This is a genomic window from Rhodobacter sp. P1_C2, from assembly GCF_056406375.1.
On the sequence record NZ_JBFUAG010000020.1, the window covers coordinates 1 to 54917 of the forward strand.

The window sequence follows — 54917 nt, forward strand, 5'->3', positions numbered from 1 at the left end:
CGAGCCAATCCTTCGAAACGTCGACACCGATGAAATCCTGTGGCAAAGTCATGGAGGCCTGTCCTTGATCTGCGGGGTCGTCTGTTGGCGCAGCGCCCCAGGCAACTGTTCAGGTTTGAACGCGTAAAAGCAGACGAGCCCCAAGCTACCGAACGGGCTCACGCACCCAAGGATGGAACGGGGTCTCGTCTGCAACCTCCATTATCGCAGATCGCGAAGAGACAAGGATGGGCAATCTGCCCATCTTCCGGTCAGATGGGCAAATTGCCCATCCTACTTGCCACCGAGTGCGAGTGTGTGCTCGCGCAGCCAGGCCAGGAAGCCGCGCGGATTGCCCTTCCACTTTTCCAGTTCAGAGGCTGGGATCGGCTCGCCCACGATCGGGCGCTGCGGCTTGAAGAGGGCGCGCTTGATCTCGTAAAGCAGAAGCCCCTGGCGCAGGGTCGCGGCGAGCTTGTTGGCAATCTGATAGGCGCGGGAATTCTGGCCGGTGAAGTGAATGGGCACGATGGTGGCCCCCGACTTCATGATCATCTTGTGGGTGAAGACGTTCCACTCCGCCTCGATCGCGGGGCCGAACCAGGTTTCCGAACAGGCCACGCGCCCTGCCGGGAACAGGATCACCAGCCCGTTGTTGGCCAGATGCGCCATGGTCAGCTCGCGCATCTGCAGGCCCAGCTCGCGCGAGTTCTCTTCGTGCGGGAAGGGGACCGGGATCATGAATTCCTCGATCTCGGGGATGCCGGTCAAGAGGCTGCGAGTCAGGATCCGGAAATCCGAGCGCACCCGGCTGACCAGTTCGGCCATGATCATCCCGTCGACCAGGCCATGCGGATGGTTGGCCACCACCACGACCGGGCCGGTCGCGGGAATGCGGGCGATCTCCTCCGGCGGGGTGTCGATGCGGATGCCCATGTGGCGGACGGCCTTGCTCCAGAAGGTCACGCCGACCGGCGCGCCCGACTTCTCGAAGCTGCGGATCATCTGCAAGAGCTTGACCTTCGCCGTCATCCATTCCAGCGCGCGGATCGTATAGACCTTGAACGGGTTGGTGAAGGTCCCGGCATAGGACAGACGGCGCATGTCATACTTGCGCCCCACCCCGCGTGCGGGGCCGGCGACCGGCGTCGCCATGCCTTTGCTATCCTGAATCTGCGTCACGAAGCCTTAGCCTTCCCCTGCAAGGCGCTTAGCGGTCTTCGCCAAAGCGGTCAGCCACCAGGGCCTGCAGGGCTGCGGCAAGCGCCTCGGCCTGAGGACCACTGGTTTCCACTTCAATAGTGGTTCCGCGCGAGGCTGCCAACATCAAAAGCCCCATGATGCTGTCACCCGACACGGACATGCCGTCGCGGGTCACCTGGGCCTGGGCATCGAACTCCTCCACGACCTCGACGAATTTGGCCGAAGCCCGGGCGTGGAGACCCTTTTCGTTGATGATCTTGAGGATCATTTGGCCCATTAATTCACGCGCCCCCGCCCAGATCCAGGCTGTTGATGTATTTGCGCCCGGCATCCAGGGCCGCGGCCACCGCGTCATTCACCGACAGGGCGCGCGATTTGGCAAGCTTGATCAGCATCGGCAGATTTGCGCCGTAGATGATCCGCCGCTCGGGCCCCGAGGTGCAGGCCAAGAGCGACAGGTTCGACGGCGAGCCGCCGAACATGTCCGTGACCACCACGACTCCGCCGCCCTGGTCAACCGCATTGGCGGCTGCGCAGATCTCGGCCTGCTTCTTGCCGCGATCACAGTCATCCTCGATCGAGATGGCCTGCATATCCGGCTGTTTGCCCACGACATGTTCGACGGCCGAGAGATACTCTCGCGCCAGACCACCATGCGCTACGATGACGACTCCGATCACCCGCGACCTACCCCTGTTTCGCCACTGATCCCGTCAGGCGTCGGGGAGGTTCCCCGCCGCTCCAGTTCTCGGTGACGTTTTGACACCTGCCAGCCGGCATCTGCAAGCACTTTGGCCAATTTTTCTGCAACTGCAACCGACCGGTGTTGCCCGCCGGTACAGCCGAACCCGATGGCGAGATGGGCCTTACCCTCCTGCAGTTGCGCAGGCAGCACCAAAAGCACCAGATCCTGCAACTTCTGGAAGAATTCAGCAAAAATCGGGTCCGACTCGATATGCCGGGCCACCGCGGCATCGCGGCCGTCCAGGTCCCGCAACTCCGGCACCCAATAGGGATTCGTCAGGAATCGGCAGTCGAAAACCATGTCGACTCCGCGCGGCAGACCGCGCTTGTAGCTGAAGCTCTGCACCGATAGCGCCAGCCGCGCCTGCTGGCCCTGGCCGAACCAATGGTCGATCTCGGCCTTGAGGTCATGCGGCGACAGATCCGAGGTGTCGATCAGATGGTCGGCGCGCACCCGGATCGGCGCCAGAAGGTCGATCTCGCGCTCGATCCCCTCGGCCGGGGTGGCGGCCTCGGTCAGGGGATGGCGGCGGCGGGTCTGGCTGAAGCGGCGGACCAGAACCGCGGGCGAGCAATCCAGATAGAGAACCTCCAGCGTCACCATCGGGTCGCGCGTCAGGGTGTCGATCAGCTCGATCACGGTGGTGGCGCTGAAATCGCGGTTGCGCACATCCAAGCCCAGCGCGATCGGGCGGCCAAGCGGCGGGCCGTCCAGCAGCCGCGGGATCAGCGACAGCGGCAGATTGTCGATCACCTCGTAGCCCAGATCCTCCAGCGCGTGAAACGAGGTCGAGCGCCCGGCCCCGGAAGGTCCGGTGACCAGTACAAGGTGATGCGCAAGGGTGGTGTCGGTCGTTTCGGTCATGCTCTGCGGCTTGGGCGCGGGAAAGGGACGGCGAGGGGGTCAGGCGTGGCGCGCACCTTTGAGATAGCACAGCACCGAAGCCTGAAAATGGAGATCCGCGCCCCGCAGTACAAGGGGAAGTTGCACGCCCAGCAGCGTGGCGTGGCGTCGCGGCGGCAAACGTTCGGTTTCGGACTGGGATAGGTCGACCACCAGCGCGATTTCGGCCTCTTCCAGATGGGCCACGCGCAGGATGCCGACGCCCCGCGCCTCGATCAGGCCGGCGATGGTGGCGACGGGCCGCGCCAGAAGCCGGGCGGGCGCGCTGGCGGGTTCCCCTTGTGCGGGGTCCACTGGCACGGTCCGAAGCTCCACCCGGTCATCCGCCACCAGCGTGGCGCCTCCGGCCATCAGCTGCAGCGCCAGCGCGGATTTCCCCGCGCCGGAGGGCCCGAGGATCAGCACCCCGCGCCCGTCCAGCGCCACGCAACTGGCATGGATCACCTCGCGCCCGGTCACGGGTCCGGTCACACCGGCAGACCGACGACGAACCGCGCGCCCAGAGGTTCGGAGGTGATGTCGGTTTGGGTCGGGCGGATGTTCTCGGCCCAGATCACCCCGCCATGCGCCTCGACGATCTGCTTGGAGATCGCAAGGCCGAGGCCGGAGTGATTGCCGAAATCGGCCTTGGGACGTTCGGAATAGAATCTCTTGAAGATCTTGGTCAGCGCCTGTTCCGGGATGCCCGGTCCGGTATCTTCGATCACGACGAGGATGCGGTTTTCCTTGCGCCGCGCCCAGACCCGCACGGCATCGCCGCTTTCGCAGAAAGAGATCGCATTGGTGATCAGGTTGACGAAAACCTGCGCCAGCCGCGCCTCCAGCCCGTTGATCCGGATCGGTTCATGCGGGAAATCGGTGATGAATTCGACGCCCTTCTCCCCCGCCTGCTGCCCGAGGTATTCGGTCAGGTTCGACAGGGTTTTCAGCAGGTTGAACTCTTCTTCCTCTTCCTTGACCAGTTCGCTGTCCAGCCGCGAGGCGTTGGAGATGTCGCTGACCAGCCGGTCCAGCCGGCGCACGTCATGTTCGATCACGTCGAGCAGCTTTTCGCGATGCTCTTCCTTCTTGACCATGCGCATCGAGCCCACGGCCGAGCGCAGGCTGGCGAGCGGGTTCTTGATCTCGTGGCTGACGTCGGCGGCGAATTGTTCGTTGGCGTCGATCCGGTCGTAAAGCGCCGTCACCATGCCGCGCATCGCGATCGACAGGCGGCCGATCTCGTCGGGCCGGGCCGACAGGTCGGGAATACGCACCCGCCCCGGCGACATGGCCCGCGAATCGCGGTCGCGGCCGATTTCGGCGGCGGCGGCGAGGTCGGACAGCGGGTTGGCGATGGTCGAGGCCAGAACCAGCGACAAGCCGATCGAGACCAGAAGGGCGATCACGAACATCTGCAGGATCTGCTCGCGCTCGTTGCGCACCAGGCTGTCGATCTCGCCCTCGGCCGAGGTCAGGCCGACCACACCCAGCACGACGCCATTGCGCACCACGGGCGTCGCGACCGAGAATTGCGCCCCGCCTTCGGGCCCCTGCCCGGTGTTGTGCGGCGTCTCGCCCGCGCGGGCGGCGGGAAACAGGTTGCGGGCCATCGCCTCGCCCGAGACTTTTTGCCGGCCCGAGGGATTGCCGCTGAGGAGGCCCGAAATGCCATCCCAGATCAGGTTCAGAAAATCGGTGATGATGGTGGAACGCCCGTCCGGCGCACCCTGCGACTGCGGGGCACCGACCGAGCGCGCCAGAAGATTCCCCGTCGCATCAAAGAGATAAACCTCAACGCCCGGCCCGATCGTCGCATCGCTCAACCGGTGCGACAGCGCATTGCTGTCGGCGGATTGCACCGTGCCGTCGGCGGGCAGCCCGGCTTCGATCACATTGGCGATCAGCCGCGCCTCGTTTTCAAGGCCACGTTCGCGCTGGACGACCAGGCTGTCGCGGAACGGGTTCATGAACAGCACGCCGGCGACGAGGATCACCAGCGCCATCAGGTTGAACACGATGATCTTGCGCGCCAGCGGCGAGTGGTTCAGCGACACCAGCCCCCGCCGCTTGCGCCCGTCGCGCAGCGAAGCCTCGACCATATCCTGGGGCGAAACCCAGTCCTCGCCCAAAAGCAGCTCGCCGGGCCGATCGCCGGACTTCGGATCACGTTTCTGTGCCATGCTGATTTGGGGAATCGCGGTCATTCTTCGTTGTAACGATAGCCGATGCCATACAGCGTTTCGATGGCCGAGAAAGTGTCGTCGACGCTGCGCATCTTCTTGCGCAGGCGCTTGATATGGCTGTCGATGGTGCGGTCATCGACATAGACCTGATCGTCATAGGCCACATCCATCAGCTGGTCGCGGCTTTTCACGAAACCGGGGCGCTGCGCCAGCGCCTGCAGCAGCATGAACTCGGTCACGGTCAGCGACACATCCAGCCCCTTCCAGGACACCGAATGGCGCAAGGGGTCCATCCGCAGATTGCCCCGCTCCATGATCTTGTTTTCTTCGGTCACCGCCACTTCGCCGGTCTGTATCGCGTCCTGCCGGCGCAGCAGCGCGCGGATGCGTTCGACCAGAAGCCGCTGGCTGAAGGGTTTCTTGACATAATCGTCGGCGCCCATCCGCAGGCCGAGCACTTCGTCGATCTCGTCATCCTTGGAGGTGAGGAAGATCACCGGCATCTGCGTCTTGGTCCGCAGGCGTTGCAGAAGATCCATGCCGTCCATCCGGGGCATCTTGATATCCAGCACGGCCATGTCGGGCATGCGCCGGTTGAAAGCATCCAGCGCCGATTGGCCGTCATTGAACGTTTCGACCTCGAACCCCTCGGCTTCCAGAGTCATCGAAACCGACGTCAGGATGTTCCTGTCGTCGTCCACAAGGGCGATCCTTGCCATGTTGGGCTATCCTATTCTGCTCGGTTTGCCTTATTTTCCACATGATCTGTTTTCCGCCCCCCGGAATCAACCACTAACTGCGAATCACCGGGGCTTCAGGACTCCATGAGCCCCTAAATTCCCAAAGGAATGACTAATATGTCGCAGCAACAGGCAAGGGCCCGCTTTGGTTGCGCTAACCTGCCACTGATTGCGCTAACGTCCGAAATCAGCACTTTTGCCCTTATAAATCTGCATGTTATAGGGATTTGAGAGAAGACCCAGGTCCCGGGTCTTTTCTGGCGGCTGCTGGCCCGGCCGTCTTTGGTTTAAATCTGGGGAAGCCGCCACCGGCGGCGGAGGAGCTTGCAGAATGACGAATGGGCGCGTGAACCCGGCCATGCGGCTGGACGATCAGGGCATCACCGGTCTTGGCAATGTCTATTACAACCTGATCGAGCCTGCGCTGGTCGAAGCGGCTGTCACCCGCGGCGAGGGCAAGCTTGGCCTTGGCGGCACCTTCCTGTGCGAGACCGGGCAATTCACCGGCCGCTCGCCCAAGGACAAGCATGTTGTCCGCACGCCCTCGGTGGAAAATTCGATCTGGTGGGAAAACAATGCCGCGATGGCGCCGGATGCCTTCGACCGGCTTTACGCCGACATGCTGACCCATATGCAGGGCCGCGACTATTTCGTGCAGGATCTCTACGCCGGGGCCGACCCGATCCACCGTGTCGATCTGCGGATGGTGACCGAGCTGGCCTGGCACGGCCTTTTCATCCGCCACCTGCTGCGCCGCCCGGCCCGGGCCGAGCTTGACAGCTTCCAGCCCGACTGGACCGTGATCAACTGCCCCTCCTTCAAGGCCGATCCGGTGCGCCATGGCTGCCGGACCGATACCGTGATCGCGATGAACTTCGACAAGAAGCTGATCCTGATCGCCAATACCGCCTATGCTGGCGAGAACAAGAAGAGCGTCTTCACCCTGCTGAACTACCTTCTGCCCGAAAAGGGCGTGATGGCGATGCATTGCTCGGCCAACCATGCCATCGGCAATCCGGTCGACACCGCTGTCTTCTTCGGCCTGTCGGGCACCGGCAAGACCACGCTTTCGGCGGACCCCTCGCGCATCCTGATCGGCGATGACGAACATGGCTGGAGCGATCGTGGCACCTTCAACTTCGAAGGCGGCTGCTATGCCAAGACCATCAACCTCTCGCCCGAGGCCGAGCCGGAGATCTATGCCACCACGCACCGCTTTGCGACCGTGATCGAGAACATGGTCTATGATCCGGAGACGCTGGAGTTGGACTTCGCCAATGACAGCAAGACCGCCAACATCCGCTGCGCCTATCCGCTGGACTATATCTCCAACGCCTCGGCCACCGGGCTTGGCGGCCATCCGCGCAATGTGGTGATGCTGACCTGCGACGCCTACGGCGTGCTGCCGCCGATCGCCCGGCTGACCCCGGCGCAGGCGATGTACCACTTCCTGTCGGGCTTCACTTCGAAGGTGGCCGGGACCGAACGTGGCGTGACCGAGCCGCAGCCGACCTTCTCCACCTGTTTCGGCGCCCCCTTCATGCCGCGCCGGCCCGAGGTTTACGGCAAGCTGCTGCAGGCCAAGATCGCGAAACAGGGCGCGTCCTGCTGGCTGGTCAACACCGGCTGGACCGGCGGCGCCTATGGCACCGGCTCGCGGATGCCGATCAAGGCGACGCGCGCCCTCTTGGCTGCGGCGCTCGATGGTTCGCTGGCCAATGCCACCTTCCGCAAGGACCCGAACTTCGGCTTTGACGTGCCGGTTTCGGTGCCGGGCGTCGATGACAAGCTCTTGGACCCGCGCCGCACCTGGGCCTCTGCCGCCGATTATGACGCGCAGGCCAAGAAGCTGGTCGGCATGTTCTCCGCCAATTTCGCGCAATACCTGCCCTTCATCGACGATGAAGTGAAGGCCGCCGCGATCTGAACACCTAGTGAAACAAGGCCTGACGGGCCAGGTTGAGGCCCGTCAGCACCAGAAGAACCTGGGTCCAGCGCCGGAAGCGCGACTGGTCCATGCGGTCCTGCACATCATTCCCGATCGCCTGCCCCAGCTGCGCGGGAATGATCAGGGCGGCGGAAAAGGCCGCGCTTTGCAGGTTCAGGACTCCGGTCTGCAGATGGGCCAGCAGCAGCACGAAAGCCCCGATCAGGAAGACCACGCCCTGCACCCGCACCGTCTCGCGCTTATCCGCGCCGATGGACAGAAGGTAGACGAGCAGCGGCGGCCCCCAGATCCCCGACACCCCGCCATAAAGCCCACCGATCGCCCCCAGCACCCATTCGGCGCGGGTCCGATGCTCCAGCCGGATCGCAAGGTTGCGGCCCGCCAGTTGCAACAGGGCAAAGCCGGTGATCGGCACGCCCAGAAGCAGCAGGAAAACCCGCTGCGGGATGGCATGGACGAAGCCGGCCGAGACCAGGATGAAGACCACGGTCGCGACCAGAATCCGCCAGTAGCTGCGCGTCGTCTCCAAAGCCGGGGTCAGGCCCTGGCGGAAGGCCTGCGTGAGGTTGGTCACGAAGGTCGGCAGGATCAGCCCGGCCAGCGCCACATCCGGCGGCAGGAAAGAGGTGAAGGAGGCCATCATGATCATCGGCATGGCAAAGCCCACCGCGCCCTTCACAAATCCGGCAAAGAGCGTGATCGCCATCGCGGCCCAGAAGGCGGCAACACTCAGATGATCCATGAAGAAATCCATCGGTCCCCCCTCTTGCCCCCCTCGTATCAAAGTCCCCGGGAAAGGGAAGCCGCTTGCGGTGCGGGGTCTTCCGTGCTGCCATGCGGCAGGTGACGGAGACAGAACATGCGGCGCAGCGCGATCGTGACGGGATTTCTCTTGCTGGCCGGGGCCGGCGCGGCCGAGGTGCCGCCGCCCGAACATTCCGCCGACATGGCCAGCGTCGAGGCGGTGATCATCTGCTCGCCCGCCCATACCCACCGCGAACCCGCGCCGGGCACCGAGGCCGGCTATATCCAGGTCCCCGACGAGGACATCGCCATCACCCGCAAGGGTCAGCTGGTGCCCGCCGCCCTCGGCATGGCGTTTGGCGTCCTCGGCGTCAGCCAGCGCGATGTCGCGCCGGTGACGATGCTGGTCTACCGGCCCGGCCGCGCGCTGCCGGAAACCTATCAGGCCGATTTCACCGCCGGCGTGGAATCGACCGAGTTCTTTTCTTTCGACGTCGACAGCGAGCGTGTGCCCGGCACCTGGACCTTCGAGGCCTGGGACGACAAGACCCTGCTCTACCGCGTCAGCTTTGACGTGGTGCCGCAGGAGGATGCGCCGGGGATCGTCGCGGATTGTCAGGCCGCGACCTCCTGAGGGGAAATCGGCTGCGACATAATAGTTCCTCTATACTTCACATCGCGAATTTTTATTGCGCTGCGGATGCAAAGTGGCTATGGATCTCGCAACTGCAGAATTTGCGAGGACCCGATGCCCCACGATGGACAAGACCTGCCCGCGACCCCGCTTTTGCCGGGGCTGTTGCGCCTGACCGGCCCGGCCCTGGCCGAGGTCGAGGCCCATCTTTCCACCGCCCGCAGCGCCTTGGCGGCCCTCGTCACCTCGGGCGGCAAGGTCTCCTCCCAGGCGCTGGAGGCGGATCAATATGCGGCCCACGGCCTCGCCTGGCTTGCGACCTATGTCCAGGCGCTGACGCAACTGGCCGCCTGGGGCGAGGCCCTGACCAGCGCCGGCAAGTTCGGCGAGACCGAGGCGCTGATCCTGCAACTGGGCTTTGGCGAATACCTCGCCCAGATCGCCGGTGGCATCGCGATGAGCCAGAACGAGGTGGCCCGCGCCGCCGATCTGGGGATCGCCCCCTATCAACCGGGGCCCGAGGCGCAGGCGTTGATTGCCGGCGCCAATGACAAGGCCCGGATGCGGCTCGTCGCCCTGATGCGGGCGCAGGAGGGCATGGCGACCTTCGGCGCCTCGGGCCTCGATGACGAACTGGAGATGATCCGCGACCAGTTCCGCCGCTTTGCCGATGAGGAGGTCATCCCCTTTGCCCATCAATGGCACCTGAAGGACGAGCTGATCCCGATGGAGGTGATCGGCAAGCTGGCCGAGATGGGCGTCTTCGGCCTGACCCTGCCAGAGGAATTCGGCGGCTTCGGCCTGCCCAAGGCGGCGATGGTCGTCGTCTCGGAAGAACTGTCGCGCGGCTATATCGGTGTCGGCTCGCTGGGCACCCGCAGCGAGATTGCCGCCGAGCTGATCCTCTGCGGTGGCACGCCGGAACAGAAGGCCACCTGGCTGCCCAGGATCGCCAGCGCCGAAATCCTGCCGACCGCCGTGTTCACCGAGCCCAACACAGGCTCCGACCTCGGCTCGCTGCGCACCCGGGCGGTCAGGGTGGGGGACGACTGGCAGATCACCGGCAACAAGACCTGGATCACCCACGCCGCCCGCGCCCATGTGATGATGCTGCTGGCCCGCACCGAGGCCGAGACCAAGGATTACCGCGGCCTGAGCCTCTTCCTTGCCGAAAAGACGCCGGGGACGGAAGACAACCCTTTCCCGACGCCGGGTATGACCGGGGGCGAGATCAAGGTGCTGGGCTACCGCGGCATGAAGGAATACGAACTGGGCTTTGACGGTTTCGCGGTGAAGGGCGACAATCTTCTGGGTGGCGTGACCGGGCAAGGCTTCAAACAGCTGATGCAGACCTTCGAATCCGCCCGCATCCAGACCGCCGCCCGCGCCATCGGCGTGGCGCAGGCGGCCTTGGAGACCGCGATGCGCTATGCGACCGAGCGGGTGCAGTTCGGCAAACCGCTGATCGAATTTCCGCGCGTGGCGGCGAAGCTGGCGATGATGGCGGTCGAAATCGCGATTGCCCGCCAGATCACCTATCACGCCGCCCGTGAAAAGGACGAAGGCAAGCGCTGCGATCTGGAGGCCGGGATGGCCAAGCTCTTGGCCGCCCGCGTCGCCTGGGCCGCCGCCGACAATGGGTTGCAGATCCACGGCGGCAACGGCTTTGCGCAGGAATATGTCGCAAGCCGGCTGCTCTGCGATGCGCGGATCCTGTCGATCTTCGAGGGTGCTGCCGAGATCCAGGCCCAGGTCATCGCCCGCAGGCTGCTGGACTGAGGCCCAAGGCCGCGCTAGCTCTGCCCCATCAGGGGAGGCGGCGATGGCGGAACAGCGGCTGGCGGTGGTGACGGGGGTCTCGGGTTTCATCGCCAAACATGTCGCCTTGCGGTTCCTGCAGGCGGGCTGGGCGGTGCGCGGCACCCTGCGCAGCCCCGACCGCGCGGGCGAGGTGCGCAACGCGCTCGCCCCGCATCTGCACCACGAGGCCCGGCTCTCCTTTGCCCAAGCGGACCTGACGGCGGATGCGGGCTGGGCCGAGGCGATGGCGGGGGCGGATGTGCTGATCCACACCGCCTCGCCCTTTCCGATGCGGCAACCGAAGGATGCCTCCGACCTGCTGCGCCCGGCGGTCGAGGGGTCCTTGCGGGCGCTGCGGGCCGCCCATGCGGCAGGCGTCCGGCGGGTGATCGTCACCTCCTCCACCGTGGCGGTGATCAACGAGAACCGTCATGGCCTTCAGGATGAAAGCGACTGGTGCGACCTGACGGCCCCCGGCACCACGCCTTACGCGATGTCCAAGACCCTGGCCGAGCGCGCCATCTGGGACTTTGTCGCCCAAGAGGCGCCCGAGATGCGGGTGACCGCGATCAACCCGGGCCTGGTGCTTGGCCCGCCGCTGGATGCGCGCTACGGCACCTCGCTCGCACTGGTGGAGCGGGTGTTCCGGGGGCGCGACCCGATGCTGCCCCTGATCAGCCTGCCTTGTGTCGATGTCCGCGATGTGGCCGAGATGCACCTGCGCGCCGCCCTGCGCCCCGAGACCTCGGGCCGGCGCTATGTCGCCTCGGCGGGGGCGATGACCTTGCCGGACATGGGGCTGGTCCTGAAGAGCGCCTTTCCGCAGCGGCGCATCCCGACCCGGGTCGCGCCGCTTTGGCTTTTGAAGCTGGCGGCGCTGTTTGACCCCAGTCTGCGCAGCATCCTGCCCGCGGTCGGCAGGCTCCACGATCTGTCGAGCGCCCGGGCCGAGCGCGAGATGGGGATGCGCTTCATCGAACCCGCCGATGCCCTGCGCGCCAGCGCCGACTGGCTGGCCGCGCAGAAAGCGGGCTGAGCGGTCGCCCCTGGCCGGGGCGGGAGGGCTGTCTGCCCTCCCGTGCCCACCCGAGAGTATTTGGCAAGGAGCAATTGGAGGTCAGGAGGGCAGGAATTGGGGAGGGATCGCGTCATGGCCGTCGAGGACCAGATCGCAGATCAGGCGGGCGACCTCGGCTGCGACCCCGAAGCCGATCTTGAAGCCGCCGTTGGCGATGTAATGGCCGGGGCGGCCGGGCCAGGGGCCGAGGAGCGGGCCGCGGCTTTGGGCGCGGGGGCGCAGGCCGGCCCAGCGCGCGACCTCGGGCGCGGAGGCCAGCGCGGGAAGTGCGGCACGGGCGCGGGCGAGGAGGGCATCGGCTTGGGCGTCGGTGCCGGGGTGGCTCCACTGGTTTTCGGTGGTGGAGCCGATGGCCACTGTGCCATCGGCATGGGGCACGATGTGCAGCCCGTCGCAGAAAAGCTGCGGCTTGTCGGCAAAGCCCGGCAGGCGGACCGCGATCGCCTGCCCTTTCACCCCCTGCCCCGCCTTGTGGCCGAGGGCGCGGGTCAGATCCTCCAGCCCTGCGGCGCCGGTGGCCCAGATCACCGGGCCTTCGTCTGCGGCGTCGCCGATCACCAGATCGACCCCCTTGATCCGCAGGGACTGGGCCAGACTGGCCAGCGCCTGTTGCGGATGGATGCGGGCGGAGAGCGTGTCATGGATCAGCAGGCCGGTGGGCGAGGCGGGCTCCCATGCCGCAGCGGTGGCGGGGATCACGGCCCAGGTGGCGCGTCCTTGCCAGAGGTGCGCGGCCTCGGCGGCGCGGCTCTGCGCCAGATCGACCGCCGCGGCATCGGCCAGGGGCTGCAGGCGGCCTACACGGGCGTAGCCGCTGGCGAGGCCCGAGGTCGCATCGACCTTGGCCCACCAGTCCTCGGCACCCAGCAGGTTCGCCAGTTGCAGGGCCTTCACCGGGTTCCAGCCCTCGGGCGTGTGGGGCGACAGGGCGCCGACGAGGCCGCCGCTGGCGCCGGCGCCGATCCGGGCCACTTCGATCAGCCGGACGCGGGCGCCGCGCTGCACCGCCTCCCAGGCCACCGAAAGGCCGAAGATCCCGCCGCCCCGCACCGTCAGATCGACCCTTGTCATTCCCACCGCCCTTGCCCATGTTCCGCGCCGCAAAGGGCTAATCCAAATGGCAGTCGGTGAACAGGCGCAAGGGCTGGAGTGGCGGGATGGCGGTGTGCCGGTCTCGCGCCGCTTTGACGACCCCTATTTCTCGCTCGCGGGCGGGCTGGCCGAGACGCGGCATGTGTTCCTGACCGGGAACGGGCTGCCGGAGCGGTTGCGCCCCGGCTTTCATATCGCGGAACTGGGGTTCGGCACCGGGCTGAACCTGCTCGCCACCCACCTTCTGGCCCCCGACATGCCGCTGGTCTACACGACCTTCGAGGCCTTCCCGATCACCGCCGCCGAAATGGCGCGCAGCCATGCCGCCTTCCCCGAGGCGGAGGCGATCGCCGGCCCGCTGGTCGAGGCCTGGGCGCAGGGCTTGCGTCACTTCACCTTGGGCAAGATCGCGGTCGAGGTGATCGAGGCCGATGCCCGCGAGGCGCTGCCCCTCTGGCAGGGACAGGCCGATGCCTGGTACCTCGACGGCTTTTCCCCGGCCAAGAACCCCGAGCTTTGGGGCGAGGATCTGATGGCAGAGGTCGCCCGCCACACCGCGCCGGGCGGCAGTTTTGCCACCTATACCGCCGCGGGCCATGTCCGCCGGGCGCTGGCCGAGGCGGGCTTCACCGTGACCCGCGCCCAAGGCTATGGCACCAAGCGCCACATGAGCTCCGGAGTCCTGGCATGAGCCGCAATCCGACCCGTGGCATCTGGCTGATGATCGCCACGGTCTTCACCTTTTCCGCGCAGGACGGCTTTTCGCGCCATCTGGCCGAGACCTACAACACCCAGATGGTGGTCATGGTCCGATACTGGGTCTTTGCGGCCTTCGTCCTGATGCTCGCCCTGCGCCGGCCCGAGGGGGTGACCGCGATCCGCTCGCGCCGGCTGCACTGGCATCTGCTGCGCGCCGTGCTGCTGGTGGCGGAAATCTGCGTCATGGTCTTTGCCTATACCCAGATCGGCCTGATCCAGAGCCTAGCGATCTTCACCGTCTGCCCCTTGCTGGTGGTGGCCATGTCCGGCCCGATCCTCGGCGAAAGGATGAGCCTGAAACGCTGGGTCGCGGTGGGGATCGGCTGCATGGGGGTGCTGGTGATCCTGCGGCCGGGGGCCGGGGTCTTCAGCTGGGCGGCGCTCCTCCCGCTCGCCTCGGCGCTGATGTTCGCGCTTTACTCGGTGCTGACGCGGCTGACCACGCGGGACGAGCCGTTCTTCGCCGCCTTCTTCTGGCCGCCGATCATCGGGGCGGTGCTGATGACGGGGATCGGGCTGCCGCATTGGCAAAGCGTGGCGCCGGCGGATTGGCTGTACCTGATGGCCTATGCCGGGATCTCGGTCGCCTCGAACTGGCTTCTGCAGAAGACCTACGAGGCGGCGGAGGCCTCTGTCGTGCAGCCCTTTGCCTATTTGCAGATCGTTTTCGTCACCGTCATCGGGATTGTGGTCTATGGTGAGGTTCTGCGGGTTGAAGTTGCCATCGGCGCCGGGCTTGTTGTGCTGGCGGGGCTTTACGCCCTGACCGTGGCGCGGAAAGAAGCGAGAGCGTGACCGAACAGAACACGAAGCGCGGCATCCTGATGATGCTGACCGCCGTCATCATCTTCTCGGCGCAGGATGGCATCACCCGGCATCTGACGGTGCTTTACCCGGTGCAGATGGTCGTCATGCTGCGCTTCTGGTTCTTTGCGCTGTTCGTGATCTGGCTGCAGTCGCGCCAGCCCGGTGGCCTGCGCTCCACCGTGCCGACGCGGCAGATCGGGTTGCACATCGTGCGCGGCCTGCTTCTGGTGTTCCAGATCAGCATCGTGGGCCTGGCCTTCGCCCATAACGGCCTGATCGAGACCCATGCCCTGCTTACGAGCTATCCCCTGATGGTGGCGGCGCTGTCCGGCCCGGTCCTGGGCGAGAAGGTCGGCTGGCGGCGCTGGACGGCGATCGTGCTGGGCTTCATCGGGGTTCTGGTCATGCTGCGGCCGGGCACCTCGATCCTGTCCTTCTGGTCGATGCTGCCGCTGCTCGCCGCGCTGATCTTTGCGCTTTACGCCCTGCTCACCCGCTTTGCCGCGCGGCGCGACAGCGCGCAGGTCAGCTTTTTCTGGACCGGGATCGTCGGCGCCGTCGGCATGACCTTTCTCGGCCTGCCGGTCTGGACCAACATGGCGGCGGCGGACTGGTTCTGGATGCTCTTGTTGTGCTGCACCTCCTGCTCGGGGCATTATTTCCTGATCCGCGCCTATGATCTGGCCGAGGCCTCGGCGATCCAGCCCTTTGCCTATCTGCAGATCGTCTTCATCGCGATCCTCGGGATTCTGGTGTTTGACGAGACCTTGCGGGTCAGCGTCATCTTCGGCTCTGCCATCGTCATCGCGGCGGGGCTGTTCACGCTGTGGCGGCAAAGGGTCACGGGGCGCGGCTAGGCTGCCGCCCTATAGGGGTTTGCAATCCGCCCCGGCTTTGGCATATTAGAATCATTCCAAATTCGAGGCCCTCCGATGTTCTCCAGCTTTACCCAGCGCCGCCGCTTCAAGGATCTCAGCGAGCAGGAGGTGCTGGCGCTTGCGATCTCCTCGGAAGAGGACGACGCGCGCATCTACCGCAGCTTTGCCCAGATGCTGCGGGCGGAATATCCCGCCTCGGCCGAGGTCTTCGACGGTATGGCGCTGGAAGAGGATGGCCACCGCCGCCGCCTGATCGAGATGCACCAGAGCCGGTTCGGCGATGTGATCCCGCTGATCCGGCGCGAGCATGTGGCGGGTTTTTACGCCCGCCGCCCGGTCTGGCTGACCCATAACCTCTCGCTCGAGGCGATCCGCTCCGAAGCCGCCGGGATGGAGGTGCAGGCCGAGAAGTTCTATCGGCTGGCCGCCGCCAATACCTCGGATGCCGCGACGCGCAAGCTGCTGGGCGATCTGGCCGCGGCCGAAGCCGGGCACGAGAAGACCGCCGAGCGGCTGGAGGCGAAATACCTGCCCGGCGACGTGCGCGAGGCCGAAGATGCCGGCGCCCGCAAACAGTTCATCCTGACCTGGGTGCAGCCGGGGCTGGCCGGGTTGATGGATGGCTCGGTCTCCACCCTCGCGCCGATCTTTGCGACGGCCTTTGCGACGCAAAACAGCCATACGACGCTCTTGGTCGGCACGGCGGCGGCGGTGGGGGCGGGCATCTCGATGGGCTTCACCGAGGCCGCGCATGACGACGGCGTGCTGTCGGGCCGCGGCAGTCCCTACAAGCGCGGGCTGGCGAGCGGCGTGATGACGGCGCTCGGCGGGCTGGGCCATGCCCTGCCCTATCTGCTGCCGGATTTCTGGACCGCGACCATCGTGGCCATGGTGGTGGTGTTCTTCGAGCTTTGGGCGATTGCCTGGATCCAGAACCGCTACATGGAAACCCCCTTCCTGCGGGCGGCCTTGCAGGTCGTGGTTGGCGGTGCTTTGGTCTTCGCGGCCGGGGTTCTGATCGGCGGCGGTTGAGGCCCCCTGCGGCAGGAGCGGGGGCCAGCCCCCGCACCCCCGGGATATTTATGGACCAATGAAAGTGGAAAAGATGCAGATCGTCTCTGAGAACAAGGCCTTTGACGGGCGCCAGCTGGTGCTTGCCCATGCGTCAGAGGCCTGTGCCTGCGACATGACGCTGGGGCTGTTCCTGCCGAAAGAGGCGGCGAGCGGGCCGGTGCCGGTGCTGTGGTATCTGTCGGGCCTGACCTGCACGCATGAGAATGCGATGGTCAAGGCGGGGGCGCAGGCCTGGGCGGCGCGCGAGGGCGTGGCGCTGGTCTTCCCCGACACCTCGCCGCGGGGTGAGGGTGTGGCGGATGATGCGGCCTATGACCTGGGCCAGGGGGCGGGCTTCTACGTCGATGCGACCGAGGCGCCCTGGGCTGCGCATTTCAAGATGTGGACCTATGTGACGCAGGAACTGCCGGAGCTGCTGTTCGCCAACTTTCCGCTGAACCCGGCGCGGCAGGCGATCACCGGACATTCGATGGGCGGCCACGGCGCCCTGACCGTGGCCTTGCGCCATCCGGAGCGGTTCCGCTCGGTCTCTGCCTTCGCGCCGATCTGCAACCCCTCGCGCTCGGACTGGGGGCGCAAGCAGTTCACCGCCTACCTCGGCGCGGACGAATCCGCCTGGGCCGCGCATGACGCGAGTGAACTGATGCGCAAGACGGGCTTTGACCGCCCCCTGCTGATCGACCAGGGCGGCGCGGACAAGTTCCTGGATCTGCTGATGCCCGCCGCAATCGAGGCCGCCATCGCCGAGACCCATACCCGCGGCACCTACCGGATGCATGAGGGCTACGACCACAGCTATTTCTTCGTCGCAAGCTTCATGGAGGATCATCTCTCCTTCCATGCCAGGGCCTTGAAAGCGTGACCCTCTACATCGACGCCGATGCCTGCCCGGTCAAGGAAGAGGCCGAAAGGGTCGCCACGCGGCTGAAGGTGAAGATGGTGCTGGTATCGAACGGCGGCATCCGCCCCTCGGCCAACCCCTGGGTGGAAAGCGTCTTCGTGGCGCAGGGCCCGGATGAGGCCGACAAGTGGATCGCCGAACACGCCGGCCCGCAGGATGTGGTGGTGACCGGCGACATCCCCCTGGCCGCCCGCTGTGTCGAGGCCGGGGCGCGGGTCCTCAAACACAATGGCGAGGAACTGAACCGCGCCAATATCGGCATGGTTCTCGCCACCCGCGACCTGATGGCCGACCTGCGCAGCGCCGATCCCTTCCGGCAGGGCGGCGGCAAGATGTTCTCCAAGGCCGACCGCTCGCGGTTTCTGGATGTGCTGGACCGGATGATTAGGGCGGCGCAGGCGGGGTGAGCCGCTCGACTCCGTCCGCGCCCTGCGGTGTCGCGGGCGGGACAGAATCGGCAGGCTGGCTCTTGCTAAGCAGGGGCATGAAACGCGCGCTCCCCGCCACACCCCTGGAAGGCCCGTCGCTGGACGGGAAGGTTTTGCCCAAGGGGCCCGCGCCGGGGGGGCGGCATGTGCTGCTGGGCATCCTCGCGGCCATGTCGGGCGCGGCGGTGTTTTCGCTGAACGACCTTTGCATCAAGCATTTGTCGGGCAGCTATGCCCTGCATCAGGTCATCCTGGTGCGCGCCTTCATCGGCATCGCCTTCATCCTCGGCTTTGCCGCCGTCTCGCGGCAAAGGCGGATATGGCGGACCAAAAGACCCGCGATGCACTTTCTGCGGGCCAGCATCGTGATGCTGTCCAATGTGACCTATTTCCTCGGCCTCGCCGCCCTGCCGCTGGCGGATGCGGCGGCGATCGGCTTCGTGGCGCCCCTGCTTCTGACCATGCTCTCGGTCGTCTTCCTGCGCGAGAAGGTCGGCTGGCACCGCTGGGGTGCGGTGGTGGTGGGGCTGATCGGCGTCGTCGTCATGCTGCGGCCCGAGGGGCAGGTGAAATGGGCGGCGATCCTCGTCCTTGCCTCGGCGCTGTGCTATGCGATCACCCAGACCATGACCCGGATGATGCGCGAGACGGAAAGTGCCGTGACCTTCGGCTTTTACACCCAGATCGCCTTCGTGATCGTGTCGGGCGCGATGGGGATCTTCGTGGGCGACGGGCATCTGTCGGGCTCCTCGGATGCCTCGCTGGCCTTTCTGTTCCGCACCTGGGTGATCCCGCCGGCGCAGGACTGGATCTATTTCCTCGGCACCGGCCTGTCGGTCGCCATCGGCGGGTTGTTGATGAGCCAGGCCTACCGGATGAACGAGGCGGCGCTGGTCGCACCCTTCGAATATACCTCGATGCCCTTGGCCGTGCTGTGGGGGCTGCTCTTCTTCGGCACTTTCCCCGACCTGCAGGGCTGGATCGGCATTGCGCTGATCATCGGGGCCGGGCTTTATACGCTCTACCGGGAAACAGTGAGGCGCAGGCATGGCGGTTGAGGCGGTCATTTTCGACATCGGCAATGTGCTGACCCGCTGGCAGCCGGAAGCCTTCTACGACCGCGTGCTGGGCGAGGCGCGGCGGCGCGCCTTGTTCGATGCGGTGGACCTGCACCGCATGAACGAGCTGATCGACGAAGGCGCCCTCTTCCGCGAGACGATCTATGACTGGGCCGAGCGCAACCCCGATTGGGCGCCCGAGGTCCGCATGTGGTACGACCGCTGGATCGAGCTGGCCTCGCCGCGCATCGAAGGCTCCATCGCCCTGCAGCGCGCCCTGCGGGCCAAGGGGGTGCCGGTCTTTGCCTTGACCAACTTTGGCCGACACTCGTTCGAGGAGGCCATGCCCAAGCTGGACTTCCTGGCCGAGTTCGACCGCCATTACGTCTCGGGCCGGATGGGGGTGATCAAGCCCGATCCGCGCATCTATGCGATGGTGGAAGAGGATTGCGCGATTGCCCCCGGGCGGCTGCTTTTCACCGATGACAAGCCCGAGAATATCGCGGCGGCGGCGGCGCGCGGCTGGGGCACGCATCTTTTCACCGACTGGCAGGGCTGGGCCGCGCGTCTGGTCGCCGAAGGATTGCTGACAGAGAAGGAAGCCGGGCTATGATCCCTTTCATCGGGCGCGAGGCCGAGGCGCTGATGCGCTGGCCGGACCTGCTCGCCGCTTTCGAGGCCGGCCATCGCCTGCCGCAGGCCGAGATCGCCGATCTGTTCCTCTACCGTGACCGCGATGTGATGCTGGACCGCGCGGCCTGGATCACGGGCTTGGGCTCGCTGGTCAAGGTGGCCACGGTCCATCCGGGCAATGCCGCCTCGGGCCTCCCCACGGTCAACGGCGTGGTCTCGCTCTTTGACGATGTCACCGGCCTGCCCAGGGCCTTTGTCGATTTCCATCTGGTGACCAAGTGGAAGACGGCGGGGGACAGCCTGCTTGCGGCCTCCAAACTCGCCCGCAAGGACGCGCGCAACTTCCTGCTGGTGGGGGCGGGCACCGTGGCGCGTTCGATGATCGAAGCCTATTCCAGCCTCTGGCCCGAGGCGAAGTTCACCGTCTGGAACCGCAGCCCCGCCGGGGCGGCGAAGATGGCCGCCGAGGTGCCGGGTCTGGCGGTGGCCGAGGATCTGGAGGCTGCGGTCAAAGCTGCGGAAGTGATCTGCACCGCGACCATGGCCGCAAGCCCGGTGGTCAGGGGGGAGTGGCTGCAGCCGGGCCAGCATCTGGACCTGATCGGCGCCTATAACCCGAAGATGCGCGAGGTCGACGACCGCGCCATGCAGCGCGCCAGCGTCTTTGTCGATGCGCGCGCCACGACGATCCACCATATCGGCGAGCTGATCGACCCTCTGGCCAGCGGTGCGATCACCGAGGCTGATATCCGCGCCGATTTCTACGACCTGGCCGCGGGGCTTTATGCCCGGCACAGCGCGGAAGAGATCACCATCGCCAAGAACGGCGGCGGCGCGCATCTGGACCTGATGACGGCGGCCTATGTGCTGGACTGCTGGGCCAGGCGCTGACCCAGCGGGGCCGGTTCAGGCGACATGCACCGCGGTGCCCCAGGTCCGGCATTTCTCGGCCAGGGGCGGGGGCACGGGCGCATCGGTGAAGAAGGCCGACAGATCGGCCAGCGAGGCCAGCCGTGCCGGGGCCGACAGGTGGAATTTGCTCTGGTCGGCCACCAGAAAACTTTGCCGCGCCTGGGATACGATGGTCCGGTAGACCCGCGCCTCGGCCAGGTCGTAATCCAGCAGGTCGCCATCAGCATCGATCGCCGAACAGCCCATGACAGCGTAATCCACCTTGAACTGGCTGAAGAACTGCGGCGTCATCTCGCCCACCAGCCCGCCATCCGACCGCCGCAAGGCGCCGCCCGCCAGCATCACCTCGCAATCGGCATTGGCAACCAGCGTATTGGCCACGTTGATGTTGTTGGTGATGACCGTGATGTTCCTGTGGTGCAACAGCTCGCGCGCCACGGCCTCGGTGGTGGTGCCAAGGTTCAGGATGATCGAGGCATTGTCCGGGATCGCCGCCGCACAAGCCTTGGCGATCGCGGTCTTGGCCTGTTCATTGGTGTGACGGCGCTGTGCATAGCCCTGACTGGCCAGCGTCACCCGCAACACCGCCCCGCCGTGGACGCGGTCCAGAAGCCCCATCTCTCCCATCTCGGCAAGGTCTCTGCGGATCGTCTGCAGGGTCACCGCGAACCTGCGGGCGAGGCCATCCACCGTCACACGACCTTCGGCACGCGCGAGCTCCAGAATCTCGGCTTGCCGGAAACTCAGTACCAATCCACCAATCCTTCTCTTTAACCTTCACACTTTAATAGGATTTTTTGTGACACGGGAATTTGCGGCTGTCACTGCCTTTCTGGTTGTAACAACACAATCGTGACGCAATTTCCCGCAAATTGGCGCTTTGCCAGCCGCTGCTTTCCTGTCAGCCTTGCGAAAAAACGGAGGAGAACTGAATGCACCCTATCCTTGCGATCGATCAGGGCACCACCTCGACCCGGGCGATCCTGTTCGATGCCGGTCTGCGGCCCCTGGTCAGCGCGCAACGCGAATTTCCCCAGCACTTTCCGGCCTCTGGCTGGGTCGAACACGACCCCGAGGATCTGTGGCAAACGACGCTGACCTGTGCGCGCGAGGCCATCGCCAAGGGCGGCCATCCGCCGGCGGCCATCGGCATCACCAACCAGCGCGAGACCACCGTGCTTTGGGACCGCGAGACGGGCAAGGCCCTGCACAATGCCATCGTCTGGCAGGACCGCCGCACCGCCGAGATGTGCGCCGATCTGCAGGCGCAGGGGCTGGCGCCGCTGGTGACCGAACGCACGGGCCTGCTGCTTGACCCCTATTTCTCGGGCACCAAGGTGAAATGGCTTCTTGATCAGATCCCCGGAGCGCGCGACAGGGCCCGCGCAGGCAAGCTCGCCTTCGGCACGGTGGACAGTTTCCTGATCTGGCGCCTGACCGGCGGCCGCGTCCATGCCACCGACGCGACCAATGCGGCGCGCACCCTGCTTTACGACATCAGCGCCAACCGCTGGGACGCCGAGATCTGCGCCGCGCTCGACATCCCGATGCAGCTTCTGCCCGAGGTGCGCGACAGCGCCGATGATTTCGGCACCACCGCGCCGGGCCTTTTCGATACCGAGATCCCGATCTGCGGCGTGGCGGGCGACCAGCAGGCCGCCACCGTCGGCCAGGCCTGCTTTGCCCCGGGCATGATGAAGGCGACCTATGGCACCGGCTGCTTTGCCCTTCTGAACACCGGGGCGGAGCGGGTCACCTCCTCGACCCGGATGCTGACCACCATCGCCTACCGGCTGAAGGGGCAGACGACCTATGCGCTGGAAGGTTCGATCTTCATGGCCGGGGCCGTGGTGCAATGGCTGCGCGACGGGCTGAAGATCATCGACCGCGCCGATGCGACGCAAGCCCTGGCCGAGGCGGCGGACCCGGCGCAGGGCGTGATCCTCGTCCCCGCCTTCACCGGCCTTGGCGCGCCTTATTGGCAGCCCGAAAGCCGCGGCGCGATCTTTGGCCTCACCCGCAGCACCGGCCCGGCCGAGATGGCGCGCGCCGCGCTGGAAAGCGTCGGCTACCAGACCCGCGACCTTCTGGCCGCGATGCGGACCGACTGGCGCGGCGCCAAGGCCGGGATTTTGCGGGTCGATGGCGGCATGGCGGCCTCGGCCTGGGCGATGCAGTTCCTCGCCGATATCATCGAGGCCCCGGTGGACCGCCCGGTCACCCCGGAAACCACCGCCCTCGGCGCCGCCTACCTCGCCGGCCTCGCCCGCGGGCTTTGCCCAGAGCCGGAGGAGTTCGGCCGCACCTGGGCGCTCGACCGCCGCTTTGAACCGAAGATGCCGCAGGCCGAAGCCGAGGCCCGCTATGCCCGCTGGCAGCGCGCCGTGGCGGCGACGATGCAGTTCTGAAAGGGAAAGGGTTCGGGAAATTGGTCGGAGCGAGAGGATTCGAACCTCCGACCCCCTGCTCCCGAAGCAGGTGCGCTACCAGACTGCGCTACGCTCCGACCGTGGGCGGGGAGTTACCGCGTGGCGCCGGGGTTTGCAAGGGGTGCCACGCGGAATCTGTGCCAAGTCGTTACAGATCGTCACGTTCCGGCGGCTTCGGCCCCCGGCTTTCGAAGAACTTGAACCAGGAGGTCAGGCGCGGCATCACCCCCAGCTCGAACCGCAGGCGCGACTCGGTCACCGGGCGGTTGGCCGAGACGGTCGGCGTGCCCTCCCGCATCACGATGTAGATGCCCGAGGCGATGATGATCCCGGTGCCGAGCAGCGTGCCGAGATCGCTGGATTCGTGGAAGATCATGCTGCCGTAGATCGAGGCCCAGATGATCTGCGAATATTGCATCGGCGCGATGATCGCCGCCTGCGCCCGACGATAAGCCGCGATGCTCAGAAGCCCCGCCACGAAGCTCAAGGCCGACATCGCGGCCAGAAGGCCCAGATGCTCCACCGGCAAGGGCTTGTAGACAAAGGGCAAAGCCAGACCCGAGACGATGAAGTTCGCGATCATCGGGTAAAGCATGATGACCACCGACCGCTCTGACGAGCCCGACATCCGCACCAGGATCGAGCTCATCGCAAAGACCAGTGCGGCGCCGATGGCCGCCAGATGGCCAAGCCCGAGATGCGCCTGCCCGGGGCGCAGCACGACGATGACGCCCAGAAGCCCGACCACGATCGCGATGCCGCGGTGCAGACCGACCTTTTCGCCCAGAAGCGGGATCGCCAAGAGGGTGATCAGGATGGGCGATGAGAAGAAGATCGGATAGGCCTCTGACAGCGGCAGCGCCGAGAAAGCGTAAAAGCCGAAGAGCGAGTTCAGCACTACGAAAACCGCCCGGATCAGCGTCATCGCGGGCTTTTTCGGGATCAGCGTGCCCGAGCGCTGGTCGCCCATCAGCATGATCGCGACAAGGGGAAAGCCGAAAAGCCCGTTGAAGAAGATGTTCTGGAACGGGCTGTAACTCGCCCCCATGTATTTCACGATGACGTCACTGGTGGCGTAGATCGCGAAGGACAAGAGCCCCAGAAGCGCTCCGTTCAGATTGGATTGGCGGGCGGGCATGACAGACCTGATGTGGGAATTTGGGCAAGGCGCCTGGCCCCTCCCTTGCGCCAAAAGACCCGGATTTCAAGGGGCATTTGTGAGCGCTACCGGCGAAAACCGGCAAATCGAATCCCTAGGCCCGCTTTCGCGCGCTTTGTCGGCACAATGCCGCCAGCCGAAGGCAAAGGCCCCCCGGCGGGCGGGCTGATGCAAAGGGTCAGGCCGGGCGGACCGGGCCGTCGCTCTCTTCGCCGTCATCGACAGCGACCTCTGCCGGCGAGTCATCAGGCTTGACGCCACGAGACTTGACGCCGAAGCCGGATTTCACCTTGCGCCAGACCCAGGCGAGGCCCACGACCAGAAAGATCCCGAATTTCTTCAGCAGGATCAGCGCGACCGCCAGCACACCGGTGCTGGACAGGACCTTGCCCGCGATCAGCCCGCCGATGCCGACCGCCGCCACGGTGTCCACATCGGGCAGGTAATCGGCATAGGTGTTGCCCTGGGTGAAGCTGACCGCCCCGCCGACCACCGGCGCGGCGGCCTTGATCTCGGCCAGCTGATCCATCCCGCCGATGAAATTCACCACCAGCACGCCTTTGCGGCCAAGCGCCCGGATGTTGTAGTTCAGCGTTTCGCCCGGGGCATTTGAGAATTGCAGCCGCTTGGCCCAGTAAAGCTTGCGGCTGGCCTGATCGTAGGAGGGCGGTTCGGCCCAGCCCAGCAGCGTGATCTCGTCAAAGCCATGCGCCTTGCGATCGGCGTTCCCGGCCTGGGCATCGTCCTGCATCGTCTTGAGAAGCGATGCGTAGTCATAGCCCGTGGCATCGGCATCCGAGACATAGCCCATCGGGTCATATTGCACCGTGACGGCCCAGTCCTTGTCCCCGAGGGTGGACATGGCCGCGGGCACCAGCAGCCCGAGGATCGAGGGATCGGCAGGATTGCCCCACAGGGTTTCGATCACATGGCGCGCATCGGCCGGGCCAAGGAAGTAATAGCCCGGCGGCACCACCACCTGCGCCATGCCGCCTTGCAGCGCGATGGTCCCGTGCAGAAGCTGCATCTGACTTGTGCGCTCTTGAATTTCCGGAACCAGTTGGGCGGTCAGAGCGGGGAAGGCCTCCTTGAAGGTCTCCGCCTGCAAGGGCATGGCCAGGGTCAGACTGGCAGCCAGGACGAACAGAAATTTACGCATCAGGATTACCTTTCACCAATTCGTGAATTGGATAGCGGAAGTCCGGTGCCGATCAATCGAAAGTTGCAGAAAAATCAAAAGCAGGCCGGATCAGCGGCCTGCTTTCGTCTCACGTCAGAAAAGTAGCACCTTTCGGCTTACAGGCTCGCGTCCAGCGCCGCGATCACGGCGTCGCCCATCTGGCTGGTCGAGATCGGGGTGCCGCCCTCGGGACCCATCAGGTCGGCGGTGCGCAGACCGTCGGCCAGGACCTTCTCGATAGCCTTCTCGACACGGGTGGCTTCCTCGCCGAGGTCGAAGGAATAGCGCAGCGCCATGGCGAAGGACAGGATGCAGGCGATCGGGTTGGCCTTGCCCTGACCGGCGATATCGGGGGCCGAACCGTGGACCGGCTCATACAGCGCCTTCGGGCGGCCATTGGCCTGCGGCAGGCCGAGGCTGGCCGAGGGCAGCATGCCGAGCGAGCCGGTCAGCATCGCCGCCATGTCCGACAGGATGTCGCCGAACAGGTTGTCGGTCACGATGACGTCGAACTGCTTGGGCCAGCGGCAAAGCTGCATGGCGCCGGCGTCGGCATACATGTGGCTCAGCTGGACGTCGGGATATTCCTTGTCGTGGATCTCCTGCACCACGTCGCGCCACAGGATGCCCGATTCCATCACATTGGCCTTCTCCATCGAGCAGACCTTGTTGTTGCGCTTGCGGGCCAGTTCGAAGGCCGAACGCGCGACGCGGGCGATCTCGGATTCGGTGTAGCGCTGGGTGTTGATGCCGACACGCTCGTTGCCTTCGACGAAAATGCCGCGCGGCTCGCCGAAATAGACGCCCGAGGTCAGCTCGCGGACGATGACGATGTCCAGACCGGCCACGACCTCTTTCTTCAGCGAAGAGAAATCGGCCAGTGCGTCAAAGCATTGCGCCGGGCGCAGGTTGGAGAAGAGGTCCATTTCCTTGCGCAGGCGCAGGAGGCCGCGTTCCGGCTTCACCGAGAAGTCGAGCTTGTCGTACTTCGGGCCACCCACGGCGCCGAGCAGGACGCAGTCCACTTCCTGCGCCTTGGCCATGGTGGCATCGGTCAGGGGCGTGCCATGCGCGTCATAGGCGCAGCCGCCGACGAGGTCTTCGGAGACGTCGAATTTGATCCCGCGCTTGGTGTCGAACCAGGAGATGATCTTTTTGACCTCGCCCATGACTTCCGGGCCGATGCCGTCACCGGCGAGGATGAGGATTGAGGGATTGGCCATGGGGCGCTCCTGCTGAATTGGTCGCGGTTGGCCTAGCGGCTGGGGGGCGCGGGGTCAAGCGGCACAGGGCGCGGCAGCTTTGATTGCAAGGATTTCCCGCAAGGTCAGGCCGGGTCAGGGCAGCGTCAGCCGCATCCAGACCGGGCGATGCCGGCTTGCGGTGGCAAGGGTGGCGGCCAGAGGGTCGCCATCCTGTGGCCAGAGCACGCCCGCCGCCTCCACCGAGATATCGCGGGAGGGCAGGATCATGTCGAGCCTGAGGCCCCAGCCCTCTTTCAGAAGCGCCGTATCCAGCGCCGGGTCGCCTGCCCCGCCATCGCTGCGCCCCGCGGTGCCGCGCGGTTTTGGGTCCTGCACCTCGGGCCGCGCCATCAGCGTGTGGAGATTTTGCGGCAAGCCGTCGCCATCCTGCGGGTCAAGGTTCGGTTCTCCGATCAGAAGGAAGGGCGGCGCGGGCGGGGTGTAGACCCCCTCCTGCGGCGTTCTGGGCAGCTTGCCCTCCAAAAGGCGCAGCCAGAGCGCGGTCTCGTCGGCATTGCGGCGGCCGTTGCGATCCTCGGGCCCGTCGAAGATCGGCGGCGTGGCGGCCCAGGCCAGCAGGGTCAGCACCTTGCCCGGGGCATAGATCACCGGCACCGCATAATGCCCGGCGGTGGACAGGCGCTGCACGGCGGCGGCCTCGGGCGCAAGATCGGGTGGCAGGTTGGCACCGGGCAGGTCGCGCCAGAGAAGGGCCGTGAAATCCGTCAAGTGATCCCGGTCGATCGGCAGTTTCGACAGGATTGCCATTCCCGCCTGGCCGGCAAAGCGGCCATAGGCCTGGGCATCGCGCGGCCCGGCCAGGGCGCCGTCATGGTCAAGTTCCAGCCCGGTCGGAATGCCGGTGTTGGGCCGCAAGACCAACGCCTCGGGGTAGTCGACACCCAGCCCGCGCAACCGCGCCTGCAGGGCGGCAAGGGCCGCGCCGTCGTGGTCATAGTCGATGTCGGTCAGCAGCAGGAGATCGGGCTGCAGCGCCACCAGAACGGCAAGGCCCGCCTCGATCTGCGGGTCATCGGCCTTGGTCAGATGCTGCAACAGAAGGCCGGGGCCCGCGCGCGACATGCCGCTGTCATAGGTCGCCACCAGAAGGCTGTCCGCCGCCACCGGTCCCGGCAGCAATCCGCAAAGGAGACCCCAGAGCAGCCCGTGGATCAGACCGGCACGTATTGCGCACCCGCCTCGCCGTTCTTGGCTTGACGGCGGCTCAGGATCATCGCGGCCACCCGCCCCATCGCGATGCCCCGCATGAAGAGGCTGGCCGGCAGGAAGGCCCAAAGAGTCATGGTCCAGATCATCGTCTGCGGCGAGGTCAGGGCCATCGGCGCAAAACCCCAGGAGGCGATCTCGACCACGGCGGGGATGATGAAGGGCAGAAGGAAGCCAAGGGCGATGTTGATCCGCGCATCCCGCGTCAGACGCACCACCACATCGCCGCCCGAGGTCGGATCGAAAATCGGCAGGTTGACCCAGACGTTGAAGGGCCGGTCCCGCCGGGGCCAGCCGCCCATCCGCATCATGACGACGAAAATCGCCAGCGAAATCAAAGAGATCAGGTAGGACATCCCCGCCGCCGTCCGCACCGCGCCGACCTGCGCCTCGGTCGAACCGGCCGACATCATCAGGGTCGCCAGCCGCACCGGGCTATAGGGGAAATCCATCGAGAGCCCGATCAGGGCGCCCACGGCATGGATCAGGTCGGACAAGGTGGAGGGATGCACCCGCCCACGCTCGATCACCGACAGGCAGAAGACCGTGGCGAAGAGCATCAGAAACCGGATGCGGTTGAAGGGCGGCGCGTCGCGGAACTCGACCAGGCCGGGATAGACGGCATTGTATTCGACAAAGGTCAGGACACCCAGGAACAGCGCGACAAGCGCCACCATCTGCTGGCTGTCGGCCCGCGGATCGGCCAAAAGGACGGTCGGGGTGGCGACGACCAGCATCACCAACACGGCCCGCATCGCCGCGCCTGTCAGCCGCGAAATCACTGCTCCTGCACCTCTCTGCCAGACGGTCCTGATGCTTTGCCAGGCCCTTGTTCCAGCGATTTTCCGCACATTGCGGCGGATTGCCTCAATCTTGCCCAAATTGTGCCTTCTTTCCAGCAACCATGCAACCGTTACGGCCACAAGACCCGGCCAAAGCGGCGCTTTCGCGGTTCGGGTGTTGCAGGATTGAATCATTTTTGCGTTAAAAAAATGGCCGCCCGGTAGGAGATTTCCCGGACGGCGCAAGATGTTGTGTCTGCTAGGTTTTATTTTCTAGCAATGGGGCCGGTTTCAGGCCCAGGGGCGCAGGGAAGCTGCCTTTTTCTCAAACGAATCGATGGCAGAGGCCTTGACCAGGGTCAGACCGATGTCATCGAGCCCGTTGATCAGGCAGTGCTTGGAATGGGCGTCCACTTCGAAGGGGAAAACCTTGCCATCCGAGGTGGTGACGGTCTGCGCCTCCAGATCGACGGTCTGGCGGGCATTGGCGCCTTTGCGGGCGTCTTCCATCAGCACATCGACGACTTCCTGCGGCATCACGATCGGCAGGATGCCGTTCTTGAAGCAGTTGTTGAAGAAGATGTCGGCGAAGGAGGTCGAGATCACGCAGCGGATGCCGAAGTCCAGAAGCGCCCAGGGCGCATGTTCGCGCGACGAGCCGCAGCCGAAGTTGTCGCCCGCGATGATGATCTGCGCATGGCGATAGGCCGGCTGGTTCAGCACGAACTCCGGGATCTCGGACCCGTCGAGGTTATAGCGCATCTCGTCGAACAGGTTCACCCCCAGCCCAGACCGCTTGATGGTCTTGAGGAACTGCTTGGGGATGATCATGTCGGTGTCGATGTTGACCAGCGGCATGGGGGCCGCGATGCCGGTCAGTTTGGTGAATTTGTCCATCTTCGTTTCCTACAAGGAGGGTCGCCGCAGCGTCCCGTGATGTTCCTGAATAAAGGCAAGGACAGCCGCGGTGACCGTCCCCAGCCCGAGTTCGTCGTAGGCGGCCTCAAGTGGAGCGAGCCTCTCGATCCAGTTGTCCCAATCGTCACCGCTTCTGGCAAAGAAGACAGCCTTCAGCGCCTCAGGCGTCACTGCTTCCCCAAGATCTGACGTATCAACAACCCGGCGCAGGATCTGCGCATGGGCAGGCAAAGCGATCAGGTTCATGGCTGCTTCTCCCCGCAGAATGTGGGGAGAAGCATGTTCGAAGCAACTGACCAGCCCACCCGATTGAATGCAGGTGTCACAAGCCATGGCGGAAGCCAGCAACCGCTCCTCTTGCAAGAGGATATCGGCTCCCAAAGCCTGTTCGCAGCCGATCAGCACGTCTGTATAGTCCGAGACACCAGCGACGCCCACCTTGGCGAGGACAGCTTCCAGCCGCCTCGCACTCTCTCGGTGGAAGTCATCTGGCGTATCAAGACGCATCGATCAGACCGTCTCGCTCATCAACTCGCGCACATCGGTCAGATGACCGGTGATCGCGGCGGCGGCGGCCATGGCGGGGCTCAGGAGGTGGGTGCGCCCGCCGCGGCCCTGACGGCCTTCGAAGTTGCGGTTGGAGGTCGCGGCACAACGCTCGCCGGGCTTGAGCTGGTCGGGGTTCATCGCCAGGCACATCGAGCAGCCGGCCAGACGCCATTCAAACCCTGCGTCGATGAAGATCTGGGCCAGGCCCTCTTCCTCGGCCTGGGCGCGGACCAGACCCGAACCCGGCACGACCATCGCGCGCAACCCGTCCTTCTTCTTCTTGCCCTTCAGGATGGCAGCCGCTGCCCGCAGATCCTCGATCCGGCCATTGGTGCAGGAGCCGATGAAGACGGTGTCGATGGTGATGTCCGACAGTTTCTGACCCGGCGTCAGGCCCATGTAGTCGAGCGAGCGTTGCACGGCCTCGACCTTGCCGCCGTGGAAATCCGACGGGTTCGGCACGACGCCGGTGATCGGCAGCACGTCCTCGGGCGAGGTGCCCCAGGTGACGACCGGGGCGATATCCTCGCCCTTCAGGGTTATGACCTTGTCCCAATGCGCATCGGCATCCGAGAAGAGGGTCTTCCAATAGGCCACCGCAGCCTCCCAGGCCGCACCTTTCGGCGCGTGCGGGCGGCCCATGCAATAGGCGAAGGTCTTCTCGTCAGGCGCGATCAGGCCGGCGCGGGCGCCGCCCTCGATCGCCATGTTACAGACGGTCATCCGGCCTTCCATCGACAGTTCGCGGATCGCCTGACCGCAATATTCGATGACATAGCCGGTGCCGCCAGCGGTGCCGGTGGCGCCGATGACGGACAGGGTGATGTCCTTGGCGGTCACGCCGGGGCGCAGCGAACCGGTGATTTCCACCTTGAAGTTCTTGGCCTTGCGCTGGATCAGCGTCTGCGTCGCCAGCACATGTTCGACTTCCGAGGTGCCGATGCCATGGGCGAGCGAGCCGAAGGCGCCGTGGGTGGCGGTATGGCTGTCACCGCAGACCACGGTCATGCCCGGCAGGGTCCAGCCCTGTTCCGGGCCGACGATATGGACGATGCCTTGCCGCACATCCGACACCGGATAGTAGTTGATGCCGAAATCCTTGGCGTTCTTGTCCAAGGCGGCGACCTGGATCCGCGAATCCTCGGTCATCGTGGCGGCATTGGCGCGATCCAGCGTGGTCGGCACGTTGTGGTCGGGCACGGCGATGGTCTTTTCCGGGGCGCGCACCTTGCGGCCCGTCATGCGCAGACCTTCGAAGGCCTGCGGGCTGGTCACTTCATGGACCAGGTGGCGGTCGATATAGAGCAGGCAGGTGCCGTCTTCGGCTTGGTCAACCAGATGGTCATCCCAGATCTTGTCATAGAGGGTACGAGCGGTCATGGCTCTCTCACTTCAGCTGTGGTTCGGGAATGGGCAAAAACCGCGCCGAGGCGCGGGGCGCGTCTGGGACGCGACAGTCAAAGTCGTGCGAGGACAGACCGCAGGCGCTGGGTAAAGCGCCAGGGCAGACGTGCGTGATCCGCAATGTCGAAAAAACGATCCATGGCAGGCTAGATATGCCGATCGCGCCGCGCAATCAAGCCGGGAGCGTGGTGCCAATCGGGGCCGTGGCCCCGAATTGCAGGCTTATGTCGTGAAGTTCGCTCAGTAGGCGGCGAATTTACCCCGGGCAATCTCGCGCTCGCGGGATTCCAGGTCATAGCGGCTGACCGATCCGCAGAGATAGGCAAGCTCACGGTCCGCGCGGCTGGGAATCATCGGGAAAAGGCGGTGGAACAGGCGGGAAATCGTGGGTTTCATGGTTCTGACTCCTGATATCCTCCCTGACGCCTTTATGCCGCAACGCAGCAATTCGAGCCAGCCCCGTTTGCGGGATGGCGCTTTGCACCTGACGCATGACGCCAGAGAAGCAGCCCTGCGCCAGACGCATGGCTTGCGGCGCCTTCCGCTGCCTCATGCTGAGGATTTGCTTTGCCGGCCCCATCATGCGACAGAATCGTTTCATGGACACGATAGACCCCGACATTCTTGCCAGCGCGCAGGATCTGGCGACGCAGATCTCGACCTTCCTGCAGTCGCTTCTCCTGCCGTCGCGCCTGTTGCAGGTGGTGCTGGTGGTGGTGCTTTTCGGAGTGGCCAGCCTGATCAACCATTATGCCGAGCCGCGGGTGGACGCCTATCTGCGCCGGCTTGAGGGCGTGCCGCTGCAGCGGATGCGGTTTTACGCGATTCTGAAGCGGCGGATTCGCGGGATCAGCTTTGTCGCCCTGTCCTGGATCGCGGTGGGGGTGATCGAGCAGATCTCGATCTATCCCTCGCGCCGCTATCTGGTGGTGATCGCAGCCACGGTCGCCTCGGCCTGGGTGATCATCGGGCTGGTGGCGCGGCTGATCCGCAACCCCTTCCTGCGCCGGGTCGTGGCCTGGGCGGGCTGGATCTATGTCACCCTGCAATACATGGGCTTCCTCGCGGCGGCGACGGATTTCCTTGATACTTTGGGCATCACGCTTGGCGATGTGCGGATCACGGCGCTGGGGGTGGTGCGGGCGCTGGTGGTGACGGCGGTGCTGATCACGGCGGGGCGGCTTCTGACCCAGGCCATCACGCGGCGGCTGGCCAAGAATGACGACATCTCGCCCTCGGTCGGCGTGCTGGCGGTCAAGCTGGTGCAGATCGTGCTTTACTCGGCGGCGGCCTTTCTGGGGCTGAAGGCGCTGGGGTTCGACCTGACGGGCCTGGCCTTCCTGTCCGGGGCGATCGGCGTGGGCCTCGGCTTCGGCCTGCAGAAGGTGGTCTCGAACCTCGTGTCTGGGGTCATCATCCTGATGGACGAAAGCATCAAGCCGGGCGATGTGATCAGCCTCGGCGATACCTTCGGCTGGATCGCCTCGCTGGGTGCGCGCTATGTCTCGGTCGTCACGCGGGATGGGCGGGAGTATCTCATCCCGAACGAGGATCTGATCACCGGCCAGGTGGTCAACTGGTCGCACAGCAATGACCTGGTGCGGCTGGATATCAGCTTTGGCATTTCCTACGCCGACGACCCGCATCAGGTGCGCAAGGTCGCGGTGGAGGCGGCGCGGACCGTCGGCCGTGTGCTGGAGACGACGGCGCCGGTCTGCCATGTCACCGGCTTTGGCGACAGCTCGGTCGATTATGTGCTGCGCTTCTGGATCAGCGACCCGCGCGAGGGGCTGACCAATGTACGCGGTCAGGTCTACCTCGCCCTCTGGGACGCCTTCAAGCGCGAGGGCTTCCGCATCCCCTTCCCGCAGCGCGAGGTTCATGTCATCGGCCGCACCGACCTGCCCGGTGCTGCAAGCGAGGACTCGACCTTGGCGGCAAATCCCGTTATGGGGCGCGCTTCACCTGCGGGACGTTGAGAAATCCTTCGCCTACTGCTAGTCTGAACTCATCCCGCACCGCCCTTCAGGCGCTGCGCCTTACCGGAGGACGTTGTCCTGTCTCAATTTGATCCTGCGACCGGGCTTCCGGTCGGCCCCCGTGCGACGCGTGCCGCGGCACCGGAATATACCGCGGAAGAAGTCCTGGCAGTGGTGCTGGCCTCGCTTGACGACGACAAGGCCGAAGATGTCGTGCAGATCGATCTGCGTGGCCGGTCGGATGTGGCCGATTACATGGTCATCTGCTCGGGCCGCTCCTCGCGTCAGGTCGCCTCGATTTCCGACAAGCTGGCCGACCGGCTGAAGGAAAAGTTCCGCATGGGCGCCAAGATGGAAGGCAAGGAAACCGGCGACTGGGTTCTGATCGACGGCAGCGATGTCATCATCCACGTCTTCCGGCCCGAGGTGCGCGACTTCTACCAGCTTGAAAAGATGTGGATGCCTTCGGCGGCGCATCGGACCGACACGGACGCCGCTGTTTAAATGCGGGTGCATCTGGTGGCGGTGGGGCGGCTGAGGGCCGGACCCGAGCGCGATCTGGTGGCGGATTACTTCCAAAGATTCGACAGGACCGGGCGGCCTCTGGGGCTTGGCCCGGTTCTGGAACATGAGGTCGAGGACAAGAAGAACCTCGGGATGGCGGCCGAGGCCGAGCTTCTGGCGCGGGCCGTGCCTTCGGGCGCGGTTCTGGTCACGCTGGATGAGCGGGGCAAGCTCATGTCCTCGCCGGCCTTTGCCGCCCAGCTGGCCCATTGGCGCGACGAGGGGCGGCAGGATGTGGCTTTCGTGATCGGCGGGGCGGATGGGATTGATCCGGCCTTCCGGGCCAGGGCCGATGCCTCGGTCAGCTTTGGCCTGATGGTCTGGCCGCATATGATGGTAAGGGTCATGCTGGCCGAGCAGCTTTACCGCGCCGCGACGATCTTGAGTGGCGGGCCTTATCACAGGGCGTGAAATTTTGGTGATTGCACGCGTGCAATCTTGGACAAGCCATTGACTTCACGTGATTTCGCAAATTTTCTTCATCTTTCGTTAAGACCCTGCCCCAGGCGACACCCCAAGCCAAAACTGTCATCTTCTCTTTGAAAATCTGTCGCAGGAGCGTCATGGCGCGTCCCTAGGACGGGAGGGACATCATCAGGGGAGAGCGACATGCGCTCAGGATTTTCGACGTTCCTTGGAACGGTTGCCGTGGTTTTCGCCGTTGGTCAGGCCAGTGCCGAACCGAAACTGCTCGCCATCGGCGGGCTGACCGCGACCTCGGCGGGCGAGGGGTTGGATCTGTCGGGCCTCAAGGGCAATCTGGAGAACGGGCTGCCGAAGGCGATGCTGGGCGGGCTTGGCTCGGGTCTGGCCTATGCGGGCAATGGCACCTTCCTTGGCCTGCCGGATCGCGGCCCGAATGCCACGCCTTTCAACCCCAAGGTTGACGATACCGTCACCTTCATCCCGCGCTTTGACACGCTGACCCTGGCCCTGACGCCCGCCGCCGCTGGTGCCGCCCTGCCCTTCGAGATGAAGCCGGAGCTGACGGCGACCACTCTGCTTTATAGCGCCGATGCGCTGACCTATGGCACGGGCGAGGGGCTGGACATCGGCTCTGGCGTGCCGGCGGAGAATACCGAGGGGCATAATTATTTCACCGGGCGGTCGGATGCGATGGACCCGGCGAAATCCTCCTGCAACCCGGGCAATGGCCGCTTTGACGCCGAAGGCATCCGCGTCTCGGGCGATGGAAAGACGGTCTATATCTCGGACGAATATGGCCCCTATCTCTATGCCTTCGACCGGGCGACCGGGGCGCGCACCAAGGCTTTCGCCCTGCCGGAAAACCTGTGCATCACCAAACTTTCGGCGATGAAGGATGACGAGATCAAGGGCAACACCTTGGGCCGCGTCACCAACAAGGGGATGGAGGGGCTGGCGATCACCCCCGATGGCAAGATGCTGGTCGGCGTGATGCAGGCCGCGCTGGAGCAGGACGCCGCCGACAAGGCCAGCAAGAAGCTGATTCGTCTGGTCACCGTCGACCTCGCCTCGGGCGAGACGCATGAATATGGCTACAAGCTTTCCGATGGCTCGGGCGTCAGCGAAATCGTCGCGGTCAACGACCATGAATTCCTTTTGGACGAACGCGACGGCGCGGGGCTGGGCGACGGTTCGCCCGCCGAGGCCAAGAAGCTGTTCCGCATCGACCTGAACGGTGCCAAGGACATCACCGCGCTGGCCGGTCCCGAGGCGGCGGAAGCTGCCGTGAAGAAGACCGAGGTGCTGGATCTGGTCGGTCTGCTGGGCGCGCATGGCGTGACCCCCGACAAGGTGCCGTCCAAGATCGAAGGCATGGCCTTTGGCGAGGACGTGACGCTGGAAGGCACGGTCTACCACACGCTTTACATCGCCAATGACAACGACTTTCTGCCCGAAACCGCCGGGCCGAACCTGTTCTACGTCGTGGGCTTCAGCGATGCCGATCTGCCGGGCTTTGCGGCGAAGTAAATTGGCCTGAAATCTGCGGACGGCGGGGCCGAAAGCCTCGCCGTTTTGCATTGGAGGTTGTTGTTCTTGGCCCCTGCGGGTCATATGAACGGCAAGAGCGGATTGGAGACGAAGATGGCTGCCTATAAACCCGTTGTTCTGTGCATTCTGGATGGCTGGGGGATTGGCCAGAACCCGGCGGTTTCGGCACCGGCGCAGGGCCATGTGCCGCATTTCAACCGGATCTGGGCAGAGTGTCCGCATGCGACGCTGACCACCTTTGGCCCGGATGTCGGCTTGCCGACCGGGCAGATGGGCAATTCCGAGGTCGGCCATACCAATATCGGCGCGGGCCGGGTGGTGGCGATGGATCTGGGGGCGATTGACCTCGCGATCGAGGACGGGTCCTTTGCCAAGAACGAGGGCGTGGTGGAGTTCATCGCCAAGCTGCGCGCCTCGGGTGGCGTGGCGCATCTGATGGGTGTCGTGTCGGATGGCGGGGTGCATGGGCATTTGAACCATGTGCTGGCGGCATGTCGCGCGATCACCGCGGCGGGCGTGCCGGTGGCCCTGCATGCGATCACCGATGGGCGCGACGTGGCGCCGAATTCGGCGGCGGAGTTTGTCGAACAGCTGATGATCTCGCTGCCCGCGGGGGCCCGGGTCGCCACGGTGATCGGGCGCTATTGGGCGATGGACCGCGATACCCGCTGGGAGCGCGTGGCGCGGGCCTATGAGGCGATGGTCCATGCCAGGGGCGAAGTGGCCGCCACCCCGCAGGAGGCCGTGGCGCAGTCCTATGCCAAGGCCGAGATGGACGAGTTCATCGCCCCCACCGTGATCGGCGATTACGCCGGGGCCAAGGATGGCGACGGGTTCTTCTGCCTGAACTTCCGCTCCGACCGCGCGCGGGAGATCCTTGCCGCGCTGGCCGATCCGGCCTTTGGCGGCTTTGATCCGGGCAAGCGGCCGGTCTGGGCGGCCTTGCTGGGCATGGTGGAGTACTCCGAAAGCCATAACACCTATATGGCGACGGCCTATCCGAAACGCTCGATCGTCAACACGATCGGCGAATGGGTGGCCAATCACGGCAAGACCCAGTTCCGTCTGGCCGAGACCGAGAAATATCCGCATGTGACCTTCTTCCTCAACGGCGGGCGCGAGCAGCCCTTTGTCGGCGAGGACCGGTTCATGCCGAAATCGCCCAAGGTTGCGACCTATGATCTGCAGCCCGAGATGTCCTCGGTCGAGGTGTCGGATCATTTGGTGGCGGCAATCGAGAAGGGCTATGACCTGATCGTGGTGAATTTCGCCAATCCCGACATGGTGGGCCATACCGGCAGCCTGCCCGCCGCGATCAAGGCGGTGGAGGCGGTGGATGTGGGCCTCGGAAGGGCGCTGGTGGCGTTGAAGGCTGCGGGCGGGGCGATGATCGTCACCGCCGACCATGGCAATTGCGAGCTGATGGTGGACCCGGTCACCGGCGGGCCACATACCTCGCATACCACCAACCCGGTGCCTGTGGTGCTGGTCGGTGGGCCGGAAGGTGCGGTTCTGCGGCAGGGCGGGCGGCTCGCCGATCTTGCGCCGACGCTGCTGGCGCTGATGGGGATGGAACAGCCGCCCGAGATGACCGGAAAGAGCCTGCTTCTGGCATGATCAGACCCGCTGCCCTTGCCCTGCTTTTGACCCTCGCCGCGCCGGGGGTCTTTGCGCAAGAAGTGCAGGGCGATGTCGCCAAAGCGGCGCAGAAGGCCTCGGCGGATCTGGAGGCTTCGGTCAAGGCGCTGCAGGGCGCCGATGCGGCCAAGGACCGGGTGGCGGCGCTGACAAGGACGATCAAGGCCTATGAGGGCGGGCTTCTGGCCCTGCGCGAGGCGATGCGGCAGGCGCAGCTGCGCGAGACCGCGCTGACCCTGCAGTTTCAGGCCAAGCGCGGGCAGGTCTCGCAACTGCTCGGCGTGCTGGCGGGGCTGGATGCGGAACAGGGGCCGCTGCTTCTGCTTCACCCCGATGGACCCCTGGGCACCGTCCGCTCTGGCATGGTGCTGGCCGAGGTCGCCCCGGCCCTGCAGAAGGAAGCCGCCGGGCTGAAGCAGGATCTGACCGAACTGCGCGACCTGCGCGCCCTGCAGACCCAGGCGCAGACGACCCTGGCCCAGGGCCTGCAGGAGGTGCAGACCGCCCGCACCGCGCTGTCGCAGGCCATGTCGGACCGCACCGCTTTGCCCAAGCGGATCACCGAGGTCCCCGCCGCCCTGCAGGCGCTGGTGGCCAATGCCAAGACGCTCGGCGCCTTTGCCAAGGGCCTTGGCCCGCAGACGACCAGCGTGCAGGGCTTTGCCGAGGCCAAGGGCCATCTGCCCTGGCCGGTCCTGGGCCATATCCTGCTGCATCCCGGCGAAACCGATGCCAAGGGCGTCACCAAACCGGGGCTGACCCTGGCCACAAGGCCGCTCGCCCTGGTCACCGCACCCTGGGCCGCGACGATCCGCTACCGCGGGCCCTTGCTCGACTACGGAAATGTGATGATCCTGGAGCCCGGCGCAGGCTATCTATTGGTTCTGGCCGGGCTCGATCAGGTTTATGGCGATGTGGGAGATGTCGTCTCGCAAGGCGATGCATTGGGGTTGATGGGCGGAAGCGTGGAGGCTGCGGCGGCAAATACCGCAGATATCCTGCGTCCGGCCGATAACGGCTCTGGTGCAAGCGACAGCGAAACGCTTTATGTGGAATTGCGCAATGGGGGCCAGCCGATCGATCCGACGGACTGGTTCACCGCTAACGAGGAATAACGAGGCATGAACAAGGTTCTGATGGCCGCAATCGGCGGCACGGTGGCAGGCGCGCTGCTTGTCACCCAATTCGCCGGTCCCCTGATTGCAGAGGAGGCCACCAAGAACACCTCTGTCTATCAGCAGCTGGATCTGTTCGGGGATGCCTTCGAGCGGATCCGCAGCCAGTATGTCGAACAGGTCGACAGCCAGAAGCTGATCGAGGCGGCGATCAATGGCATGCTGACCTCGCTGGACCCGCATTCCAGCTACATGAACCCCAAGGACAATGCCGCGATGCAGGTCCAGACCAAGGGGGAGTTCGGCGGCCTCGGCATCGAGGTGACCCAGCAGGACGGCTATATCAAGGTCGTCTCGCCCATCGACGGCACGCCCGCCGACAAGGCCGGGATCAAGACCGGCGATCTGATCATCAAGGTCGATGGCAAGTCGGTCAACGGCCTGACGATGGATCAGGCGGTGGACCTGATGCGCGGGCCGATCGGGTCGGAAGTCGTGATCACCGTGGTGCGTGAGGGGACCAAGGACCCCTTCGACGTCTCGATCATCCGCGACACGATCAAGGTGGCCGCCGTGAAGGGAAGGCTGGAGGGCAGCACCGTGGTGCTGCGGATTTCCTCCTTCACCGATCAGACCTTCTCGGGCCTGCAATCGGAACTGAAGAAGGCGGTGGATCAGGCTGGCGGTCTGGACAAGGTCAATGGCGTGGTGCTGGACCTGCGCAACAACCCGGGCGGCTTGCTGGTGCAGGCGATCCAGGTCTCGGACGCTTTCCTGAACGAGGGCGAGATCGTCTCGACCCGCGGGCGCAACCCGCAGGACAATGAACGCTTCAACGCCACCAAGGGCGATCTGACCGATGGCAAGCCGATGGTCGTGCTGATCAACGGCGGCTCGGCCTCGGCTTCGGAAATCGTGACCGGCGCCCTGCAGGACCATCACCGGGCGATCGTCGTGGGGACCAAGAGCTTCGGCAAGGGCTCGGTCCAGACCATCCTGCCGACGCGGGATGGCGGGGCGATGCGTCTGACGACGGCGCGGTATTACACGCCCTCGGGCCGGTCGATCCAGGCGCTTGGGGTGATGCCCGATATCGTGGTGAACCAGCCGGCGGTGGACCCCAATGCCAAGCCCGAGGACCCGAACGCCGATCCGAACAAAATGACCTCGGAAGCCGATCTGAACGGCATCCTGTCGAACGACTCGATGACCGATGACGAGAAGAAACAGCTGGAAGCCGACCGCGCCCGCACGGAAGAAGCCTCCAAGCTGCGCGACAGCGACTTCCAGCTGGCCTATGCCATCGACATCCTGCGCGGTCTGGCCGCGGTGGACCAGAAGCCGTGAGCGAGGCGGTCAAGGCAGAGGACCTGCCCTACCGGCCCTGCGTCGGCGTCACATTGATCAACCCGCAAGGGTTGATCTTTGCCGGGCGGAGGCTGGATGGCGGGCAGGCCAAGGGCGGGGCGGCGGCCTGGCAGATGCCGCAGGGCGGGATCGACGAGGGCGAAAAGCCGCGCCGCGCCGCCCTGCGCGAGTTGGCGGAAGAGACGGGCGTGACCCCGGACCTGGCGGAGTTTGTCGGCAAATCCGCCGGTTGGCTGACCTATGACCTGCCGCCGGAATTGCTCGGCAAGGTCTGGGGCGGCAAGTATCGCGGGCAAAAACAGCGCTGGTTCCTCTACCGGTTCACCGGGCGCGACGATCAGGTGAACATCGTGCAGCCGCATCAGGAATTTGCCGAATGGCGCTGGATCAGCGCCGAGGAGATGCTGGCCGCCATCGTGCCCTTCAAGCGCGCCGTCTATGAACAGGTGATCGCCGAGTTCCGCCCGCATCTGGCCTGAGCCGGTTGACGAGATATACAGGTTGACTGTATATATCCCTCCATTCCCCGATGGAGGCTGATCATGCTGGACCAGAACAAGGCGGCGGTGCGCCGTTTCAACGCCGAGGTGATCGAGGGCGGCTCTGCCACGGCCTTTGCCGCCCTGATGGACCCCGATTTCACCAACCACTCTGCCCCGCCCGGCGCGCCGCAGGGGGCCGAGGGGATGTGGCACACCTTCGATCAGGTGTTGCGCCCTGCCCTGTCTGATCTGAAGGTTGTGATCCATGAACAGCTGGCCGAGGGCGACCGGGTGGTGACGCGCAAGTCGATCACCGGGCGCCATACCGGGGCGTTTCTGGGCATCGCCCCGACCGGGCGCGCGGTGGAGATCCAGGTGATCGACATCGTCCGCCTGCGCGACGGGCGCTATCTGGATCATTGGGGGGTCAATACCTTGGCCGCCGTTCTGGCGGACCTGCGCGGCTAGGTCCGCGCGGGCGGCTCCGCCAGGGCCTGCAGGGCGGGGACGGCGGCGGTCAGCGCGGCGCGGTCCTGCGGCGAAAGCTGCGCCAGCCGGGCCGCGATCCACTGGCTGCGGGCGGCGCGGCCCTCTTGCAGGCGGGAATGCCCGGTCTCGGTGATCATCACCAGCTGGCTGCGGGCATCGGCGGGGTCGGGGGCGCGGCGGACGAGGCCCTCCGCCTCCATCTGCGCCACGACCAGCCGCATGCTTTGGTGGCGCACCCCGCGCGCAGCGGCGAGCCGGGCCATGCTTTGCGCGCCATCTCGGCCCAGCAGGCCCAGCGTCTCGGACTGCGCCGAAGAGGGTGTGCCGGCCTCGTCGCGCACCAGGCGGACGAGGTCGCCGATGACACGGCGCAAGGCCTCGGCCAGATCCGGATCGCTCACCTCAGGCCGCCGTGTCGGACACGCGCGGGGCAGGTTTGGGCGCGGCCTTGGCGGGCAGCGCCAGGGTCTGCGCCCAGTAATCCGGCGTGGTGATCTCGGGGTAGCGGCGGTGGTAGAGGGCGCGCAGGGCGTCATAGCCGATGATCGTGCGCAGGCTGAGGGCCGCGAGCCGCGCCAGAAGCTTGGCCGCCTTCCAGTTCGACCTTTTGGTGACATAGGCCTTGTCGCGGTTCGAGCTGAGGAAGGTCAGCTCCGCCGCGCCCCAGACCGCGTCCAGATGGCCGCGCTGTGCGGCGGGGATCACCCTCTTGCTGCCCCAGAGCGGGAAGAGCGGCAGGAAATGGCCGTTGAGCGAAAAGGGATAGAACTTGCGGCGCAGGCCCATCCGCTTGTCGAGAAAGCCCGACTTCACGGCGGGTTTGACATCGGCAACCGGCTTCCAGCTTTCGACCTTGGTCAGGGCCTTGATCGCGGCGCGGGGGCCTGAGGCGTCGGCGTTCTGGGTGAAGAAATCCGGGCCTTGCAGCACATGTTCCCAGGCCAGCAGCACGGCTTCCAGCGTCTCGTACTGGAATTTCACGATGTTGCGCTTGAAGAAGGACAGGCCGATCCGGGTGAGCGCCAGCCGCCCGACCTCCATCTTGTCCAGCGTCAGGTGGTGGACCATGTGGCTGCGCAGGTCGAGGTACCAGGTCAGCGGGCTTTCCTTGTCGATGAAGTCATCGGCAAAGGAGACGACGCCGTTCAGCGTGGTGATGGCAAATTCGTTGACGAGCGAGAAGTTCACATCGTCGCCGCGCACGAAGAAGGGGAAGGGGTGGCGTTTGACCTCGGCCACCGGGAAGGCAAAGAACCACCAGCCGCCGTACATCTTGGAGGACCGCGAGAGGGCGCTTTCGTTTTCCATCGCAATCACGGCGTCGCGGTCGCGCAGGTCGACCCCGGTGAAGAGCGGATAGCAGCGCTGGTCGAAGGTCGCGCCGTTTTCCCACATCCGCCATTTGTCGGTGTTGTTGATCATCGCCCCGGCGATGGCGGCCTTGGGGTCCTTGGCGAGCGTGAGGAAGGCATAGGTGCGGTGCAGGGCCTCCATCGGGATCGAGGCGTCATCGTCCATGAAGAGGACATGGGAATAGCCGGAGGCCTCGGCCTCCAGCAAGCCGCGGGTGAAACCGCCCGCCCCGCCGAGGTTGGCATTGGGGATGCGGCGGATCTTCGGGTGGGTGATGATCCGGGCGGAATCGCCATTGTCGACGATGAAACAGTCCATATAGGGCGCGAAATCGGCGCGTTCGAAGTAATGGGCCAGGCGGCGGGCGGTGTTTTCGACCTGCGCCTCGCGCTTGAAGGTGGTGATCGACAGGGCCAGCCGCCGCGCCGGATTGGGCGCGCCCTCGGTCATGTAGCGGGCGGCGGTGATCGCCACGCCCTGGCTCAGCGCCTGGACCTCGAAGAAGATCACGCCGCGGGTGGCGTTTTCGGCGTAATGCGACAGGTCGATCAGCGTCTCGTTCCCCTTGGAGAGGCTGACGATGGTGTTGGCCAAAAGCTCCCACGAGCGGTCGGGGATGGCGTGAAAGACCTTGACCTCGACCCTGCCGCGCCCGCTGAGCCCCAGCCAGAGACCGTTCAGCGCGCAGTTCTCGTGCCATTTGCCGATGGAGAGCGCGTTGAAATAACTGTCAAATCCCGCCGTCGCCCCTTGGGCCACGGTGATCAGGCCGGCGCGTTCGTCATAGACGACCGGGCCATGGCCGTGGAAGAACATGTTGCCTTCGGTGCAGATGCCCTGTTCGGGGAAGATCAGGTTCTGCAGCGTCAGAAGCCCGGTGACCTTGCGGCCATAGGTGTCGCGGCGGATCAGCAGGCCGGGCAACTGGTTGACCTGCACGAGGCCATCCTCAAGGCAGGTGACCTCGTCCACCCCGAAACGCTCGCGCCAGAGCGCCGAGGACGGGTCCTCGCCCAGCACGGCAAGCGGGAAGGCCACGAAGGTCGAACGCGCCACGATCAGACCGCTACGCGAATCCGACACCGCCTCGTAGCCGGCGTCGAGGACGGAGCGGATCTCGCGCATGTCGAACTGCATCGAATGGGCGGTCAGCTTGCCTTCCGGGCTGCGCACCAGCCCGTTGTCGGACAGCTGCGAGGCCTCGGCCACGTCGAGCAGGCTGGCGCCGATCGCCGGGGTGCCGCTGCGCAGGATCGAAAGGCAGGCCAGCGTGCGGTCCAGCATCTCGACCCCGAGGGTCGTATCGGGGTCCAGAAGCAGGACATGGCTGAAGCCCTGGGCCTGCGCTGCGGCCACCATCGCCTGATGGGCGCTGTGGCGGTCCGGCGTGGCGGGCAGGTTGATGACGCCAGCCGGCTCCGTGCCGGACAGACCGCAGGTGAAGAGCGCGGCCCGCCCGTTCTGCGCCGCGGCCCAGCTGGCGAGTTGGTCGAACATCCGGTCGGGCTGCGCCGTCCGCTCGGCCAGGTTCTGTTGCGGGCGGCAGATCGCCAGGCGCATCGAAGGGTCGGGCTTGGCATCGGTCAGGAAGCGGCCGGAAAGGATCGAGGCGGCCTCGGTATCGTCGACGCCACGCAACTCGACCCAAAGCGCCCCCTCGCGCCGGTTGAGGCCGACGCAGTCGAGGTCGAGCACGGTCTCTTCCTCCGGGTCGAGCGTGACGATATCGGAGACGAGCCGCTGCCAGGACCGCCCGGCGAGGCCCTGAAACACGATGACCTCGACCAGACCGGTGCCGCGCAAGGCAAAGGCCAGGCGCCCCAGCCGGCAGGCGGCCTCGAGCGCATCGAGGCCGAGAAGGTTGTAGGCGGTGGAGAAATGCAGGGCCGAGCCGGGCTCGATCACCACCTGGGCCTTCAGCTCGCTGACATAGACCGGGCCGAGCGCGCGGTAGAACATCTCGGTTTCGGTGCAGACGCCGGGCTGGGCCAGAAGCAGGCTCTGCAGCGTGAGCCAGGAGGTGACATCCCCCGCCGTCAGGCTGGCCGCGGCCGAAGGGCGGGCGAGGGGGGCGGGTTTGCGCGGGATGCTTTGGGCTTTGTTGGCGGACAAGGGGTCACCCCGGTTGGACAGCTGCGGATATTGGCGTGGGCAGAAGCCCGGCGGCACGGAAATCAGATGGTCAGACGGCGCAATACCACCGCTGGCGAAAGATGCGCAGTCCTGCTGGCTGCGTCAAGCCAAGGGCGGCGCGGAGTTGCTGCGTTGCGGCATAAATCGCCTCACTTCCGGTGCGGCGCCGGATGGGGCTTGGCGTCATGTTCGGTCTCGGGGTGGCGGGCGATGCGGCGGATCTCGGTATGTTTGCGGGTCAGGTTGTGGCGCAAAGCATCCATCACCGCCATGCGGAACAGGGTCATGTAGGCGACGCGGTCGGGGCCGGCGTGGCGGGCGCGCAGGTACCATTTGAAGACGGCGAGCAGCAGGACCGGCCAGAAGAGCACGGGTCCCGCCGCCACGCGATAGGCCAGCAGGCTGTTGCGGTAGTTGTAATAGACCTTCCAGAGCGGGCGGTAGATGTCGCCGCCGCCCTGCCGGTAGGTCGAACAATCGTGTTCAAAGCGCAGGTCGGGCACAAAGCCGATCGAGCCGCCCATCCGCGACATCTTGAGCGTATAGATCACGTCATCGGCGTAAAGAAAGAGGTCGCCATTGGGAAAGCCCGCCCGCGCCAGCCCGCGGCGCGACAGGAAAAAGCCGACGAAAGAGGTGGCGTCGATCGCCACAGGCTCGGTCATCGCATAATCGGCATCGCCGACGTGAAAGCCGCCGCGTCCGCCGCCACAGGCGGTGCGCAGGAAATCCTTCATGTGCCAGAAGGGGTTGCGCGAGGGGCGGTTCATGTCGCAGATCGTGCCATCGGGGTAGTAGACCCCGGCGGCCACCGCCTCGAAGCCCTGCCGCTCCAGCCCGCTGGCGCGGCCAAGAAAGCGCGACATGACGCCGGGATCGGGCCTTGCGTCATCGTCCATCAGCACGCACCAGTCGGGATCGAACTTTTCGGACACCACGCGCAGGCCCTGCTCGAAGCCCCCTGCCCCGCCGACATTGTCGGTCAGGGCGATGACATGCAGGCGCGGGTCCTTGATCCGGTAGAGAAACTCGGTGCTGCCATCGGTCGAGGCATTGTCGACGACGAGGATCGCGTCGAGATCCTCGGCCAGAAGCCGGTCGATGGTGCGGTGCAGCTGCAATCGCCGGTTATAGGTGACGACCAGCGCCACCAGACGCGCCCGCCCCGCGCCCTCGGGCGGCAGGGCTGCTGCGGTCGGTTGGTTCATATCGGCCGGACCGCGAAGGCAGGCATCGTGCCGCCCTTGGCCAGGGTATCGACGAAGGTGCGGGCGGTGTTCAGCGCCTCGCGGATGGTGACATCCATGTCAAGGTAGCGATAGGTCGCCAGACGCCCGACGAAGGTCACTCCGCTTTCCGCCTCGGCCCGGGCCACATATTGCTTGAGCAGTTCCTGCTCTTCCATCAGGCGGATCGGGTAATAGGGAATGTCATCGGGCCCGCAGAGCCGCGAGAACTCGCGGTACATGACCGAACCCTCATGCTCCTCCCAGGGCGAGAAGTGCTTGTGTTCGGTGATCCGGGTCCAGGGCACATCGACCTCGCCATAGTTCATCACGGCGCAGCCCTGGTAATCGCCCTGATGGGTGAAGCGTTCGAAGTCGAGCGTGCGATAGCCGAGGCGGCCGATGTCGTAATCGTACCAGCCATCCAGCGGGCCGGAATAGAAGACATGGTCATACTCGGCCGCCTGATCGCGGCTGAAGCGGGTCGACAGATGCACGGTGATGTTCGGATGATCGAGAATCCGCTCCACCATCGCGGTATAGCCGTTCTGCGGCATGCCCTGGAATTTGTGGAAGAAGTAATTGTCGTCGTAGTTGAAGCGCACCGGCAGCCGCTTCAGGATCGAGGCGGGAAGCTGGGTCGGATGCACGCCCCATTGTTTCTGGGTGTAGCCCTTGAAGAAGGCCTCATAAAGCTCCTGGCCCACAAAGCGCAGGGCCTGATCCTCGAAGGTCTGCGGATCGGTGATCGAGGTGTCGGCCTTGGATTCAAGGAAGGCCTTGGCCTCGGCCGGGTTCATCGTGGCGTGGAAGAACTGGTTGATCGTGTGCAGGTTGACCGGCAGCGAAAACACCTGCCCCTTGGAGATGGTCTTCACCCGGTTCTTGTAGGGCATGAAGGTCTCGTAGGTGTTCACATAATCCCAGACCTCGGCATCGTCGGTGTGGAAGATATGCGGGCCGTAGATATGGACCATGACGCCGGTTTCGGCGTCCCGCTCGCAATGGCAGTTTCCGGCGACATGATCCCTTGCATCGACGATCGTCACCTGATGCCCCAGTTCGGCCAGATGCCGACCGATCACCGCACCGGAAAGCCCCGCCCCTACCATCAGGTATCTGCCCGCCATTCGAAATCCCTTCGCTCTGTCCGCAATCCATCCTGGCGCCGGAAGTCCCGACCCCAGGCACCAATCATTTTGCCTTACCAGATCACCCAAGGCAGGAAAACCGCCCATGTACCGAACAGGCAGGAGTTTTCCGGTCCTGTGGTGCGGATTTCATCATCCTTCGGCAAAACCGGGCCAAGCCTGGCCTGTCGCGTCGCGCGGCGCGGCAGAAGTGGTTGACTCAAGGCCAAAAGGGCATATTCGAGAGGAAATCCACAGGAGTTTCCCATGCAAGACGTCGTTCAGCTGAAAGTTGCGGGCAAGCCGCGCGGCAAGGCCAAGGCCAAGGCCGGTGCCGCCGAGGGCATCCCGAAGGGCCCGGAGCTGCAGATCGCCCGGATGCTGATCCGCGCCCTGTGGCAGCAGGAATGGAATGCCGCCAACCCCGACAAGACTGCCGCCGAGCGGACCGCCGCCTGGAAAGAGGCCCGTCAGGCCCGCAACGAGGCCGACCTGCGCGGCATGCGGCGCGCCCTGATGACGATCAAGCGCGCCGGTGTCGCCATGACGATCACCGAACGCGCCGCCAAGGCGGAAGAGGGCGGCGAGGCCTGATTTTTTGACGGCCTGAGCCTTTGACAACCTGATCCGGCGACCCGGACAAAAAGGGACGGAGCCTGCGCTCCGTCCTTTTTTCCTGCGCTCAACTGGCCGAGAGGATGTCGCGCACCATCGGAATCACCTTCTCGCCATAAAGCCCGACGCAGGTGAGCAGTGCGGCATGGTCGATCGGCCCCGAGGTGTATTTCATGTCGAACCGCTGCAGACCAAGGTCCTTGACCGTGGCCGCGATCTTGCGGGCCACCGTCTCGGGCGCGCCGATGTAGAGCGATCCATGCTCGATCTCGTCGATGAAACGCGCCTTGGTGGTGGGCGGCCAGCCCCGCTCGCGGCCGAGACGGCCATACATTTCCTGATGGGCGGGCCAGGCGATCTCGCGCGCCTCTTCATCGGTCGCGGCGATGAAGCCCGGGGAATGGACGCCCACCGGGCGCACCGGCTTGTCCAGCTGGGCGCAGGCGCGGTTGTAAAGGTCGATATAGGGCAGGAAGCGGCGCGGATCACCGCCGATGATCGCCAGCATCAGCTGCAGATCCTGCCGCACGACGCGCACCACCGATTCCGGGCTTCCACCGACGCCGACCCAGACCGGCATCCCCTCGGGCCCCAAGGGCGGCTGGACGCGGACCTTGTCGAGCCCGGTGCGGGTGCTGCCCTGCCAGGTCACTTCCTTCTCACGGACCAGCTTGGCAAACAGGTCGAGCTTTTCCTCGAAGAGCACGTCGTAATCGGCCATGTCATAACCGAACAGCGGGTAACTTTCGGTAAAGCTGCCGCGGCCGACGATCACCTCTGCCCTGCCGTTCGACACGGCGTTGAGGGTCGAAAAACGCTGGAACACCCGGACCGGATCATCGGTGGACAGGACCGTGACCCCGGTGCCGAGCTTGATCTGGCTGGTGCGGCCAGCGATCGCGGCCAGCACGATCTCGGGGGCGGAAATGGCGAAATCCGGGCGGTGATGCTCGCCCAGACCGATGGCATAGACCCCGGCCTGATCGGCCACGACCGCCTCTTCGACCACATCGCGCAAGACCTCGTCCGGGCGCTTCTGCCCGCCTTCGGGGTTCAGCGAGGTATCGCCAAAGGTTCCAAGACCAAGTTCCACAGCCATCTCTGCCTCCATTGCTGGACGAGACATAGTCGTTCAGCGACCCTGCGGCAAAGGTGCAAAGCCGCAGGGTCTCTGCGCGGGGATGCAGAGCGGGCTCAGGCCCATTCGTAGTTGAAGGAGACCGAGATGCGCTCCTCTTCGGCCAGGTTCATCGGCACCTCGTGACGCAGCCAGCTTTCCCAGAGCAGGACCTCGCCGACCTCGGGCTTGACATAGACGAAGCTCTGCAGCTCCTGCCCGGCCTTCTTCAGGCGCAAGGGCGCATGCATCATCATCGGCAGGCGCGGGTCTTCCAGCTTCAGCGCCGAGGTGCCCTTGGGCATGGCGACATAGGTGGTGCCGGAGATCACCGAATGCGGGTGGATGTGGCTGGCATGCATGCCCCCCTGCGGCAGGATGTTGATCCAGAAGGACCCGCATTTCAGCTTCTTGTCGCCGAGGTCGAAGCCAAGGTCCTTGCAGAAGGCCGCCACATGCTTGTCGAGCGCCTTTTCCAGATCGGCAAAGATCGGAAAGCGCCAGGGCAGGTCATTGAGCGAGGCATAGGAGGTATAGCCCGGATAGCCATGCTCCTCGCACCAGGCCTGGCCCGCCTCGTCATCCTCGGCAATCGCCTCGCAGGCGTCTTTCAGCGCCTCGTAATCGACCTTCTTCTTGCCGAGTTCCGACAAGGCGGCGCGGTAGAGGCGGGTGACGAAAAGGGAGGATATGTCGGCCATGATGTGCTCCTTGGATCGGCGCTGCATAGCACCAGTGCACGGCTGACGTCACGCCCGGATATTCAGGAGCGCGCGGGACGACGCACAAGATGACCGTGGCGATCGAGGTCGCGCGACCGGCGTGACCCTGACCCCGAATAGTCCGCGGCGCTGCGCCTGCCCTTCATGTCCTCGATCTCAAGGATGAAACCTTCCTCGAGACCCGAAAAGCTGAACATCGCTTCGGCGCGCTTCACGTCCTCTCGCGACCCGCCTGCCCGACGGCACCCCTCGGCGAAAAGTGGGGGAATGCGCGAAAGCGCCACCACCAAATCTGCGCTGGCCACGCCCTCAAGAACCTTGCCGTTCATCAGATCCAACCTGAGCCTGCCGCCGGGAGAGGTCGCGGCATCGCGGTAGACGTCAAGCTCATGGAACCCCGTGGCAAGACTGATCCCACTGGCAAGCGAGTGGGCGTAATTGTGGGCGACGGCGCGGATAACCCCAAGTTTCACGATCAGGCCAAGCTTCTTGCGTGCGACGGTCTCAGGCTAAACGCGCTGCACGGGAATCACAAAGAAAAAGCCCCCACCGTTTCCGGCAGGGGCCTCGTTTGCAGGTAGGATGGGCAATCTGCCCATCTGCCTTACCAGTCTTCGCGTTGCACGACGCGGGTCAGGACCGGCAGTTTCATGGCGCCGAGGCGCAGGGCCTCACGCGCGATCTCTTCGGAGACACCGTCGATCTCGAACATGATCCGGCCGGGTTTCACCTTGGCCGCCCAGTAGTCGATCGAGCCCTTGCCCTTACCCATACGAACTTCGACGGGCTTGGCCGAGACCGGGACATCCGGGAAAATCCGGATCCAGACGCGGCCCTGGCGCTTCATGTGGCGGGTGATCGCGCGGCGGGCCGCTTCGATCTGCCGCGCGGTCACACGCTCGGGTTCGGTGGACTTCAGGCCGAAGGAACCGAAGTTCAGCATGAAGCCGCCCTTGGCCTCACCATGAATGCGGCCCTTGAACTGCTTGCGGAATTTAGTGCGCTTAGGTTGCAGCATGTCTATTCTCCCTTAGGCGCGTTCGCGGCGCGGTTGGCGCGGTGCGGCGCCTTCCTGCGATTCAGCCTGACGACGGTCATGGGCCTGGGGATCATGCTCAAGGATTTCGCCTTTGAAGATCCAGACCTTCACACCGATGATCCCATAGGGCGTCATGGCTTCGGACAGGGCATAGTCGATGTCGGCGCGCAGCGTGTGCAACGGCACGCGGCCTTCACGGTACCATTCGGTCCGGGCGATTTCAGCACCGCCGAGGCGGCCGCCGACGTTCACACGGATACCCAAGGCGCCGATGCGCATCGCGTTCTGCACGCCGCGCTTCATGGCGCGACGGAAGGAGACGCGGCGTTCCATCTGCTGGGCGATCGACTCGGCGACGAGTTGGGCGTCCAGTTCGGGCTTGCGCACTTCGACGATGTTCAGGTGCAGTTCGGACTTGGTGAAGACCGAGAGCTTCTTGCGCAGCGTCTCGATGTCCGCACCTTTCTTGCCGATGATCACGCCCGGACGTGCGGTGTAGATCGTCACACGGCACTTCTTGTGCGGACGCTCGATGATCACCTTGGAGATGCCGGCAGCCTTGCACTCTTTGTGCACGAACTCGCGCATCTTCAGGTCTTCCAGCAGCAGGTTGCCGTAGTCTTTCGACTCCGCGAACCAGCGGCTGTCCCAGGTGCGGTTGACCTGCAGGCGCATGCCGATCGGATTGACCTTCTGACCCATTATGCAGTCTCCCCGACTTGGCGGACCTTGATCGTGATTTCAGAGAAGGGCTTCATGATCTTGCCGAAACGGCCGCGTGCCCGCGGACGGCCCCGCTTCATCACGAGGTTCTTGCCAACCCAGGCTTCGGCGACGACCAGCTGGTCCACGTCGAGGCTGTGGTTGTTTTCCGCATTGGCGATGGCCGATTGCAGAACCTTCTTCACTTCGCCCGCGATCCGGCGCTTGGAGAAGGTGAGGTCGGCCAGAGCCTTGTCCACCTTCTTGCCGCGGATCAGACCGGCGACGAGGTTCAGCTTCTGGTCGCTGGTGCGCAGCATGCGCGCCACGGCCATTGCTTCATTGTCCGCCACGCGGCGCGGATTCTTTTCCTTACCCATGGCTTACTTCCTCTTGGCTTTCTTGTCGGCGGCGTGACCGTAGTAGGTCCGGGTCGGCGAATATTCACCGAACTTCTGGCCGATCATCTCTTCGGTCACGTTGACCGGAATGTGCTTCTTGCCGTTGTAGACGCCGAAAGTCAGGCCCACGAATTGCGGCAGGATGGTGGAGCGACGCGACCAGATCTTGATCACTTCGTTTTTGCCCGACGCTTTCGAGGTCTCTGCCTTCTTCAGCAGGTAACCGTCGACGAACGGGCCTTTCCAGATAGAACGTGCCATGGATCAGCGCCCTTTCTTCGCGTTACGCGAACGGACAATAAGCTTGTCCGAGTGCTTGGACTTGCGGGTCTTGTTGCCCTTGGTGCCTTTGCCCCACGGAGTGACCGGGTGACGGCCACCGGAGGTGCGGCCTTCACCACCGCCATGCGGGTGGTCAATCGGGTTCATTGCAACACCGCGGACGGTCGGGCGGACGCCAAGGTGGCGCATACGACCGGCTTTACCGAAGTTCTGGTTGGAGTTGTCGGGGTTGGACACGGCACCGATGGTGGCCATGCATTCCTGACGGACCAGACGCAGTTCGCCCGAAGACAGGCGGATCTGCGCATAGCCACCGTCGCGACCGACGAATTGGGCATAGGTGCCGGCAGCGCGGGCCAGCTGGCCGCCCTTGCCTTGCTTCAGCTCCACGTTGTGGACGATGGCACCGATCGGCATGCCCGAGAAGGGCATCGCGTTACCGGGCTTCACGTCAACCTTGGAACCGGCGACGACCGAGTCGCCAACAGCCAGACGTTGCGGAGCGAGGATGTAGGATTGCTCGCCGTCCTCGTAGCGGATCAGGGCGATGAAGGCGGTGCGGTTGGGATCGTACTCGATCCGCTCGACCACAGCCGGCATATCAAATTTCGTGCGCTTGAAATCGACGATGCGGTAAAGGCGCTTGGCGCCGCCACCCTTGTGCCACATCGTAATACGTCCGGTATTGTTCCGGCCACCGGTCTTGGTCAAACCCTCGGTGAGGGATTTGACCGGACGGCCTTTGAACAGATCCGAACGGTCGATCAGAACCAACCCGCGTTGGCCAGGCGTCGTCGGCTTATACGACTTAAGTGCCATGCTCTCTGTCTTCCGTTAGGGGGACCTGAGGTTTCAGGTCCGGGTGTGTAGGGCGCCGAAGCTCCCCGGTGGTAAGCCTGGCAGGGCGGTAACCCTGAACTCCAGACCGTCGATCTACATATCTTTGGCTTCCGGGATCCGGGGGCCGCAGACTGTCTTTTTCAAAAATCCATGGCCCCGGAGAACCGGGGCCATGGAGATTCGCGGCTTACTATCAGAGGCCCGTGGAGACGTCGATAGTGTTACCCTCTTCAAGGGTGACATAAGCCTTTTTCTTGTCGCTCCGCTCGCCGGCACGGCCGCGGAACTTCTTGGACTTGCCCTTGGTGATGGTGGTGTTGACCGCCTTCACCTTCACAGAGAAGATCGCCTCGACGGCTTCCTTGATCTGCGGCTTGGTCGCATCCATCGCAACCTGGAAGACGACCGCGCCATTTTCCGAGGCCATGGTGGCCTTTTCGGTGATGACCGGCTTCTTGATCAGGTCGTAGTGTTCGGGTTTCGCGCTCATTTCAGGCGAGCCTCCAAAGCTTCGATACCTGCCTTGGTGATCACCAGGGTGTCACGCTTCAGGATATCATAGACGTTCGCGCCCATCGTCGGCAGGACATCCAGGCCTTCGATGTTGCGGGCGGCCAGAGCGAAGTTCTCGTTGACCGAAGCGCCGTCGATGACCAGAACGCGCTTCCAGCCACGTTCCATCACGGACTTGGCGAGAGTTGCGGTCTTGGCTTCGGCCAGGGTGGCCGAATCGAGGATCACCAGCTCGCCGGCTTTCGCCTTGGCGGACAGGGCATGACGCAGGCCCAAGGCACGGAACTGCTTGGGCAGCGAATGCTCGTGGCTGTGCGGATGCGGACCCTTGGCGGTACCACCGTGACGGAAGGTCGAGACCTTCTTGGAACCGTGGCGTGCGCCGCCGGTGCCCTTCTGGCGGTAGATCTTCTTGGTCGAGTAGGACACTTCAGCACGGGTCAGCGTGGAATGCGTACCGGCCTGGGCCTTGGCCCGCTGCCAGCGCACGACGCGGTGCAGGATGTCGGCGCGCGGCTCGAGGCCGAACAGCGCTTCGTCCAGGTCGATGGTGCCGGCTGCGGCCCCATCCAGCGTGATGACGTTCAGTTTCATGCTTCACCCCCTTCAGCGGCGACAGGCGCAGCCGAAACTTGAGCTTGACGCACGGCTGCCGGCATCGGCAGACCCGCGGGAGCTGCTTTCTTCACGGCGTCCTTGATCGTGACCCAACCGCCGGCATGACCGGGGACAGCGCCCTTGATCATCAGAAGACCACGCTCGGCGTCCGTGCGGACGACTTGCAGGTTCTGGGTGGTCGAACGGACGGCGCCCATGTGGCCGGCCATCTTCTTGCCCTTGAACACCTTGCCGGGGTCCTGGCACTGGCCGGTCGAACCGTGCGAACGGTGCGAAACCGACACACCGTGCGAGGCCCGCAGACCGCCGAAGTTGTGCCGCTTCATGGCACCCTGGAAGCCTTTACCCGAGGAGGTGCCGGCGATGTCGACGAACTGACCCGCGAGATAGTGGTCGGCGGTGATTTCCGCGCCCACGTCGATCAGGCAATCCGGGGTCACGCGGAACTCTGCGATCTTCCGCTTGGGCGCCACGTTGGCCTTGGCGAAGTGGCCGCGCTGAGCTTGCGTGGTGTTCTTGGCCTTGGCCGTACCGGCGCCGAGCTGAACGGCGGTGTAGCCGTCACGATCAGCGGTGCGTTGGGCCACGACCTGCAGGTTGTCGAGCTGAAGAACGGTCACCGGAACCTGGGTGCCGTTTTCAAGGAACAGCCGGGTCATGCCCAGCTTCTTTGCAATAACGCCAGAGCGCATGGTTTTCGCTCCTTACACTTTGATTTCGACGTCGACGCCGGCAGCCAGGTCGAGCTTCATCAGCGCGTCCACGGTCTGGGGGGTCGGATCGACGATGTCGAGAAGGCGCTTGTGCGTCCGGATTTCCCACTGGTCGCGCGACTTCTTGTCGATGTGCGGACCACGGAGAACCGTGAACTTCTCGATCTTGTTCGGCAGCGGGATCGGCCCGCGGACCGTGGCGCCCGTGCGCTTGGCCGTATTCACGATTTCCTGCGTGCTGGCATCCAGAACGCGGAAATCGAAGGCCTTGAGCCGAATGCGAATGGTTTGACCTTGCATTGCTTTTTCCTTCGGAACGTAAGCGGAGCATCGCGCCCGGCTCATAGGTTCACATGTGTTGTTGGTCGGCAGTAGATTGGGTCGCAGTAGAGAAATGCGGCGCGCCTTGCAAGGCGCGCCGCAAGTTTATTATTCGATGATCTTCGAAACCACGCCGGCGCCGACGGTACGGCCGCCTTCACGGATGGCGAAGCGGAGCTTCTCTTCCATGGCGATGGGCGCGATCAGTTC

60 protein-coding genes and 1 tRNA gene (1 of these 61 running past the window's edge) are annotated in these 54917 nt (G+C 64.9%); 24 read left to right on the plus strand and 37 right to left on the minus strand.

The window, feature by feature from the left end:
- Positions 1–273: 273 nt before the first annotated feature.
- From AC1DZT_RS23650 to AC1DZT_RS23680, 7 genes are read right to left on the minus strand one after another with little or no spacing between them, the layout of a single operon-like run.
- Positions 274–1134, minus strand: coding sequence for a lysophospholipid acyltransferase family protein (locus AC1DZT_RS23650; RefSeq protein WP_478009115.1), 861 nt, complete (start codon positions 1132–1134; stop codon positions 274–276).
- A 55-nt stretch (positions 1135–1189) separates the two neighbouring features.
- The gene (locus AC1DZT_RS23655) at positions 1190–1459 is read right to left on the minus strand and encodes an HPr family phosphocarrier protein (protein WP_478009116.1); all 270 of its coding nucleotides are present in this window, start codon (positions 1457–1459) and stop codon (positions 1190–1192) included.
- Positions 1460–1463: 4 nt separating this feature from the next.
- Positions 1464–1862 carry a PTS sugar transporter subunit IIA gene (locus tag AC1DZT_RS23660; protein WP_478009117.1) on the minus strand — a complete coding sequence of 133 codons (399 nt, stop codon included), beginning with the start codon at positions 1860–1862 and terminating at the stop codon, positions 1464–1466.
- Positions 1859–2791 (minus strand): RNase adapter RapZ, encoded by a 933-nt coding sequence (rapZ, locus tag AC1DZT_RS23665; protein ID WP_478009118.1) that lies wholly within the window; start codon positions 2789–2791, stop codon positions 1859–1861. The genes AC1DZT_RS23660 and rapZ overlap by 4 nt, the downstream gene beginning before the upstream one ends.
- Before the next feature lie 39 nt (positions 2792–2830).
- A complete protein-coding gene (locus AC1DZT_RS23670; RefSeq protein WP_478009119.1) occupies positions 2831–3301 on the minus strand; it encodes an HPr kinase/phosphorylase in 471 nt (156 codons plus the stop codon).
- Positions 3298–4992: a sensor N-terminal transmembrane domain-containing protein gene (locus AC1DZT_RS23675; RefSeq protein WP_478009120.1), complete on the minus strand. Its 1695-nt coding sequence runs from the start codon at positions 4990–4992 to the stop codon at positions 3298–3300. The genes AC1DZT_RS23670 and AC1DZT_RS23675 overlap by 4 nt, the downstream gene beginning before the upstream one ends.
- A gap of 20 nt (positions 4993–5012) precedes the next feature.
- Complete coding sequence (locus AC1DZT_RS23680; RefSeq protein WP_478002649.1) at positions 5013–5714, minus strand: response regulator transcription factor; 702 nt, start codon at positions 5712–5714, stop codon at positions 5013–5015.
- A gap of 352 nt (positions 5715–6066) precedes the next feature.
- Here AC1DZT_RS23680 and AC1DZT_RS23685 point away from each other — a divergent pair, with 352 nt between their 5' ends.
- Positions 6067–7662, plus strand: coding sequence for a phosphoenolpyruvate carboxykinase (locus AC1DZT_RS23685; RefSeq protein WP_478009121.1), 1596 nt, complete (start codon positions 6067–6069; stop codon positions 7660–7662).
- A gap of 4 nt (positions 7663–7666) precedes the next feature.
- On the opposite strand, the gene AC1DZT_RS23690 is transcribed toward AC1DZT_RS23685, so the two are convergent.
- Entirely contained in the window at positions 7667–8437 is a 771-nt protein-coding gene (locus tag AC1DZT_RS23690) for a sulfite exporter TauE/SafE family protein (RefSeq protein ID WP_478009122.1), read from the minus strand.
- Between the two features lie 105 nt (positions 8438–8542).
- Between AC1DZT_RS23690 and AC1DZT_RS23695 the strand changes: the two genes are divergently transcribed.
- The 3 genes from AC1DZT_RS23695 (at position 8543) to AC1DZT_RS23705 (ending at position 11897) form a co-directional block, all read left to right on the plus strand.
- Positions 8543–9061 carry a hypothetical protein gene (locus AC1DZT_RS23695; RefSeq protein WP_478009123.1) on the plus strand — a complete coding sequence of 173 codons (519 nt, stop codon included), beginning with the start codon at positions 8543–8545 and terminating at the stop codon, positions 9059–9061.
- Positions 9062–9175: 114 nt separating this feature from the next.
- Positions 9176–10840, plus strand: a complete 1665-nt coding sequence (locus AC1DZT_RS23700; protein WP_478009124.1) for an acyl-CoA dehydrogenase family protein — start codon at positions 9176–9178, stop codon at positions 10838–10840.
- Positions 10841–10883: 43 nt separating this feature from the next.
- A complete protein-coding gene (locus AC1DZT_RS23705) occupies positions 10884–11897 on the plus strand; it encodes an NAD-dependent epimerase/dehydratase family protein (RefSeq protein ID WP_478009125.1) in 1014 nt (337 codons plus the stop codon).
- Between the two features lie 81 nt (positions 11898–11978).
- Here AC1DZT_RS23705 and AC1DZT_RS23710 read toward each other — a convergent pair whose 3' ends face one another.
- A complete protein-coding gene (locus tag AC1DZT_RS23710) occupies positions 11979–13010 on the minus strand; it encodes an NAD(P)/FAD-dependent oxidoreductase (RefSeq protein WP_478009126.1) in 1032 nt (343 codons plus the stop codon).
- Between the two features lie 46 nt (positions 13011–13056).
- On the opposite strand from AC1DZT_RS23710, the gene mnmC2 reads away from it, so the two are divergent.
- The 9 genes from mnmC2 (at position 13057) to AC1DZT_RS23755 (ending at position 20460) form a co-directional block, all read left to right on the plus strand.
- Positions 13057–13722: a tRNA (5-methylaminomethyl-2-thiouridine)(34)-methyltransferase MnmC2 gene (mnmC2, locus tag AC1DZT_RS23715; RefSeq protein ID WP_478009127.1), complete on the plus strand. Its 666-nt coding sequence runs from the start codon at positions 13057–13059 to the stop codon at positions 13720–13722.
- On the plus strand, positions 13719–14585 hold the full coding sequence (locus AC1DZT_RS23720) for a DMT family transporter (protein WP_478009128.1): 867 nt from the start codon (positions 13719–13721) through the stop codon (positions 14583–14585). The genes mnmC2 and AC1DZT_RS23720 overlap by 4 nt, the downstream gene beginning before the upstream one ends.
- Positions 14582–15454 (plus strand): DMT family transporter, encoded by an 873-nt coding sequence (locus AC1DZT_RS23725; RefSeq protein ID WP_478009129.1) that lies wholly within the window; start codon positions 14582–14584, stop codon positions 15452–15454. The genes AC1DZT_RS23720 and AC1DZT_RS23725 overlap by 4 nt, the downstream gene beginning before the upstream one ends.
- A gap of 75 nt (positions 15455–15529) precedes the next feature.
- The gene (gene mbfA, locus AC1DZT_RS23730; RefSeq protein ID WP_478009130.1) at positions 15530–16507 is read left to right on the plus strand and encodes an iron exporter MbfA; all 978 of its coding nucleotides are present in this window, start codon (positions 15530–15532) and stop codon (positions 16505–16507) included.
- Between the two features lie 73 nt (positions 16508–16580).
- Positions 16581–17411: an S-formylglutathione hydrolase gene (fghA, locus tag AC1DZT_RS23735; RefSeq protein ID WP_478009131.1), complete on the plus strand. Its 831-nt coding sequence runs from the start codon at positions 16581–16583 to the stop codon at positions 17409–17411.
- Positions 17408–17857 carry a YaiI/YqxD family protein gene (locus AC1DZT_RS23740; protein WP_478009132.1) on the plus strand — a complete coding sequence of 150 codons (450 nt, stop codon included), beginning with the start codon at positions 17408–17410 and terminating at the stop codon, positions 17855–17857. The genes fghA and AC1DZT_RS23740 overlap by 4 nt, the downstream gene beginning before the upstream one ends.
- A 77-nt stretch (positions 17858–17934) precedes the next feature.
- On the plus strand, positions 17935–18936 hold the full coding sequence (locus tag AC1DZT_RS23745; RefSeq protein WP_478009133.1) for a DMT family transporter: 1002 nt from the start codon (positions 17935–17937) through the stop codon (positions 18934–18936).
- Positions 18926–19549 carry an HAD family hydrolase gene (locus AC1DZT_RS23750; RefSeq protein ID WP_478009134.1) on the plus strand — a complete coding sequence of 208 codons (624 nt, stop codon included), beginning with the start codon at positions 18926–18928 and terminating at the stop codon, positions 19547–19549. The genes AC1DZT_RS23745 and AC1DZT_RS23750 overlap by 11 nt, the downstream gene beginning before the upstream one ends.
- The gene (locus tag AC1DZT_RS23755) at positions 19546–20460 is read left to right on the plus strand and encodes an ornithine cyclodeaminase family protein (RefSeq protein ID WP_478009135.1); all 915 of its coding nucleotides are present in this window, start codon (positions 19546–19548) and stop codon (positions 20458–20460) included. The genes AC1DZT_RS23750 and AC1DZT_RS23755 overlap by 4 nt, the downstream gene beginning before the upstream one ends.
- A 15-nt stretch (positions 20461–20475) precedes the next feature.
- Here the strand turns inward: AC1DZT_RS23755 and AC1DZT_RS23760 are convergent, their stop codons facing one another.
- Positions 20476–21234 (minus strand): DeoR/GlpR family DNA-binding transcription regulator, encoded by a 759-nt coding sequence (locus AC1DZT_RS23760; protein ID WP_478009136.1) that lies wholly within the window; start codon positions 21232–21234, stop codon positions 20476–20478.
- 179 nt (positions 21235–21413) lie between these two features.
- Between AC1DZT_RS23760 and glpK the strand changes: the two genes are divergently transcribed.
- Positions 21414–22889 carry a glycerol kinase GlpK gene (glpK, locus tag AC1DZT_RS23765; protein WP_478009137.1) on the plus strand — a complete coding sequence of 492 codons (1476 nt, stop codon included), beginning with the start codon at positions 21414–21416 and terminating at the stop codon, positions 22887–22889.
- A gap of 21 nt (positions 22890–22910) precedes the next feature.
- Here glpK and AC1DZT_RS23770 read toward each other — a convergent pair.
- From AC1DZT_RS23770 to AC1DZT_RS23815, 10 genes are all read right to left on the minus strand, one after another.
- Positions 22911–22987, minus strand: a tRNA-Pro gene (locus AC1DZT_RS23770).
- Positions 22988–23058: 71 nt separating this feature from the next.
- On the minus strand, positions 23059–24048 hold the full coding sequence (locus tag AC1DZT_RS23775) for a DMT family transporter (protein WP_478009138.1): 990 nt from the start codon (positions 24046–24048) through the stop codon (positions 23059–23061).
- Positions 24049–24247: 199 nt separating this feature from the next.
- On the minus strand, positions 24248–25228 hold the full coding sequence (locus AC1DZT_RS23780; protein WP_478009139.1) for a DUF2167 domain-containing protein: 981 nt from the start codon (positions 25226–25228) through the stop codon (positions 24248–24250).
- A 137-nt stretch (positions 25229–25365) separates the two neighbouring features.
- A complete protein-coding gene (gene leuB, locus AC1DZT_RS23785) occupies positions 25366–26472 on the minus strand; it encodes a 3-isopropylmalate dehydrogenase (protein ID WP_478009140.1) in 1107 nt (368 codons plus the stop codon).
- Between the two features lie 114 nt (positions 26473–26586).
- Positions 26587–27618, minus strand: coding sequence for an endonuclease/exonuclease/phosphatase family protein (locus AC1DZT_RS23790; RefSeq protein WP_478009141.1), 1032 nt, complete (start codon positions 27616–27618; stop codon positions 26587–26589).
- A gap of 47 nt (positions 27619–27665) precedes the next feature.
- Entirely contained in the window at positions 27666–28475 is an 810-nt protein-coding gene (locus AC1DZT_RS23795) for a hypothetical protein (RefSeq protein WP_478009142.1), read from the minus strand.
- Positions 28476–28793: 318 nt separating this feature from the next.
- Positions 28794–29399 carry a 3-isopropylmalate dehydratase small subunit gene (leuD, locus tag AC1DZT_RS23800; RefSeq protein ID WP_478009143.1) on the minus strand — a complete coding sequence of 202 codons (606 nt, stop codon included), beginning with the start codon at positions 29397–29399 and terminating at the stop codon, positions 28794–28796.
- Positions 29400–29408: 9 nt separating this feature from the next.
- On the minus strand, positions 29409–29927 hold the full coding sequence (locus AC1DZT_RS23805; protein WP_478009144.1) for a DMP19 family protein: 519 nt from the start codon (positions 29925–29927) through the stop codon (positions 29409–29411).
- 3 nt (positions 29928–29930) lie between these two features.
- Positions 29931–31349: a 3-isopropylmalate dehydratase large subunit gene (leuC, locus tag AC1DZT_RS23810; protein WP_478009145.1), complete on the minus strand. Its 1419-nt coding sequence runs from the start codon at positions 31347–31349 to the stop codon at positions 29931–29933.
- Between the two features lie 264 nt (positions 31350–31613).
- Positions 31614–31769 carry a hypothetical protein gene (locus tag AC1DZT_RS23815; RefSeq protein ID WP_478009146.1) on the minus strand — a complete coding sequence of 52 codons (156 nt, stop codon included), beginning with the start codon at positions 31767–31769 and terminating at the stop codon, positions 31614–31616.
- Between the two features lie 203 nt (positions 31770–31972).
- Between AC1DZT_RS23815 and AC1DZT_RS23820 the strand changes: the two genes are divergently transcribed.
- The 9 genes from AC1DZT_RS23820 to AC1DZT_RS23860 all read left to right on the plus strand — a co-directional run bounded on the left by AC1DZT_RS23820 (position 31973) and on the right by AC1DZT_RS23860 (position 40961).
- Positions 31973–33352, plus strand: coding sequence for a mechanosensitive ion channel family protein (locus AC1DZT_RS23820; RefSeq protein ID WP_478009147.1), 1380 nt, complete (start codon positions 31973–31975; stop codon positions 33350–33352).
- Positions 33353–33526: 174 nt separating this feature from the next.
- On the plus strand, positions 33527–33856 hold the full coding sequence (gene rsfS, locus AC1DZT_RS23825; RefSeq protein ID WP_478009148.1) for a ribosome silencing factor: 330 nt from the start codon (positions 33527–33529) through the stop codon (positions 33854–33856).
- On the plus strand, positions 33857–34327 hold the full coding sequence (gene rlmH / locus AC1DZT_RS23830) for a 23S rRNA (pseudouridine(1915)-N(3))-methyltransferase RlmH (protein WP_478009149.1): 471 nt from the start codon (positions 33857–33859) through the stop codon (positions 34325–34327). It begins immediately after the preceding gene.
- A 198-nt stretch (positions 34328–34525) separates the two neighbouring features.
- Complete coding sequence (locus AC1DZT_RS23835; RefSeq protein WP_478009150.1) at positions 34526–35869, plus strand: esterase-like activity of phytase family protein; 1344 nt, start codon at positions 34526–34528, stop codon at positions 35867–35869.
- A gap of 114 nt (positions 35870–35983) precedes the next feature.
- Entirely contained in the window at positions 35984–37507 is a 1524-nt protein-coding gene (gene gpmI, locus AC1DZT_RS23840) for a 2,3-bisphosphoglycerate-independent phosphoglycerate mutase (protein WP_478009151.1), read from the plus strand.
- The gene (locus AC1DZT_RS23845; protein ID WP_478009152.1) at positions 37504–38643 is read left to right on the plus strand and encodes a murein hydrolase activator EnvC family protein; all 1140 of its coding nucleotides are present in this window, start codon (positions 37504–37506) and stop codon (positions 38641–38643) included. Before gpmI ends, AC1DZT_RS23845 begins: the two co-directional genes overlap by 4 nt.
- A 6-nt stretch (positions 38644–38649) precedes the next feature.
- Positions 38650–39990 (plus strand): S41 family peptidase, encoded by a 1341-nt coding sequence (locus tag AC1DZT_RS23850; RefSeq protein ID WP_478009153.1) that lies wholly within the window; start codon positions 38650–38652, stop codon positions 39988–39990.
- The gene (locus AC1DZT_RS23855) at positions 39987–40490 is read left to right on the plus strand and encodes an RNA pyrophosphohydrolase (protein WP_478009154.1); all 504 of its coding nucleotides are present in this window, start codon (positions 39987–39989) and stop codon (positions 40488–40490) included. Before AC1DZT_RS23850 ends, AC1DZT_RS23855 begins: the two co-directional genes overlap by 4 nt.
- Positions 40491–40553: 63 nt before the next feature.
- Positions 40554–40961: an ester cyclase gene (locus AC1DZT_RS23860; RefSeq protein ID WP_478009155.1), complete on the plus strand. Its 408-nt coding sequence runs from the start codon at positions 40554–40556 to the stop codon at positions 40959–40961.
- On the opposite strand, the gene AC1DZT_RS23865 is transcribed toward AC1DZT_RS23860, so the two are convergent.
- The 4 genes from AC1DZT_RS23865 to glf all read right to left on the minus strand — a co-directional run bounded on the left by AC1DZT_RS23865 (position 40958) and on the right by glf (position 46824).
- Positions 40958–41383 carry a MarR family winged helix-turn-helix transcriptional regulator gene (locus tag AC1DZT_RS23865; RefSeq protein WP_478009156.1) on the minus strand — a complete coding sequence of 142 codons (426 nt, stop codon included), beginning with the start codon at positions 41381–41383 and terminating at the stop codon, positions 40958–40960. The genes AC1DZT_RS23860 and AC1DZT_RS23865 overlap by 4 nt on opposite strands.
- Position 41384: 1 nt before the next feature.
- Positions 41385–44447, minus strand: a complete 3063-nt coding sequence (locus tag AC1DZT_RS23870; protein ID WP_478009157.1) for a hypothetical protein — start codon at positions 44445–44447, stop codon at positions 41385–41387.
- 170 nt (positions 44448–44617) lie between these two features.
- Positions 44618–45676 carry a glycosyltransferase gene (locus tag AC1DZT_RS23875; RefSeq protein ID WP_478009158.1) on the minus strand — a complete coding sequence of 353 codons (1059 nt, stop codon included), beginning with the start codon at positions 45674–45676 and terminating at the stop codon, positions 44618–44620.
- Positions 45673–46824, minus strand: coding sequence for a UDP-galactopyranose mutase (glf, locus tag AC1DZT_RS23880; protein ID WP_478009159.1), 1152 nt, complete (start codon positions 46822–46824; stop codon positions 45673–45675). Before glf ends, AC1DZT_RS23875 begins: the two co-directional genes overlap by 4 nt.
- A gap of 267 nt (positions 46825–47091) precedes the next feature.
- Here glf and AC1DZT_RS23885 point away from each other — a divergent pair, with 267 nt between their 5' ends.
- Positions 47092–47418, plus strand: coding sequence for a hypothetical protein (locus AC1DZT_RS23885; RefSeq protein ID WP_478009160.1), 327 nt, complete (start codon positions 47092–47094; stop codon positions 47416–47418).
- A gap of 88 nt (positions 47419–47506) precedes the next feature.
- On the opposite strand, the gene AC1DZT_RS23890 is transcribed toward AC1DZT_RS23885, so the two are convergent.
- The 13 genes from AC1DZT_RS23890 to tuf all read right to left on the minus strand — a co-directional run.
- A complete protein-coding gene (locus AC1DZT_RS23890; protein WP_478009161.1) occupies positions 47507–48538 on the minus strand; it encodes an LLM class flavin-dependent oxidoreductase in 1032 nt (343 codons plus the stop codon).
- Positions 48539–48633: 95 nt separating this feature from the next.
- Positions 48634–49257, minus strand: a complete 624-nt coding sequence (locus AC1DZT_RS23895) for a TIGR02466 family protein (RefSeq protein WP_478009162.1) — start codon at positions 49255–49257, stop codon at positions 48634–48636.
- A 62-nt stretch (positions 49258–49319) separates the two neighbouring features.
- The gene (locus tag AC1DZT_RS23900; protein ID WP_478009163.1) at positions 49320–49751 is read right to left on the minus strand and encodes a hypothetical protein; all 432 of its coding nucleotides are present in this window, start codon (positions 49749–49751) and stop codon (positions 49320–49322) included.
- Between the two features lie 131 nt (positions 49752–49882).
- Entirely contained in the window at positions 49883–50296 is a 414-nt protein-coding gene (gene rplP, locus AC1DZT_RS23905; protein WP_478002705.1) for a 50S ribosomal protein L16, read from the minus strand.
- Positions 50297–50308: 12 nt separating this feature from the next.
- Positions 50309–51019, minus strand: coding sequence for a 30S ribosomal protein S3 (gene rpsC, locus AC1DZT_RS23910; RefSeq protein ID WP_478009164.1), 711 nt, complete (start codon positions 51017–51019; stop codon positions 50309–50311).
- Entirely contained in the window at positions 51019–51399 is a 381-nt protein-coding gene (rplV, locus tag AC1DZT_RS23915) for a 50S ribosomal protein L22 (RefSeq protein WP_478002703.1), read from the minus strand. The genes rpsC and rplV overlap by 1 nt, the downstream gene beginning before the upstream one ends.
- 3 nt (positions 51400–51402) lie before the next feature.
- Complete coding sequence (gene rpsS / locus AC1DZT_RS23920) at positions 51403–51681, minus strand: 30S ribosomal protein S19 (RefSeq protein ID WP_478002702.1); 279 nt, start codon at positions 51679–51681, stop codon at positions 51403–51405.
- A gap of 3 nt (positions 51682–51684) precedes the next feature.
- Positions 51685–52521 carry a 50S ribosomal protein L2 gene (rplB, locus tag AC1DZT_RS23925; RefSeq protein ID WP_478009165.1) on the minus strand — a complete coding sequence of 279 codons (837 nt, stop codon included), beginning with the start codon at positions 52519–52521 and terminating at the stop codon, positions 51685–51687.
- A 214-nt stretch (positions 52522–52735) separates the two neighbouring features.
- The gene (locus tag AC1DZT_RS23930) at positions 52736–53032 is read right to left on the minus strand and encodes a 50S ribosomal protein L23 (protein ID WP_478002700.1); all 297 of its coding nucleotides are present in this window, start codon (positions 53030–53032) and stop codon (positions 52736–52738) included.
- Entirely contained in the window at positions 53029–53649 is a 621-nt protein-coding gene (gene rplD / locus AC1DZT_RS23935) for a 50S ribosomal protein L4 (protein ID WP_478009166.1), read from the minus strand. The genes AC1DZT_RS23930 and rplD overlap by 4 nt, the downstream gene beginning before the upstream one ends.
- Positions 53646–54365, minus strand: coding sequence for a 50S ribosomal protein L3 (gene rplC, locus AC1DZT_RS23940; RefSeq protein WP_478009167.1), 720 nt, complete (start codon positions 54363–54365; stop codon positions 53646–53648). Before rplC ends, rplD begins: the two co-directional genes overlap by 4 nt.
- 12 nt (positions 54366–54377) lie before the next feature.
- Positions 54378–54686: a 30S ribosomal protein S10 gene (gene rpsJ / locus AC1DZT_RS23945; protein WP_168776097.1), complete on the minus strand. Its 309-nt coding sequence runs from the start codon at positions 54684–54686 to the stop codon at positions 54378–54380.
- Positions 54687–54815: 129 nt separating this feature from the next.
- A protein-coding gene (gene tuf, locus AC1DZT_RS23950; protein ID WP_478009168.1) for an elongation factor Tu crosses the window boundary here: on the minus strand, positions 54816–54917 show its end. It continues 1074 nt past the right edge of the window; only the last 102 of its 1176 coding nucleotides appear in the window; its start codon lies off the right edge, out of view; the stop codon is at positions 54816–54818.

What these genes read in the sequence shown, in the direction of transcription:
- rplV (WP_478002703.1), bottom strand. Translation starts at nt 51,399, where the DNA reads ATGGGTAAGGAAAAGAATCCGCGCCGCGTGGCGGACAATGAAGCAATG.
- AC1DZT_RS23745 (WP_478009133.1), top strand. Translation starts at nt 17,935, where the DNA reads ATGAAACGCGCGCTCCCCGCCACACCCCTGGAAGGCCCGTCGCTGGAC.
- AC1DZT_RS23690 (WP_478009122.1), bottom strand. Translation starts at nt 8,437, where the DNA reads ATGGATTTCTTCATGGATCATCTGAGTGTTGCCGCCTTCTGGGCCGCG.
- AC1DZT_RS23890 (WP_478009161.1), bottom strand. Translation starts at nt 48,538, where the DNA reads ATGGCTGTGGAACTTGGTCTTGGAACCTTTGGCGATACCTCGCTGAAC.
- AC1DZT_RS23820 (WP_478009147.1), top strand. Translation starts at nt 31,973, where the DNA reads ATGGACACGATAGACCCCGACATTCTTGCCAGCGCGCAGGATCTGGCG.
- rplC (WP_478009167.1), bottom strand. Translation starts at nt 54,365, where the DNA reads ATGCGCTCTGGCGTTATTGCAAAGAAGCTGGGCATGACCCGGCTGTTC.
- AC1DZT_RS23850 (WP_478009153.1), top strand. Translation starts at nt 38,650, where the DNA reads ATGAACAAGGTTCTGATGGCCGCAATCGGCGGCACGGTGGCAGGCGCG.
- rpsS (WP_478002702.1), bottom strand. Translation starts at nt 51,681, where the DNA reads ATGGCACGTTCTATCTGGAAAGGCCCGTTCGTCGACGGTTACCTGCTG.
- rplB (WP_478009165.1), bottom strand. Translation starts at nt 52,521, where the DNA reads ATGGCACTTAAGTCGTATAAGCCGACGACGCCTGGCCAACGCGGGTTG.
- AC1DZT_RS23650 (WP_478009115.1), bottom strand. Translation starts at nt 1,134, where the DNA reads ATGGCGACGCCGGTCGCCGGCCCCGCACGCGGGGTGGGGCGCAAGTAT.
- AC1DZT_RS23705 (WP_478009125.1), top strand. Translation starts at nt 10,884, where the DNA reads ATGGCGGAACAGCGGCTGGCGGTGGTGACGGGGGTCTCGGGTTTCATC.
- rplD (WP_478009166.1), bottom strand. Translation starts at nt 53,649, where the DNA reads ATGAAACTGAACGTCATCACGCTGGATGGGGCCGCAGCCGGCACCATC.
- AC1DZT_RS23795 (WP_478009142.1), bottom strand. Translation starts at nt 28,475, where the DNA reads ATGCGGGCCGTGTTGGTGATGCTGGTCGTCGCCACCCCGACCGTCCTT.
- leuD (WP_478009143.1), bottom strand. Translation starts at nt 29,399, where the DNA reads ATGGACAAATTCACCAAACTGACCGGCATCGCGGCCCCCATGCCGCTG.
- AC1DZT_RS23775 (WP_478009138.1), bottom strand. Translation starts at nt 24,048, where the DNA reads ATGCCCGCCCGCCAATCCAATCTGAACGGAGCGCTTCTGGGGCTCTTG.
- rpsC (WP_478009164.1), bottom strand. Translation starts at nt 51,019, where the DNA reads ATGGGTCAGAAGGTCAATCCGATCGGCATGCGCCTGCAGGTCAACCGC.
- rapZ (WP_478009118.1), bottom strand. Translation starts at nt 2,791, where the DNA reads ATGACCGAAACGACCGACACCACCCTTGCGCATCACCTTGTACTGGTC.
- gpmI (WP_478009151.1), top strand. Translation starts at nt 35,984, where the DNA reads ATGGCTGCCTATAAACCCGTTGTTCTGTGCATTCTGGATGGCTGGGGG.
- AC1DZT_RS23675 (WP_478009120.1), bottom strand. Translation starts at nt 4,992, where the DNA reads ATGGCACAGAAACGTGATCCGAAGTCCGGCGATCGGCCCGGCGAGCTG.
- AC1DZT_RS23655 (WP_478009116.1), bottom strand. Translation starts at nt 1,459, where the DNA reads ATGGGCCAAATGATCCTCAAGATCATCAACGAAAAGGGTCTCCACGCC.
- AC1DZT_RS23720 (WP_478009128.1), top strand. Translation starts at nt 13,719, where the DNA reads ATGAGCCGCAATCCGACCCGTGGCATCTGGCTGATGATCGCCACGGTC.
- leuC (WP_478009145.1), bottom strand. Translation starts at nt 31,349, where the DNA reads ATGACCGCTCGTACCCTCTATGACAAGATCTGGGATGACCATCTGGTT.
- AC1DZT_RS23895 (WP_478009162.1), bottom strand. Translation starts at nt 49,257, where the DNA reads ATGGCCGACATATCCTCCCTTTTCGTCACCCGCCTCTACCGCGCCGCC.
- leuB (WP_478009140.1), bottom strand. Translation starts at nt 26,472, where the DNA reads ATGGCCAATCCCTCAATCCTCATCCTCGCCGGTGACGGCATCGGCCCG.
- fghA (WP_478009131.1), top strand. Translation starts at nt 16,581, where the DNA reads ATGCAGATCGTCTCTGAGAACAAGGCCTTTGACGGGCGCCAGCTGGTG.
- rplP (WP_478002705.1), bottom strand. Translation starts at nt 50,296, where the DNA reads ATGCTGCAACCTAAGCGCACTAAATTCCGCAAGCAGTTCAAGGGCCGC.
- AC1DZT_RS23885 (WP_478009160.1), top strand. Translation starts at nt 47,092, where the DNA reads ATGCAAGACGTCGTTCAGCTGAAAGTTGCGGGCAAGCCGCGCGGCAAG.
- AC1DZT_RS23805 (WP_478009144.1), bottom strand. Translation starts at nt 29,927, where the DNA reads ATGCGTCTTGATACGCCAGATGACTTCCACCGAGAGAGTGCGAGGCGG.
- AC1DZT_RS23875 (WP_478009158.1), bottom strand. Translation starts at nt 45,676, where the DNA reads ATGAACCAACCGACCGCAGCAGCCCTGCCGCCCGAGGGCGCGGGGCGG.
- mnmC2 (WP_478009127.1), top strand. Translation starts at nt 13,057, where the DNA reads ATGGCAGTCGGTGAACAGGCGCAAGGGCTGGAGTGGCGGGATGGCGGT.
- AC1DZT_RS23845 (WP_478009152.1), top strand. Translation starts at nt 37,504, where the DNA reads ATGATCAGACCCGCTGCCCTTGCCCTGCTTTTGACCCTCGCCGCGCCG.
- glf (WP_478009159.1), bottom strand. Translation starts at nt 46,824, where the DNA reads ATGGCGGGCAGATACCTGATGGTAGGGGCGGGGCTTTCCGGTGCGGTG.
- AC1DZT_RS23815 (WP_478009146.1), bottom strand. Translation starts at nt 31,769, where the DNA reads ATGAAACCCACGATTTCCCGCCTGTTCCACCGCCTTTTCCCGATGATT.
- AC1DZT_RS23755 (WP_478009135.1), top strand. Translation starts at nt 19,546, where the DNA reads ATGATCCCTTTCATCGGGCGCGAGGCCGAGGCGCTGATGCGCTGGCCG.
- AC1DZT_RS23700 (WP_478009124.1), top strand. Translation starts at nt 9,176, where the DNA reads ATGCCCCACGATGGACAAGACCTGCCCGCGACCCCGCTTTTGCCGGGG.
- AC1DZT_RS23930 (WP_478002700.1), bottom strand. Translation starts at nt 53,032, where the DNA reads ATGAGCGCGAAACCCGAACACTACGACCTGATCAAGAAGCCGGTCATC.
- rpsJ (WP_168776097.1), bottom strand. Translation starts at nt 54,686, where the DNA reads ATGCAAGGTCAAACCATTCGCATTCGGCTCAAGGCCTTCGATTTCCGC.
- AC1DZT_RS23680 (WP_478002649.1), bottom strand. Translation starts at nt 5,714, where the DNA reads ATGGCAAGGATCGCCCTTGTGGACGACGACAGGAACATCCTGACGTCG.
- mbfA (WP_478009130.1), top strand. Translation starts at nt 15,530, where the DNA reads ATGTTCTCCAGCTTTACCCAGCGCCGCCGCTTCAAGGATCTCAGCGAG.
- AC1DZT_RS23710 (WP_478009126.1), bottom strand. Translation starts at nt 13,010, where the DNA reads ATGACAAGGGTCGATCTGACGGTGCGGGGCGGCGGGATCTTCGGCCTT.
- AC1DZT_RS23780 (WP_478009139.1), bottom strand. Translation starts at nt 25,228, where the DNA reads ATGCGTAAATTTCTGTTCGTCCTGGCTGCCAGTCTGACCCTGGCCATG.
- rlmH (WP_478009149.1), top strand. Translation starts at nt 33,857, where the DNA reads ATGCGGGTGCATCTGGTGGCGGTGGGGCGGCTGAGGGCCGGACCCGAG.
- glpK (WP_478009137.1), top strand. Translation starts at nt 21,414, where the DNA reads ATGCACCCTATCCTTGCGATCGATCAGGGCACCACCTCGACCCGGGCG.
- AC1DZT_RS23695 (WP_478009123.1), top strand. Translation starts at nt 8,543, where the DNA reads ATGCGGCGCAGCGCGATCGTGACGGGATTTCTCTTGCTGGCCGGGGCC.
- AC1DZT_RS23835 (WP_478009150.1), top strand. Translation starts at nt 34,526, where the DNA reads ATGCGCTCAGGATTTTCGACGTTCCTTGGAACGGTTGCCGTGGTTTTC.
- AC1DZT_RS23860 (WP_478009155.1), top strand. Translation starts at nt 40,554, where the DNA reads ATGCTGGACCAGAACAAGGCGGCGGTGCGCCGTTTCAACGCCGAGGTG.
- AC1DZT_RS23685 (WP_478009121.1), top strand. Translation starts at nt 6,067, where the DNA reads ATGACGAATGGGCGCGTGAACCCGGCCATGCGGCTGGACGATCAGGGC.
- AC1DZT_RS23750 (WP_478009134.1), top strand. Translation starts at nt 18,926, where the DNA reads ATGGCGGTTGAGGCGGTCATTTTCGACATCGGCAATGTGCTGACCCGC.